Source organism: Paenibacillus massiliensis subsp. panacisoli DSM 21345, from assembly GCF_000426545.1.
Lineage (GTDB): Bacteria > Bacillota > Bacilli > Paenibacillales > Paenibacillaceae > Paenibacillus > Paenibacillus panacisoli.
In genome coordinates this window covers 1-57671 of the sequence record NZ_AUFO01000015.1, presented here as the reverse complement: position 1 = coordinate 57671, position 57671 = coordinate 1, and the positions used below count along the sequence as shown (strand labels likewise).

Sequence of the window (57671 nt, the reverse complement as noted above, 5' to 3'; positions counted from 1 at the left end):
ACAACCAAGCCAGTGCTCCTTGTGTCAGAGAGCGGCCGTTAGAAGTTAGAATCTCACGGATATTATTCAATTGAGTGATCATTCTTGGCGAGGGGACGCCGTCCTTAAAATACGTCAACCAATCCAAATCATTTCTTCCGCGGATATCCTTCAAATCGGTTACGGTAACAGCATTCGAGTATTTTCCAGTAAGCAGGCCCATAGCAAGAGGTCCCCGGTTGATGCTTGCCAGCTGGTGTTCTTCACACAGGCTAATCATGTCGTCATTGTCCCGAAATATATTCATTTCATGTTGAATAGCCGTACAGTATGAGCTCTCCGCAAAAATACGAGCATGACCAGGCAGATCAGTAGACCAGCCGAAATAACGAATTTTTCCCTCAGCCACAAGCTCTTCAAGCACTCCCAAGACCTCCGGAGCCTGCTCCTCGGGGTAACTGCTTAGATGAAATTGATATAAATCAATATAATCCGTATTCAATCTTCTGAGGGATGATTCACAAGCCTGCTTGATATAATCCCGGCCAGCATTCTGGCCTGTCGCCTCCTTCGTCTCCTCATTCGTAACATTACCGAATTTAGTGGCAATTACCGCCTGGGATCTCCGTCCCTTTAATGCCTGTCCGATCACTCTCTCGCTGTGGCCTGCTCCGTAGTTATCCGCTGTATCGATCAAAGTGATGCCAGAGTCAAGCGCACAGTGAATCGCAGCAATAGAGTCCTCATCATTCACTTCTCCCCAGCCAAAGGACCTACCAGTATCTGCATCATGCCAAGGGCCACCTATGGCCCAACAGCCCATTCCTAATGCGCTCACTTCTATTCCGGATCTCCCCAATTGGCGTTTGAGCATGTTGTTCATCTCCTTTGTTCTTTCGTTCCTGTTCAGTATAATAAGAGAGAATAACAACCATAAGAGCCAATTACCGTCTATTTCTAGGAACCAATCGGGGGGATAAGAATTGTTTGGATTTAGCCCAGCAATAGGTACCGGATCCATAACGAAGCAGTTATATGGTTATTTGCGTGATCAAATTGAAAGCGGTTTGCTTCCTCCCGGGCTGAAGCTGCCTCCGACACGAAGGGCCGCTCAGGATATGGGGATTGCACGGAATATCGTGATCGAAGTCTACGAACAGTTAACCTCTGAGGGATATTTATGCACCCATATCGGCTCAGGGACATATATCGCTGAAGGTGCTCAAAACAAGCTCCTACCGCAGTTGGAACATGAAGCTTTACAAGCTGCCCCGGGAGATGCATTCAAAGAGATTAACTTTGACGCAGGCACCCCTGATTTGCGTTATTTCCCTCGGAAGCTTTGGAGCAAGTATACTCGGGAAATCATGAGCTATGAGATGGACAACGTCCTCGATTACGGTGATTGCCGGGGTCACAAAACACTCCGTGAGGCCATCACACGCTATGTATACCGTGCCAAGGGCATCCGCTGCAGTCCAGACGATATCATCATCACTTCCGGAACTTCGAACAGCTTCCTGCTTCTGGCATCCGCCCTCTCTGGCCAATTTCAAACGGCATATATCGAAGATCCCACGATCGGGTTTACCAGCGATATTTTCGGCCGCTTGAAGTATAACCTTTATCCAGTTCCTGTAGACAATGAAGGTATGGTATTGAAGCATATTCCCCGGACATCACCAGCAGGACTCATCATTGTCACCCCTTCCCACCAATATCCGACTGGTAGCGTTCTTTCCATGCAACGAAGGCGGGAGGCAGTAAAATTGGCCGAAGCGTCAGGACATTACATTGTGGAAGACGATTATGATAGTGAGTTTCGCCATAAGGGATCCCCCATTCCGCCCCTGCAGATCCTGGCTCCCTCCCGGGTGATTTATGCCGGAACGTTCAGCAAAACCTTATCACCAACCCTGCGTATCGGCTTTTTGATCGTACCACCAAGCCTCATTGACCAAGTACTTCAGACCAAGTTTGATATGAATTTGGCATCATCCAATCTAACCCAGTCTGCACTTGCACGTTTCATGATGGATGGGCATTTCGAAAGACATATCCACAAAATGAAGGCACTTTACAGAAAAAAACGCATCTTTCTGGAAGGCAGGCTCCGACTATTATTCAAGGAGGAAGCTTGTACTATGGGCGTTGACACAGGCATGCACATACAGATTCTATTTCGCCCCGAGATATTCGGGGGAACAGATTGGAAGCAGCTTGAAGCATACGGCGTACGGCTTGGCACTTTTGAAGATTATGCAAGACTGAAAGGCAACCACCCTGGAAGACTGGTTATGGGTTACGGGAATCTTACTTTAGAAGAGATTGACGAGGGATTGCAAAGACTTCACAGATTTATTAAGACGGTCAAGGATGGCCAAAAAGGATAAATCACGTAATGCATGATGCTACCGTGTCTCTCGCAGCCTTGGGTGAACTGAAGATAAGTTTTTTGTGCTGGCTCTGCCCATGTAACTGGACTACAGAGCTTACAATATTCATATGAAGACTGAACAGCAAGGAGGGTGATCTATATGAAAATACATCGTCCTGCATCCACGCTTGGCGAATTCATCAAGTCGCGCAGGGAACGGCTGCGGCCCAGAGAAGCAGGCATTGAACCGCTGCCGGGGCGCAGACGCACGCCGGGGCTGCGGCGAGAGGGAAACGAAATTCAATGATTTGCCTGTGTACTGCATGTTCTATCAGAAGGACGGCTCGCACGGCGATGATTCCAGGATGCTGCCTTGTTTGTGATACTTCATTAATGAATCTATGGACAAAAATGAATTCATCGGCAAAATTTTAGGGCACCCGGTTGGGTGCCCTAAGCAGTGGGACGGAGCAAAATAATGCTAAAGCAATGATTGGATGACCGGTTCAATATCCATGATTTCCATGGTCGTTTCGAACCGAGCTTGTACATGTCCATGCCGATCAATCACAAATTTGGAGAAGTTCCACTTAACCCCATCCCCGGCGTAGATGTCCGGGTACTTATTTTGCAGAAAATTATCCATCCATTGACCGTTCGAAGTCTGAAGATCAAAGCCTTGAAATGGTGCTTGCTGCGTTAAATATTGAAATAATGGATGGGCACTCTGTCCTCTCACTTCTATTTTCTCGAACAACGGGAACGTCACCCCAAAATTGCCCCTACAATATTGCTCCACTTCAGCGTTACTGCCCGGCTCTTTATCGTTGAATTGGTTACAGGGAAAGGCGAGTATTTCTAGCCCCTGCTCCCTGTAGCTATCGTAAAGCTGCTGAATATCAGCGAATTGACGGGAATAGCTGCACTGGCTTGCCGTATTGACGATAACTAGAATTTTGCCCTGATAAGCAGATAATGGAACTGAGCTGCCATCGATCGTGTTCACTTGATAATGATATATCGACATTTCATCCTACCTCCTCTGAATTTCTTGCTGATCATGAATTCAATGGAACGACCAGTACTCTATACTGGTATCATAAATGCCAAGCGTTTATTGTTCTAATATATAATTCAAATCGCTTTCATAGGTATAACCAATAAATGAACAACCCACGGCGCTTCCAATAAAGAACAATACTTAATTAGCTAATTATAGAATCGTTCGGATTGCCGACTGCGGGACATGCGGCGAGAAGGCGTCCGCAACATTCCGCTAGGCAATTCCCTGTCACCATTAAACTAAGAGAAAGATACCAGGAATGGTGGGGACCCATCACGCCCAAGGGGATTGCATTGGGGCTGCTCGATCAACACATTTGGGCTCGAGACCCCGAGCAGCGCGAAAAAGGGAAAACAGACCGTCAAATTTTTTTGAAATAGCGTGAAAAAATAAAGGCCGTTCAGTTGTATTCATAGTGAAAGGGGGACATGAAGTGCACGAATCATCTGAGCTCAATGAATCCGTTCGCCAAGCCATCATCAACTATTCGGACAATCTGATCAAGATCGCATTCGCCTATCTCAAAAACGTTGCCGACGCGGAAGAAGTCGCGCAGGATGTATTCCTGGCTTATCTTCAGACTGCTCCCGACTTCATGAGCAGCGAACATGAGAAGGCATGGTTGATCAGAACGGCGATCAATAAAAGCAAAAATATGCTGAAAACGGGTTGGTTCCGCAGCAGAACTCCCCTTCCAGACAACCTGACTTATCTCCCCAGGGAAGAATATGCGGTCCTGCAGGCAGTATTGTCCCTGGACCCAAAATATCGGATTCCGATTCACTTGCATTATTACGAAGGCTACTCCCTGGAGGAAATCGCGGAAATTCTTCATGCCAAACCCGCTACCGTAGGGACATGGCTTGCGCGCGGGCGTAAACAGCTAAAAGGAACGATAGGAGGTTTATGAGCATGCAGAAGCCAAGCTACAAAGACGTCCTTTCCAAATTGAAGACAAGCGAAGATTTTCAAGAGCAGACGCTGAAACGACTGGGGCTTGAGGGTGACCCATACCAAGCACGTACACAAAAAGGAGAGAATCATATGAACACTTCCAATACAACAAGTGCCAATAAGAAAAACAAACTGAAGGTTTGGAAGGTAGGCATCGCAGCTTGCGCCGTGTTGACGGTAGGTGTCCTTGCGCTTAATCAGAACGATAGCGGCACAGCTCCCGGACCGGGCACGAACAACGGCGTTGTCGACAACAATAAGCCTGCGCCGCCAACAACCGCGAAGCAGGTCACTAACATTGACGGCATCATCGAGGAAGTAAGCGCCGACGGCAAGAGCTTCCGGATCGGCGAACTGTGGGTAACCGTAACGGATACTACGGAATACGGCATTACAGGCCCAACGGCGCCGGATCCGTCGGAGCAACTGGTGAGCAAGGAGTTCAAGGTAGGCAACGCCGTATCAGGGTTTACCTCAGAGGATGTGACGAGCGGCAAGGTAACGGCTGAGCGGATTTACAACAACTTTTAATAGCTAGATGAAGTAACTAAGAAGGCAAGCAGCCCGCTGGCAACAGCGGGCCTTTCACTTCACACTAAAGCGTGACGATACCGAGCTCGATTGCTGCTGCAACGGCTTGAGAAAGGGAATAGACACCCCGCTACCTTATAATCTCTATAAAATGCTTTAGAATCCTGGCCGTTAAGCCCCAGATGGTGTAGCTCTGGTAATCATAGAACCACTCTTCAATGGGCCGAGTTCTCCACTGGTAGTTGGCCCCATTCATGATCTTGTCGTAAGGAAAATCGGGTGCGGGCACAGGCTCTACAGCCACCTCATGCATATAAGGCTCGTAGCTTAATAGCCACTGGAGCGGCACGGTAAACACCTCCTCCACCTCATTTCTATTGTACGCATGAATGATCTGGTCGTAATCCACCTTCGCTACGAAAGGATAGACCACGAAGGATGGTGAAGCCACATACGGACTTAACGGTCCTACAATCTGCACCGACTCGGGATCAATACCCAGCTCCTCATGAGTCTCTCGCAAAGCTGCTGCGAGCGGTGATGCATCGGTCGCATCAATGCGCCCCCCAGGGAAGCTGATATCACCCGGCTGTTTTCGCATCGTATAGGAGCGGACCTCGAACAGAACATGCCATTCCCCATCCACTTGAACCAATGGAATCATTACCGCACAGCGAAATGCCGTGGATTCCCCGATAAATAAAGACTGATGCTGAGCTAACTGGTTCTTTAGTGTATCCAGGAACATGGAATCCCCCGCTCTCTGAGTGAAGTATTTCGAAATGTAGTATTGTAGTATATTGTACCACTTCACATAGTGGCAACGGGTAGATTCCAGAAATCCGCCCCTGAACAGAAAAAAGAACCGCAACCTCGGCCGTTGGCTAATACCAACAGCGTTCGGTGACGGTTCTCATTATGATGCTCCTAAGGATGATTCCTTTTTATTACTTAATGATGACATACTCCAGGTTCACCAGCTTGGCATAGGTCACGATCTGATCTGTCGTCAGATTCAGGGAGACCACGGTATGATGCCCGCCGCCATTCTCGATCCAGGCTTTTACGCCGTCCTGGAAGTTCGGCTTGACCTCCCAGAGCACACGAGCTACAGGGAGCTTGGGAGCCGGTACAGTCGGCTCGAAAGCGGTAACCTCGTTGATGAGGAGCTTGTAATGTGTGCCAAAGTCCGCCATGGACACCACGACACCGTCTCCAGCCTTACCATCAAAGACCAGACGAGCTGGATCCTCGCGATCGCCAATGCCTAGTGGAGACACGACAATCTTAGGCTTGCTGCTAGCCAGTGACGGGTCTACCTCCAGCATATGGGACTGTAGGATGGCTTCCTGACCCGCTGCCAGCTCATAGGTGTAATCCTCCATGAACCCTGTGGATTCATTGTGGCTCATGACCTTGAGCAGACGATCCAAGGCGGCCGTCTTCCAATCTCCTTCGCCCGCGAAGCCATACCCCTGTGCCATCAGGCGCTGCACAGCCAGACCAGGAAGCTGCTTCATGCCATGCAGATCCTCAAAGTTCGTAGTAAAGGCGTTGTAGCCACCTGCGTCCAGGAAGCGTTTGATGGCAATCTCGTATCTGGCTTGTACTTTTACACTAGCTTCCCAGGATTCCTTGCTGTTGGTGCCATAATCAAATTCATACAGCTCTGCATATTCTGCGAACAATGCGTCGACTTCCTCGTCCTTCACAGCGTTCACGACCTGCACGAGGTCTCCAATGCCAAAGTAGTCTACGGTCCACCCGAATTGAATCTGGGCCTCTACTTTGTCGCCTTCGGTTACGCCGACATTACGCATATTGTCCCCGAAGCGGGCTACCTTGATGCTGAAGCTCTCGTTGTATGCTACAGCTACGTCCATCCAATCTGCAATTTGCTGTTGTACTTCTGGGCGCTCCCAGTAACCTACGACGATTTTATTCTGCTTGCGCAGGCGGGCATTGATAAACCCATATTCACGGTCTCCATGGGCAGCCTGATTCAGGTTCATGAAGTCCATGTCAATGGTGGCCCAAGGAATGCTCTCATTGTATTGCGTAGCCAGGTGGAGCAAAGGCTTCTGCAGCAGCTTGGTTCCGCGAATCCACATTTTTGCTGGGGAGAAGGTGTGCATCCAGGTGATGACTCCAGCTACCTCATCGCGATAATTGACTTCCTTCATAATCGTCGTAATCTTGTCTGCGCTGACCGCCAGATCTTGCAACACAAGTGGATAAGGCAGGATGCCGCTTTGATTCAACGCATCTGTCATCTCCTGCGCATGTGCCTTAACCTCCGCCAATGCCTCTTCCCCGTATAAATGCTGGGAGCCTACCACGAACCAGAATTCCTTTTTCACTGCGGTTGTCATGGTCATTCTACCTCTTTTCTTAGGATATGGACTCAATATTTAGAATGTAGTAACTTGATCGGATTAAATGTGGCGAGTGTAGAGTCGCTACAAGCGGGGAGCCCGGTCGACAGCTGTTAAGCTTGTTGTTCTTTCATCTAAGATGAATAACGGTTGAACAGCCATCTTAAAGGCGGACACTTTCGTTTCTCTAGGGCTTCCCCGCTTTCCGCTAACGACGATGCTCGTAAGATCATTCACCCCGACTGGTTGCAGCTACTTCTGCCCGTAATAGGCATCCTTGCCGTGCTTGCGCAAATAGTGCTTATCCAATATGCGCTGCGGCAGCTCCGGTGCAAAATGGTTCAGCTGGCGAGCGAACAGGTTCGTCTTCGCCACTTCCTCCAGCACCACGCTGTTCATGACCGCTGACTTGGCATCCTTGCCCCAGGTAAATGGCCCGTGACCTTGCAGCAAAATGCCGGGCACGGCCAGAATATCCAATCCACGCTCCTCAAATGTCTCGATGATCACCCGGCCTGTCTCTGCCTCGTAGCCACGGTCTACCTCTTCCTGGGTCAGGAAGCGTGCACATGGTACGGAGCCGTAGAAGGTATCAGCGTGCGTCGTTCCCATGACAGGTACATCCAGCCCCGCCTGTGCCCAGGCAGTCGCCCAGGTGGAGTGCGTATGCACGATGCCACCTATCTCAGCATAATGCTTATACAGCACGGCGTGTGTCGCTGTATCGGATGAAGGTCTCATATCTCCTTCGACGACCTGGCCGTCCAGATCGACCACGACCATGTCACTGGGCTTCATGTTCTCATAAGACACGCCGCTGGGCTTGATCACGAACAGACCGCTTTCACGATCCATAGCGCTCACATTGCCCCAGGTATATTTGATGAGCCCTTGCTTGGGTAGCTCCAGATTCGCTTGGTATACTTCCTCTTTCAGTTGCTCCAACATGTTAGTTCACTCCATTCTCCAGAAAATGGTCAACTGCTGCCTGCTCAATGGCAAGACCTTGCTTATACCGCTCGATGAACAGCTCGAAGCCCTTCACATCCGAGGCATCTGGAGCCATCTCCTGTGCGTCGGCATTCTTGAAGACCTGCTCATCAAGGAAGTCCTCCAGACTCTCCTGCTGCTCCTTGTTCGCCATATAGGAAGCCAGAATGGCCATGCCCCATGCACCGCCTTCTCCAGCCGTTGCCATCACGGAGATGGGCACGTTCATGGCCGCTGCCACCATTTTTTGCCCCACGACAGGGGTCTTGAACAGACCGCCATGAGCGAGAATGCCATCAATAGACACATGCTCCTCCTTGGTCAATATGTCCATTCCAAGCTTCAAAGCACCAAAGGCTGCAAATAGATGCGTTCTCATGAAGTTAGCGAGATTGAATCTGCTCTCTGGTGAACGGACGAACAGTGGCCGCCCCTGCTCCAGACCTGTAATATTCTCGCCCGAATAATAGCCATAGCTCAGCAAGCCACCACCGTCCGGGTCAGCCTCCAGTGCTTTATTCAGCAGTACACCGAACAATTGGTTCGGGTCGGCCTTCACACCCATCGCCTCGGAGAACTCACGGAATAGACCCAGCCACGCATTAAGATCACTGGAGCAGTTGTTGGCATGTACCATGGCGACAGGGCTGCCGCTCGGCGTTGTGACCAGATCAATCTCTGGATAGACCTTGGATAGCTCCTTCTCCAGCACGATCATGGCGAACACAGAAGTCCCCACCGAGACGTTCCCGGTGCGCTTCCGCACACTATTCGTCGCCACCATCCCTGTCCCGGCATCCCCCTCCGGTGGACAGAGCGGAATGCCCGGCTGCAATTGCTGTGATACATCCAGCATGCGGGCCCCAGCTTCACTGAGTACTCCCGCCTGCTCCCCTGCACCGTATACTTGGGGAAGGATCTCCTTCAGCTTCCATGAGTAACCCTTGGCGGCGACTAGCTCATCGAACTGCTCGATCATCACAGCATGGTAATCCTGCGTGGCTTCATCAATCGGGAATATACCCGAGCCGTCCCCGATACCAATAGCCTTATTGCCTGTCAACAGCCAGTGAATGAACCCAGCTAATGTCGTTATAAAATCAATGCGAGGCACATGCTGTTCCTCGTTCAGCATAGCCTGATAGAGATGCGCGATGCTCCAGCGTTCAGGGATATTGAATTGGAATCGCTCGGTCAGCTCCTTGGCAGCGGCGCCAGTTGTCGCATTACGCCACGTCCGAAATGGAACCAGCATCTCCCCTGTGCTGTCAAATGCCATATATCCATGCATCATGGCCGAGAAGCCTATCGAGCCTATCTTTTGAAGAGGGACTCCATACGTCCGCTCCACTTCTTCCTTCATCTCACGGTAAGCTTCCTGCATACCTGTAATAATATCCGTCAAGTTGTACGTCCAATAACCATCCTTCAGGAGGTTCTCCCACTCATAGCTGCCTGATGCGATCGTCTCAAAGCGACGATCAATCAGCACGGCTTTGATGCGGGTGGAACCGAATTCGATCCCAAGGGACGTGTCTCCCCCGGTAACCGCTTGTTGAATCTGCTCATGATTCATGCTCACGTTGGTCCCCTCTCTGATACGGTATGAATAGCCTAATAATCGAAAGAAGGCGCTTTCCTTCACTTACAGCCTTAGTATATTTTTTTGTACGTACATTTGTCAATTGTCATTATTATATATACACACAACTATAGATAGGTTGTTATGAATCCTGTGCGAATCAGTCTATGTTCAGTATCTTTCTTTGTATGTACAAGCTGGCGAACGGTTTGAATAATCTCTATATCATGCTAAAATATGTCCACACAAATAATTCAGAAGCGTGAATTCGTATGCGAACAACTATGGAAGAAGTGAGTGAAATTGAAGCCAAAATATCAGGTGATCATTGACGATATCAAAAGCAACATTCTGTCCGGGGTCTACAATGTAGGCGAACAAATCCCCACAGAATCCGCTTTGCAGGATACATATCAGGTGAGCCGTCAGACGGTTCGCAAAGCTATATTGGAATTATCAAATGAGGGATTCTTGAGAAGCGAGAAGGGCTCTGGCACGTATGTTAGCCACCAATATCGGGCCAAGGCCAGCGGGAATACGGGTAACAAGACGATCGGTGTCATTACGACGTACATCTCTGACTATATCTTTCCGTCTATTATTCGCGGGATTGAAGGGCGACTGAATGAGGATAATTATTCATTGCTGCTAGCCAGCACCAATAATGACGTGGCTCAGGAGAAGAAGGCCCTGGAAATGATGCTGTCCTTCGGCGTGGACGGCTTGATCGTAGAGCCTACGAAGAGCAATCTGTTCAATCCTAATATCGCCTACTACCTCTCCTTCAAAGAGCAGGATGTCCCCTTCATCATGATTAATGCTTACTATGAAGAGCTGGAGGTTCCCTTCTTCTGCCTGGATGATGTGCAGTCCAGCTATCTGGCCACCAAGGAACTAATCTCCAAGGGCCACACCCAGATTGGAATCATCTCCAAGATGGACGACCTGCAAGGCAAGTATCGAATGAAGGGCTACATCAAAGCGCTTGGTGAAGCCAAATTGCGCTTCCACCCGGAGCAAGTCCTCTCCTTCAATACCGAGACGAAGCAGGACCTCTCCACCAGCCTGAAGGCCTTCCTGCAGGAGAATCGAGACGTCTTGACGGCTGTGGTCTGCTATAACGATGAGGTAGGGCTCGAAGTAGTGAATGTATGCCGTCAGCTGAATATATCCATCCCGGATGAGTTATCCATTATCGGGCAGGACAATTCCTATATCGCCAAGAATGCGAATATCCGACTTACCACCCTGACCCACCCTCAGGAGCAGATGGGGCGCGATGCTGCAGACTGGGTGATTAAGAAGTTGCAGGGTAAGAAGGATCTGCAGAACAGTACCTACTACACACCTGTACTGATCGAAGGGGAGACGGTGAAGGGGATTACAGAGGAATGATATAGAGGATTGATACAAAGGATTGATACAGAAGAGAGACCGGTCAGTGTATGATCCGGTCTCCGTCATGCCTAATGCTCTGGGAGCGTAGTGGTGAGCGGAAAGCGGGAAAGTCCTAAAGAAACGAAGTTGAAAGCTTTTTGCAAAAAAGCTGCTTCGGAAGCATAGACTCCGCCTTTTAAGCTTGCCGTTCATCTGCTTAATATTCGTCCAAAAGAACAGCGAGCGTAACAGTGGTCGACAGGGCTCCCCGCTTGCAGCGGCCCTATACTCACAGTTGATCCCGGCAAGATACTGTTTAAATCGAAATCAGATCCTTTACATCGAAGTTCATACGAATGTCATAGTCCTCGTGCGGATTGTCATATTTCATGATGGCTGCCTTCTGCTCCATATCATAGAACCAGCCCTCGGCCGAAGCCTCCCATTGCTCTCTCCTAAGGAACATCGGGAGCTTCATGCCCTTCAGGTTAATTTGAACAGGGGCTACCTCTCTGCATAGCACCTCGACCACCATCGTCTGCACGGTGGTGCGATAGTCCCCCTCATGCATGAACGAGATTCGAGTGTCCTTGTCCTTCTTGATGCGGATTGTTGTCTTCGCATAGTCTCCCTGCTTATAACGGTTACTGCTTCCATCGTCATCGTACCAAACAAAGCTGGCCTCCTCCGATGGCTCCACCAGCAGATGCAGATGCTCGACCCGATCCTGATGGATATTCATCAGCCCCGGAGCCATGGGAATGATGCCGCCACTTCGGATGAACATCGGAATAGACTCCAGCGTAACATTGAGCTGAACTGTCTGCCCGCCAGCGTATCTTGTCCGTGTATTCCACTCAACCCACTCCGTCCCCTTCGGCAAGTATACCTCCCTTGTACAAGCGCCTTGCTCCAGCACATTTGCAACCAGCAGCGAGGTACCCACCATGAAGTCGAAGCTCTCGCCATACACCCGATCATCATCCTGAAACTCGTACACAAGCGGTCTCATTATCGGTGTCCCCTCTGTTGATGCTTCGAACAGCAGGGAGTAGAAGTAAGGTACGAGTTGGTATCTGAGCTGAATCGCTTCTCGAATATAAGGTGTGTAGGCCGGATACATCCACGGCTCTGTCACCGTATTATCTGTGTTGCATGAGTGAATGGAGAACCTGGGCTGGAAGATTCCATTCTGTACCCACCGTACGAACAATTCCGGATCAGGAGCCGGACCAAAAAAACCACCGATGTCACAGCCCTGATTGGCAACGCCGGATAGCCCCAAGCCGAGAATAACGGGAATGTTGAACTTCAAGCTCTTCCAGCTGGTGTTATTGTCCCCTGCCCAGGTCTGTGCATACCGCTGAATACCGGCGAATCCAGCCCGGTTAACGATATATGGGCGAACGGCGGGAGCGGCCTCATCCATGGCCTCATACGCCATCTGTGCCATCAGATTCGGCATAATAGGACGCAAGCCTGCAATCGGCTTCGGATCTCCTTCGACATGGCATAATGCCTGCGAATCATTGATTTCATACTCATTGTTGTCGTTCCAGATAGAGGTGACCCCGAGCGACAGCAAGGACTCCTGCAAATGCTTCTTCCACAGGGCTCTACCCTGCGGATTCGTAAAGTCTACGAACGAGGCCGGCCCACCCCAGAATCGGTCCATGTGTGACTGCTCGCCTGCCGGATCTTGAATATAGGCACCAGCCTCATCGAATTCCTTGTACAGCGGATTCGTCGCCAGCATGCCCGGCTTGATGTTCGGAGCCAGCGCTGCGCCCTTCTTCTTCATCTCCTCAACGAATCGCTTCGGATCGGGGAAGCGATCATGATTCCAGTGAAGCACATGCCGCTTCCCATCAGACCCGGTCGTATATCCCGAGGACAGGAAGAAGCCGTCGCAAGGAATTCCTTCTTCCTTACATTTATCCAAGAAGCCCAGAATGGCCTGGTCTGAATCCTGCTCCAGCTCCGTGTAATACATGGTGGACCCCATATACCCAAGTGAGTATTTGGCAGGGAGCACCGTTTTCCCGGTGAGGTCCGTATAATGCCTTACTACATCACGAATATGAGGACCATGAATGAAGAACACGTCCAGTTCGCCACCATCGGCGCAAAAATAGGAGTATTTATTCCAGTAGCCGCTCCGCTCGCACCCCATGTCGAAGACGGAGTCATGCGAATTGTGGTAGAACAGCCCACTGGCTGTGCGGCTGCTGCCACTCCATTTGATATAGAACGGAATATGCTTGTATAAGGGGTCTGTATGCTCCGAGTCATACCCAATCGTGTCCACGTTGTGCATCCTCATACGGCGATGCTTCTTGTTCAGGTATCCTGCCTTTTCACCGAAGCCATAATAATAATCCTGATCGTCCAGGCAAGTATAATGATAGAGTCTACCCTGCATATCACGAACATAGGATCTTTCCTTCAGATCGGCGTGCAGCAGGTTCCCGTCTGTATCCCTGATCTCTATGGCGAACGGTTCCTTGTAGATGCGTATACGCAATGTCCGTGTGGACAAGAGGAGGTGGGTGCCCTCATCGTCGTACTGTACAGGGAGAGCTTCTATTGTTCTACGGTCAGGGACCACGGAATCGAGTTTGTCCTCCCAAGCAGTCATCGCCAGCGCGTAGGAGGCCTCGTCGGGAAAATCCTCCTCGAACGTGCAGCGAATTCTCACGATATCATCCGTTAGCAGCATCACCCGGAATGTGGCAGCATTCGTGACCAAATCGAGATGACGGGCGCTGTTTTCTACATTTATAAGCTTCGTACTTATCTTCATCCGCTGTTGCCCCTCACTGTTATAATTTTGAATACACAGACAGACCACTACGTACTTATCCCCTCTGCGGGGTAAAGGAAGGGCGCCACCCCACATGGAATGACGCCACGATCACATCACGATATCAGTTCGAAGTATTGGCGTAACGCAGTCCTTCCATCAGGATCAGAAGTGTTAACGCTTGACCATACGTCATGGGACTTATCGGGATATCCTTATAGAATTGCGCATCCTGACCGACAGGGGTGCCGTACGAGACCTCCCCGACCACCCCATTCCCGTCGATGCGTTGGAGCACTGCCTGCAGCGCTTCGCGCCCCACCTGTAAATACTCCTGCGGTAAATAGCCTCTGCGTACGCCCTTCAAAATGCCATACCCGAAAGCAGCCGTACACGATGTCTCGGCATAAGACGTGGGATCATCCAGAACCGTGTGCCACATGCCATCACTTGCCTGTAGAGCTGCCAGCGCCTCTACCTGGCTGTGCATCGTATCCAGCAAATATTGCTTGATCCCATCCTCCAGCTCCACCATGTCCAGAAAATCCACCAGCCCGCAGGTATACCAGCCGTTACCTCGTCCCCATCGCACAGCACCGTAGTTGTGTCTTCCTTGGAAATCCCACCCGTGGAAGAACAGCCCTGAATGGCGGTCATACAAATATTTGATATGAATCAGAAATTGCTTCTTCGCTTCCTCGATATACGCTGGACGCTGGAAGTATGCCCCTGCCTTTGCCAGAAAGAGGACCGTCATGAACAAGGTGTCGATCAGAATCTGTCCGTCATTCGGATCGCCCGTAATCATATGCTGAAAGGCATGATCTCCGGTACGAATTAATCCGTTCTCCGGGTCCATAATCCAGCGACTCCACTCGTCGCATACCTGGGTGTATTCAGCGTTGTCTGTCAGCTCGCACAGCGAGATCAGTGTAAGCAGCGGCGAACAGGTGTTGACGTTCTTCTCCGGGAGCCCTTCGCGAATGCGGGCATCGAACCAATCCTTCAGGAACTGAAGTGTCCCCGCATCCTTCGTCTCCTCGTAATATTGGTACATCCCGTATAGCCCCACGCCCTGAGGCCATTCCCACAGATGAATATCAATCAATCCGATCGGATAGATCTCATCCATTCCTTCGTTTGTCATTGATCGCATGGCGCCAGACACCCGCTCGATCGCGCCAAGCATTGTATCCTGTGTCAAATGCAAGATGCCAGCCTCCCTTTACGGATCAATCGTCCCTCTACTCCACTGCCCTCGATGTGAACTGGCTTTCCATTCACCATCAAGAGCTCCTGCCAGCCGAAGCTTACCTCCCCATATGCCGGATCAACCAGTCCAATCGTCAATGTCTCCACGGAGACTGTAAGCGGCATCTTCATCACATGCTCGCTGAAGCTCTCGAAGGAACCGAACTCCTGACGATCTCCTGCCCGGACCAGCCACAGATTGCGTCGACCCTTCGAGATGAGCTCCCGTCCCCGGTTCGTTCCTTGCTCTGTGAGTTGCAGGCCGTTGGCGGCATACAGCGCAACATAAGCGTCACCCTTCTTACCCAGGCACCAAGACCCGTGCTGCTCATAGCGCTCGAAGGCATAGGTCGGGAAGTAAGCGTGTGTATAGTCTGCATCATGATTCTCATCAATATCGAATAGCAGGAGGCCTAGCCCCTTATATTGTCCTGCCTTCGGCAAGTAGCCATTACCTGCCCAGAAGCAGGGCCGTCCCGAGCCGTGCGCGTAAATCTCGCCAGGATGATTCACCCACACCTGTGCCTCAGGCGAGCACGCGAGATGCAGCACATGCTCCTGATAGCCCTTCAGGCCTGCCCGGAAATCAGCAATGCTGGACATGACATATGCATTCGTCCGATAATGTACAAGCTTCGCGTACCCGTCCTTTCCTTGCTCCAGCCGGAACTCCAGCTCTTCCTCAGGATTCAGCCTGATTCGCTCAGCAAAGTCTTGCGGAGGCGTATAGTCTGACAGGTATACGGATACGTTGAAGCTGGTGCTGTTCACATTTCCCACGCCATAGCCAGCCCAGATCAGCGAGGTCGTCCCTGCCGTGTAGCCGCCGATCAGCTCTCGTTCGTAGCTACGGCCAAAGGTCGTCATTAGACGGCCCTCATGCGCCTCCGCTGTCATGTACGAATACAGCAGATCCATCGCTCGCTTGGCCTGCTCCCGCAGAATCGGCAGCTCCGCAAGGTCATGCAGCTGGATCAAGCCAAGGAAATCAATCGGGATATACGCGCTCGAATTCCATTCCGCCAACCCTTCCGTCAAGAAGCGTTCGAACCACTCCACCAGCTGCCCCTCCGCCTTCAGCCTGCGTTGCGTGCCTGTCTCACCGCTATTCGTGAACACCTCGTTAGGGAACAACTGGCCCGCCAGCAACTGACAGGTGTGGAATAGCAGTGCATGGTTCTCGCTGAAGAACCACATGACATCGTCGCCCGGCTCGTCGATCCAATATCGGAAGTTAAGCATGGTATCCTTGATCTGCCGCCAGACCTCCTCCTCGAATATGCCCTTGTCGCGATAATCTCTCCACAGCCGGAACAAGGCGGCCAGATAGAAGTCTGCACAGTCCCGCCGTTCCCGTATGCCAATAAGTCCTTGAAGAATCATATCCCGCGCAACCGCTGGGTCGCCTTCAGTCGCCAGCTTGGCCATCGCTGTATGAATATTCGGGATGCCGAGGGTAGCTACGCACTCCAGCGCGATGCGCTTGCGCTCTTGTACACTCAGGACTTCGCTGTCCTGTGGCTGAAAGCGACTATTGTACACCTCGACACCGAGTAACTTGCGAATCTCTGCGGTTCCGATCTGAACAATCAACTCAAAATATTTATAGTCCGCGCCAAAGTCATCCGTGTGGCCCAGAATAAGCTCCTGCTGTCCTGCCTTCAACTCCCGCTGCATCGTATATCGGCCATCGAAGAAGCTGTTGTGGGACACGTCAAATCGAACGTCCTCAGTGAACGGCTTGTCGAAGACAATGCGGAGCTGTTCGTCCTGTGCTGTACTCGTCGGAAAGTACGCCCTATCGAGCGCGCGCTCCATCACTACAATCTCTTCTACCCTCTCCGACTCCGTAAGTGGAAGCTGAATCGTAATCAATTCAGAGCCAGTGTATTCCAGCGTAAAATGGTACAGGGTATCCCGCTCTGCCAGATCCTCATGACAGACGAAGAACTCATTCATCCCTGCCTCAAGCTCGATCTCCACCTGCGTCTGCTGCTCAATATTTCTGGTGAATGGCGTAAAGTCGCTAACGAGACGTCCATTCACCCATAACGCTACCCCACCGCAGGTCTTCAAATTGAAGGTCGCCGTATGTGCAACAGGACTCACGACGAGGGTACGCCCGTATCTCAGCATGTGCGTCGGCACGTAATAGAAGCCCGAAGCCTCTACCCGTGAGTTGCCCCATGGGAAATAAATGTCCCACTTGGCCTCCGTCTCCCATATGGAGACCCTGTCTCCCAGCACTGGTGGTACCGAGAACGGCAGCTGTGGGGTCGTCGCTCTGCGTTCATTCACGAATTCCTTGCGGCAGGGATTCTCGTGAATCGAGAAGCCCTTAATCAGCCAATCGTTGATATCCCCTTCCATCGTCATGGGCTCGAAGCGCACGCTGCGGGTCAGGATTCCGCTGATAAGCCATCGATTAATTACACGATGCTTCAGCTGCAGCGGGGCATACGTCAGCACATGATCGTCAGGTAGGCTGTGTTGTTCGTGTTGACTACCTCCACCGTGCTGGCCATGCCGCTGTTGTTGGTCGTGTTGGTTACGTCCATCAAATTGATCGTTTTTGTCATACTGGTTACGTTGTTCATGTTCGTCCGTAGTCATAGATCCCTCACCCCTTCATCCCTGATGTCGTGATGCCTTGTATGAAATGACGTTGGAACACAAGGAATACCACCAGCACAGGAATCATCGTAATCGTCGACATCGCCAGCAGGCTTCCCCAATCGACGTTATACTCTCCGATAAAGTTCGATAATGCCAGCTGAATCGTGTATTTCGCCGGATCACTGATAACGATGAGCGGCCACAGGAAGTCATCCCACCGCCACATGAACGAGAAGATCGCGAGCACGGCAATAATCGGCTTGGCAATCGGTAAGATAATACTCCAGAAGATCTTCCATTCCCCCGCACCGTCCATGCGTGCAGCCTCCAGCAGCTCATCCGGGACAGACAGCAAATATTGCCGCACTAGAAATACCCCTGTTGGTGTAGCTGCTGGTGGAATAATGATGCCCCAGAGGCTATTGAACAAGCCCAGGAATGAGATGACCTTGAAGATCGGAATCATAATGACCTCCAGCGGGATCATCAGGGTAGAGATGAATCCGATGAGCAGAATCGTATCGCCCTTGAACCGATATTTGGCCAAGGCAAAGCCGGCCATGGTGTTGATTAGCAACAATAGAATCGTAGATGTAATGGTAACGATGGTACTGTTCAGGAAATAGGTCCCGAAGTTCCCTTTGGCAAAAGCTGTGATGAAGTGCTCCAAAGAGAATTTCTCCGGCAGAATTGCAGGCGGCCAGCTATATAGCTCGGACTCCGTCTTGAAGGAGGACAGCACGGTCCAGAGAACCGGGAATAACCAGATCATCGTTAGGGCGATCAAGATTACATAAGTGCCTATCTTCGCTTGTCGCATCAGCATCAGTCAGCTCCTCCTTTCGAAAGACGGAATTGCAAGGCCGTGAACGCCCCGATAATTACGAATAGAATGACAGACATGGCACTGGCCATACCGAGCTCCTGCTTGGAAAAGCCAATTTCATAAATGTACTGTACGATGAACGTGGTCTCCTTGCCGGGACCTCCTCCTGTGAGGGCAAACATCAGCGGATAAGCCTTGAAGGCGTCGATGAGCGCCACCATAAAGACAAGCAGGCTGGTCGGCTTGAGCATCGGAAGCGTAATGTCCCGGAACGTTCTCCAGCGGGAAGCTCCATCCAGACTAGAGGCCTCGTACATATCGACAGGAATAGATTGCAGACCTGCTATGAAAATGACCATGAAGAATCCCACTCTCGACCAGAGGGTAGCAATGATGACCGATAAGTTCGCATAGAACGGATCTGTCAGCCAGCCAATCGACCCGAAGCCAAGGGTGCTCAGGATGTGATTCAGAATGCCGAATGAATCGCCGAAGATCCACTTCCAGGTCAGACCGACGATAATGTACGAGATCATGGTCGGCCAGTAAATGCTTGCCCGGAACAGGCCTTTCAGCCTCACCTCGCGAATCAGCAGCAGCGCAATTCCAAGCGATAGTGCATAGATCCCCGGGACGACAACAGCGGCGTACAGCCCCGTTCGGCCCAGTGATGCCCAGAACTCACCATTAGCCAGTACAGCAGCATAATTTTGCAGACCCAAGAACTCCATTTCATTCAAGCCGTCGTATTCATGAAAGGAATACACGAATCCCACGAACGCCGGGATCACGATAAAGGTCAAGAAAATCACAAAGTTCGGTAACACGAATAAATAGGGGGCAAGTGATCTTTTTAGCTTTTCCTTCTTCCACGAGGTCCGCGAGCTGCTCTTGGAGCTGGTCATTACCTGAGACACTCAATCCTCTCCTTCCTCGGACTCTAGATGCCGGGAGTGTGGCTGCTGCCTTCTGGAAAGCGAGCAGCCACACTCCCTTGTCTGGATGTTAGTCCTTATCCTTGGCGATCGCCTCATCAATCAGCTTCGCTGCATTCTCCAATGCTTGTTGTGTCGTCATCTTCTCAGCTAATACCTGTACGATGTCGTTCTTCAGGTCGGTAGAGAACTTGGGAATAATCGTCTGTCTTGACCAGTCATTCGCCGCCAGTGGAGTCGTATTCGCCAGCTCGTCTGCGAACACCTTGAACATCTCCTTGCCGAACGCATAATCCAGATCACTGCTGTCCTTGCGTGGGCTGATGAAGAGAGACTCCTGGTTGTAGCGGGAATTAATCTCCTTGGAGGTGGCCCATTTAATAAAGTCAGCCGCCTCCTTCTCTACCTTGCTGCCTTCGAAGGCCATCAGGTATTTGCCGCCAGGAACTGAGGAGCGAATCTGTTCTTTTGGCATATACGTTACGCCCCACTCGAAGTTCGAGATGTCCTTGTAGCTGCTAAGCATCCAGTTACCAGCCAAATGAGCGGCTACCGTACCCGAACGGAACAGGTTATTCGGATTCTCACCGCCGAGCCATACGGAGTAAGGTGCAATTTCTTCTTTATGCAGACCTACAAAATAGTCGAGTGCTTGTGCCGCTTCCGGGCTATTAATCGCACTTTGGGTTCCATCCTCACTGATCATGTGACCACCGAACTGATAGAGCATTGTGGACCAGCGATGTGGAGACACATCCCACACCAGACCATACTTCGCTCCGCCCTTCTCCATGACTTGCTTCAGTGCTGCCTTGAATTCGTCCCAGGTCCATACATTATTCGGGTCAGTTGGCACCTGTACTCCGGCTTTGTCGAACAGGGTCTTGTTGTAGATCAGGCCATTGGCTGTAACATCCATCGGCGCAGCGATAATCTTGTCATCTGACACATAGTATGGCTTGATCGAATCTATGAATTGACTGGAGAACTCATCCGCCGTCCCGACGTAAGGTGCCAAGTCCAGCGCTTGATTCGCATAGGCTCCGGTATCGGTCATCCGGGATAACGCAGGTGGTTGTCCTCCTGCGATCATCGTCTTCAGCTTCGTATTCAGATCCTTGTACGGAACCTCGATCAGGTTAATTTTCACATTCGGATTTTGCTTCTCGTACTCTTGAGTCAGCCCTTTGATGACCTCTCCTTCAATCCCGTCCGTGAACCACATGAAATCAAGGGTGACCTGCTTCTTCGCATCTCCTTCGCCAGAGCTTGCGCCTGAACTTGCGCCACACCCCGCCACAACCATGATCAGTACCATGGATAACAGCATCATTGCAATCGCTTTCATATTGCTCTTCATCATTTCCTTCGACCCCTCTTTCAATGATAGTGTTCTATTGATGCGTCTTGCGGTAGGTCTGCGGGGAGACACCCGCATATTGCTTGAACATACGGCTGAAGTGAATGGGATTGCTGAACCCGAGCAGCTCGGACATGTTGCCGACAGATTGGTCAGATAGCAGCAGTAGCTTCTTGGCCTCATCAATTCGTTTACGGGTAACATAGTTATTAATGGAGATGCCTGTAATCTCTTTGAAGCAATGACACATGTAATACTTGTTCAAATGCATCACTTCCGATAGCTCCTCCAGCGTAATCGAGGTCCTATAGTGCTGATTGAGATACTTCAGCATCCGGCGTACATTTGTTTCCTTTTGTGATTGTGCAGGCGCGGTCAGCAGGGAGTAGACGTCCTTTGATTTGCGATAAATCTTCAGCAGAAGCTGCACCATCAACGTCTGCATCATCACCTCATGCCCGATAGCCTCCTTCTCTCTCTCGGTGAACAGAAGCTCGAAGTGACTGTCCATCTCGTTCACGCCACTCTCATCCCAGCGAATCAATAGCCCGTTCGGATGCTCGAACAGATTGAGCAGCTTCGCTTGCAGCTCTTCTCCAGCCACCTCCTGAATGTAGTCGGATGTAAAATTAATGTAGCTTCTGACATAAGGTACATCCTTCGCCGGATTGGGCCGATGCAATACGTCGCCGCTAAACAGCAACATATCACCAGCCTGCAGCTGATAAATCTCGTTTCCGATCACAAAATTCGCGTTACCCTCCAGAAAAAAGTACATTTCGTACCCCTCATGCGTGTGAAGCGGCCAGCTATTCTGCCATTCGGTCACATGATAACGGATATAGATACGTTCCTGCTTTAAGGCTTTGTTGGTGGGAAAATGAGCGTTATACTTCATCCATTGCCACTCCCCCTCATAGCTTCGTTTTGAATTGAAAGCGCTTTAATGGAATTCTAACATAGAAACTTTGATGGGTAAGCATAAAAATTGCTCAATGTTTATCATATCTTGCTGTCCAATTTCTTCCGGTCAATTACATCTATCACACTCTAGCTATATATACAGATAATGGCTTTATCTGCGATTCCATTTGGTAGAACCCACCCTATTCAGCAAAGGGAAAGCTAGGATACGGCACAAGAATCAATACAGGATGTGGTACAGCTGCGTTAAGTGCACTGACAGATAAGGCGCGGGATGTGGTTACATAGCACAGCAGCGTGACAGTAGGGTGACAGATGTTAAATGGCATGAAAGCCAGTATGCGAAAAAAGGCCGCTGTATAGCGGCCCTAGCTGAAATATGGAGTGACTTCTAACCGTGAGGACACACTCTTACTTCTGTGTCTTTCCTGCTTTTATGATTAACTTGCTTACTTCTACGATTGACGTGCTTACTTCTGTGTCACATCTGTGACTAGGACACGCTTCTAAGACTTACTTTGTTCCTCTGCGCACCTGTGGCTAAGAGCGCCTATGATTGCGTCCTGCTATGGCTCCCGCTCATTTCCCGCAGTTGCACCCTTCCCCCGAATTGCGCGCAATATACGATCCATACGCCTACAACGATCAGCGCTAATACGAGATAAATATTACTGTACACAAAGGATGCCGGAGACGCATCGAACGGATTCAGATGAAAGGCTGCGCCTTGATCGACGACTTTACTATATATACTTGTGGACACTGCCCCGGATAAGAAATTCAGCATGGATAACAGTCCCATACCAATTCCGGTCTGCTCCGTCGGCAACGCTCTGGATATCGTATTGGACAAGGCAATCTGCATGAACATCTGCCCCACATTACCGAAGATGAGGAAGACAGCGATCATTACAGGTGAGACACCAGCCAGTAGAAATAGCAGGGCAAAACAAATCATAAGCAATCCGCTCGCCAGCGAGAACAGGGTCATATTCCCCTTATCATCGGCGATTCTCCCCGCTCTACGTCCCAAGAATGCCGAGACCGCCGCTCCAGGCACCATTGCGAAGCCAATCACCCCCGGTGAGAGCTGATGGACATCTGCCAGTAGTTGGGGTGTGAGGAACGGTAACGAATACCCCGCAGCCATGACTAATACGGTCATGCCAAGGCCCAGTGTGTAGCTTCTGTTCCGAAACAAGCCCGGATGCACAAATGGCGTCTCTGCCTGGCGAATACGAACGATGAATAAGAGGAGGGCTGCTATGCAGATTATGGCCGCGAGCCAGCTTGAGAACGTAATGGCCAGCAGCAGACTCGTCACCGTCCCAGCCAGCAATGCGCCGCCGAGCCAGTCCAGCTTGCCCCCATTCCCCTGCTCATCACCGAGATATTTTCGGAAGAAAGGTAACATGAAGATTAGCAGCATCGGGAGGAAGAAGAGCCACCGCCAATGAGCAAAGCTGACGAGCATGGCAGATACGACCGGACCAATGGCATTGCCAATGGCTAGCCCGCTTGCCGTAATCCCCAGCGCCCACCCCCGCCTTTCCACGGGAAAATACCGCACCGGTACGATCATCGCTGTTGCAGGAATAACAGCCGCACCGCACGCTTGCAGAATTCTGCCCAGAAGTACCATCCAATAGGCCTGAGAAGCCAGCCCGACCAGAGAACCGATACAGAAGAGCAGAAGTCCGAAGGTAATCAGGCTCTTTAATCTGAAAAGATCGGCTAATTTGCCGTATACAGCAGAACCGATCGCATAGATCAGCAGGTAGATAGCAGATACCCAGCTCACCTGCGAGTACGATAGCTGGAACTCTTCACCCATCTTCGGTAGCACGATATTGAACATGGTTGCACTCATCGAGGAGAGAATCATAGTGAAGGCGAGGATATAGATTAACTTGTTGCTTTTCATGGAATCGAATATCCCCTTTCTTTTTGCTACAGACTATTCTACAATCCATTTTAGATAAATAATAATATATGTTTCCCTATGTATTCATAACCTTAAGTGTATGGAAAAGAGGTGCTCACCATGGAACTGCTACAGCTTCAATATTTCCGCACAGCTGCCCGACTGGAGCATATGACCAAGGCTGCTGAACAGCTTCATATTGCGCAGCCTGCGCTTAGCAAGACTATATCCCGACTGGAGGAGGATCTAGGTGTCCCCTTGTTCGACCGTGTGAATCGACAGATTCGCCTTAACGCATTTGGCAAAGCCTTTCTCGCCAAGGTCGAAGCAGCGCTATCCTCATTAGAGGAAGGGCGACAAGAAGTGATGGATATGGCCGGGCTGGAGCGGGGTGTAGTAAGTATCGCCACAAGTACATTGGATCGCCTCTCACCTGCGCTTGCGGCTTTTCGTGAGCAGTATCCAGAGGTGAGCTTCCGAATTAATCAGATCGCACCTGCAGAGACCCATACTATTGGCGAGCTACTGGAGCAGGGCGGCGCGGATCTGGGCTTCGGTCCGATGTATTCATATAGACAGGGTATTCAGGAATTGCCCGTATTACAGACAGAAGTGTTCCTGGCTGTACCCCGAGGGCATCGGTTCGCGCAGCAGGACAGCGTTACATTGGAGGAAATTGCGGGCGAGCCGTTCATCGAATACAAGCTTGGACATCCGTTTCGTCAGGTCAATGATGAGATTAGCCGCAGAGCAGGAATCCAGCGGACAGTCGTCTGTGAGGTAGAGGAGCCTAGTGCGTTAAGCAGTCTGGTACAGGCTGGCTTAGGGCTGGCATTTATTCCGGGTAACAAAGAAGACGAAGCACTGCAATATCGGCTGCTGCATATCGAAGGCTCCGTCAGTAGACGAACGTTCTCCGTGTTCTGGAATGAAGCCAGATATCTGTCGGAGGCTGCGCGGGAGTTCCAGCGGTTCTTGGCCCTGTATTTTGCCGACAAATAGAAATAGCTCCCCTGCCCTGAATCAGGACAAGAGGAGCTAGTATAGATTACAATACCCATATATTGAGAAGAACAATATATAGGGTACTATATAGGGCACGAGAAATTCACTCGCAATGGATGCTTATTTCATTTTGATTCGCTTGCGAGCTAACCATACCCCCAGCAAGATCAACACGAGCCCGCCAATATAGAATGGAGCATGACTCGACTCTCCGGTCTGCGGCAGCAGCTGCACCTGGTGCTTCGACGCTGGAATGCGTGGATCAGGTGTTGGGGCTGCTGGCGTCTCCGGCTCAGGGTCTGGCTGACCAGGCTCTGGCTCGCCTACACCGCGCGGAATATCGTCCTCATCAATCTCAACCGTAGGTAGCTGCGGGTCCCCTGGGTCTCCCGGCTCACCTCTTGGGATGTCTTCATCGGGCACTTCTATGCCGGTAGGTGGCGTACCCGGATTGGACGGATTGCCTGGACCCGGATCTGGGTTATGATCTGATGGTCTATCCCGATCCGGCTTGCTAGGTGTCCCCGGATTACTCGGGTTACCTGGGTTGTTAGGGCCCGGGTCGGTTGGGTTGGTTGGTCCGCCAGGGCCTGGATCCGTTGGATCGACTGGGTCGGTTGGGTCCGTTGGACCTCCAGGTCCAGGATTCTCAGGGCCTCCGGGGCCCGGGTTGCCAGGATCGGTCGGATCTGTAGGGCCTGGTCCCACAGGCTCTTCCTTCCGATTCGTTACCGTAATGCTCTTCACGTTACCCTGACTCTTAATACTGGAGTCTATGGTTACGTTCGACTTCGCCTGCTCGATCTTATAGCCTGTCGGAGCCACCAGCTCCTCCAGCACATAATCGTCATATAGCAGCTTCGTGAACAGGAGCTTGCCGTCAGCATCTGTTGTCTTCACTATCGGTGCCCGCTTGCCTGCCTGATCATATAGCGCGAACTTGGCCCCTGCCAGTGTCTTGGACGGATCTGCCAGATCCACCTTCGTCACCTCAAGGCTGCCCGTTACACCGCCTCCCGAGCCTGAGCCAGAGGAAGTACGGACAATGATCTCCTTCGTCGTATCCCTGACCTCTGTCTTCAGCTGATCCCCTTCCAGTCCCACCTTGTTGCTCACAGCTTCCTTATCCCCAGCCGTGATGAACGACTGATATTCCAGAATATAAGCTGTAGAGATGGCGTTCGTGAACTTTAATTCGAAGGTCTCCTGATCATTCTCAAGCCTGGAGATCGTCAAGGTATAATCCTTACCCTTCGTCAGCTCCTCAGCCTTGACCGCTTCACCATTCCCCTGAATCTTCGTCGCATACAAGCGGAATGAATCCTCAATCAGAATCTGATTGCTGCTTGGGAAGTCAATGATGCGAACGTTAGAAATATGAGACTGCCCTTCATTAATGCGAATCGACCAATCAATTTTATTCCCATTCTGGGCGCCTTGCTTCCGCACATAGTCGCCGCCATGAGGAACATACACACTGGCCTTCCAGGTGGCCTCCTGCTTGCTGCCATTCCACAGCTCAGCCGTATTCTCGATCTGTCTGACAACCAATGTGCCTTGCAGCGATGTCTTGAACTCAATCCAGTATGCAGATGAGATCGGGTTGTTAAACTGAACAGACAGCTGATTGCCATTCGCCTCCGAAGGCTCCGTCACCTTGTATTGAGACGCAGGAATCTCCGTCCCCTTCGTCACACCATTCCAGCTACCTGTCAGCTTCATCTCGTATACCTTCACTGAATTCGGCACCAGTTGCTGGCCTTGCTTCAGCACATCTGTCACGCTCGCCTTATCCAGCGGATCCAGGTTATAGTTCAGCTTGACGTTCCAGGTAATCTCCTTGTTGACTGGATTATAGCTTCCGTCCTTACCCCCATTATTCTTTGTATAGTCATCCGACGCGAAGCTCGCATCCCGCTGAATAGGCCCTTTCACTTCGCCGTTCTCAGCCCACGTCATGGTGGCTCTGTTCATGAAGTCCAGCTTGCGCTCCTTCAGCCATTCAATGTCGAACTTCGAATCATACTCGATCGTGTAGGTAGTGTCGATGGTCTTGGAGAAGCGTATGACAAAGCCCTTCCGCACATGGTCGTATTCGACCTTATAGTCACTGGCAGGCACGAGATTCCCGTTCGACCTGACGATCACCGAATTCGGCAGGAATTCGAGCCCATCATGCGGGAACGTATCCCGAATGACTACATTCTCCATGCTGTACTTGCTACCATCTGGCTTTTTGTCCCCGTTGATGGTAATCATCCATTTGGAAGTCTTGGTCGCAAAGTTCACACCCCATACACCCTTCACCAGAGCGCGGGTACCTTGTGCAGGAGCTGTGACCTCCTTGGACGTATCACCCGATATGACCTTGTTCTTCACTTGCTTGCCTTCGGCGCTCAGCCGGTCGATCGGCTTTGTCTGGTATATGATCGTATACGGCGAATCGATCGCCTTCTCGAACTGAAGTGTGAAGCCGTTCGGACCTGTCGACGTGACGGTATATTCCTCCGCTGCTACCAGATCCTTGGCATTCGTCGAATTCCCAGCATATACCTTCAGCGAATCAGGGACCATCACATGAATGGCGCTGAATTCATCAGTGAGGACCGCTTGATCCCGTGTAAGCTTCTTCTCGTTGAAGTTGTACTTCACTCGCCAGGTAATGATGCCTGTATCCGCATCCTGGTTATACGACTTCTCCAGAAATTGTCCACGCTGCACGGTTACTGTCGCAGTAGCCCGGCTATCCTCCATGCCTTCGCCAGACAGTACGGCAATATTCTCGAAGCGCTCCTGTTCTCCAGTCAGCTTGGTCGTGAAACGCAGCTCATAAGCCTTGCTGATGGTCTCATCCTGGAACGCAAGCTCCAGCTTCTTGCCCTCTGAGATCAAGACGGTATACTTGCTCGAATCCACCGCAGTGCCAAGCACCGTCGATCCGTCTCCATTCACCTGCAGGTGGTATAGCTTGACGGAATCCTGGGTCAGCTCCAGTCCATCAGGCATCACATCCGTGATGACCGCATGTTTGATTTTATCCAGTGACTTGTTGACCTGCACCCTCCAGTCAATCTGACTCTTGCCGATGGCTGTCCCTTGCTTCTCGATCAGCTTGCCGCCCTTCGGCTTCAGATTCACAATGACGGTCTGCAATCCGCTCTGTACCGGGATCGCAATAATGACCTCCGTACTGCCCTGAATGGTCTCTTTCGTAAACTCCGTCCGAATCTCCAGCTTGCCACTGACGTTGGAGTGACGTTCCACATAATCATTGAAGGTCATGACGACCTTCCCGTCCCGATCCACGGTAAAGCGGCCTACCTCGTCTTGGTCAGCCACGAGTGGCGCATCAATATCTGTAAAAATCTCAAACTGCTCCGGCAGCTCGAAGATAAATGTATCCCCATTCTTATAGCTATGTCCGTTCGGCAGCTCCCATTCGTAGCTCAGATTGACGGCTCCGCCAATCTCCAGCTTGCTGTCCGGGTTATATACCGAGTCAATCACAGTGCCATTCGAGTCCGTTAGTACAACCTTGGTCAAAATATTATCCGTATTGGTGACTGGCGCTGGCTGCGGGTCATAGACGTCACTTGTCACTCCATACACAGAATCCTGTACACTTACAGCAGCCTGAACTGGCCAGGCAGATGTACCATACAGCGTCTGAATCATAAGCAACAGCGCTACAACGATTCCACACACTTTTCTCTTCATGATCGCTCCCTCAGTGTCTCCATCACCCGCATAGTATTTGGCTCCGGGCCAGCTTTCGTGCGCAAATCGGCTCTAGCAGCCGCTAGGCTACACGCCGATCAGAGGACCTCTCGTCCATCACCTCCACCTTTTCTGCTGCACGATATGTTGCTTACATTCCCTGGAACCAAATGGGCTTCTTGCATTATAGCCGCCCCACCTCTACAATTTCTCTACATGAATGCGAACAAGCCCTGGACCTATGGTCCAAGGCTAAGGGTATAAACATGCATTTCACTTGCGCATTATCGCAAGTCTAGTTACTAGAATCTGTTTTATCTGAATGATTGCAATGGTCTCGATAAATAGAATCATGTGCTAGATTAATAGATTTTGGAGGCGGAGTAGCGAGCGGCGTCCTTAATCATATTAAAGTCTGCACCCTTGCTCTTCCAGCTCGCGTCGACTGTGGTATCAATCGTAACCCACTTGCCACCCAGATAGATTTCATTCCATGCATGATAGATATCGACATAGTCTGACTTGCCCATCACCAGCTTGGTTGGAACATCCACACTCCGCAGCATGGAAGCGAACAAGGAAGCGTAGTCGTAGCACATTCCTTTCCGACCTGCGATCGTGCGGCTACTATCTGGCAAGTATTCTGTCAGCTCACTGGCAGCCAGAGCATGGTCGTAGCGAATGGTGCTGATGATATATTCATAGATGGCTTGTACCTTCTCTTGATCCGATTGGGCTGAGCGAGTCAGCTCCTTCGCAAGCTGAGCGGCCTTGTCCTGCTCGTTCCAATGGATATTCTGTACGGAGTTCAGGAACACCTGGCTGCCGTTGGTCAGCTGGAGCTTCACTGCTCCTTCGCGAACAGCCTTATAGGTTGTGCCTTTCACCTGCTCCAGAATGGTGATTTTGTAATCTCCATTGCCCATCTGTAACGGGAATTCCTCCTGTCGCTTGCTCGACGACAGCCCGTAAGTATATTTATCCTGTCCCTTTGCGATCATGAGCTTCGTCTTGACGCTGGGAGTCGATTCATAGCGAATGGCGATCACACCGCGGTCCAGCTGCTCCAGCCCCAGCCAATCTGCCGAAGATTCAGCTTGTACCGCCGGAGTCCAGATCAGGAACGCCAACAGACCTATCATAGCGAACAACATTACGTTGCGCATACTGCTAACTCCTTTCGGTAGCCAGGCTGCCATTGACATCATGTCAAGAAGGCCCTGTAGCTTTGCGTCCCGGTCTTTCGACAGGTTTGCCATTATCGTGCTAGAGTCTCACAGAGTTCCCATGGGTGCTTGTCCCAGAAAAACAAAAAAAGCGCCGTCGTTCGGTAACTGGCTGCCATTTGACATCGCGTCATGAAGGCCCTGTAGCTTTGCGTCCTTGCCTTTCGACAAGTTTGCCATTATCGTGAGTTGCTTTTGTGCGTCTATTATATATGAAGATATTTGTACCCATCAAGGTAATAATTGGTTATTACGGAGTTTGTCGAAAAATTATTTTCTGACTCAGAGTAACCATAAGAGAGGGCGTCCTTGGTGGAGAGGAAATGTGGCTACACAGCATTCGGTTGGAGCAGCGGAGAAGTTCAACACTTTCATGAATATCTGCCTCGAATTTTCATATCTACATAATAATTGGCAGGTATGATAGTAATGTTAGGCCCTAGACTGATGAAAAGCAGAGGTGCAGCATGAAGCCGCTAGTGTTGACGGGGAGCAAGGTTAAGCTCGTCCCTATGGAAGAACATCATGCCGACTCATTATTTGAGATCGGTCAATATCCGGAGATTTGGCAATTCACACAGATTCACATCAGTACCTGGGAGGATGCCAGAGAGTACGTCCGCACCGCTCTGGAGCAACCGAACGCCATGCCGTTCGTCATCGTCGAGCAGGACACTCAGCGCATCGTAGGAAGCACGCGGCTTTACGATATTTCGGCTCAGCACCGGAGTCTGGAGATCGGCTCCACCTGGCTCACCCCGGCCGTCTGGAGAAGCTCCGTGAATACAGAATGCAAATACTTGCTATTGAAGCATAGCTTCGAGGCGCTCGACATGATCCGGGTGCAGCTCAAGACCGATAGCCGCAACGTCCGCTCACAGGCCGCCATTGAGCGAATCGGAGCGACGAGGGAAGGTGTCTTCCGCAACCATCTGACTTTGCCGAACGGCTATGTTCGTGATTCCGTCTACTTCAGCATACTGGATCGAGAGTGGCTGGAGGTCAAAGCTCGGCTGGAGTACATGCTGGGGAAGCCTAGCATCACAGTCTCGCCTGTCCTATCTGCGCAAGATACCGCTTTGCTTGGTTAAATTGCGGTTGTGAGATTAGAGGTTAGAAGTAAGAGATTAGATAAGGACAGATTTAGTTGAGGTTAAATGAGGATGTAATTAAGGATGTAACTAAGCATATAAATAAAATATTGATAGGGTTCGCATCGAAGCGAGTGAAGAGGAGATCACGCGGACTTGGGGCTAGCGCTGAATTCAGAGCTCCCATGAGGATTCACAGCCGTTATTGAATTCGCAGCCCCATTGGGGACTGGAGTTCGAATCAATTCGGACCTTAATGAGAAGCTATGTCTGGGCGTTGGGGTCAGCTTGGATTACGCTTACAATGTAGTATATGTCGAAGTGTGACGCAACGCCCCTATGATTCGACTATCCGAATCTAGTAATTTTTGAGAATTTCAATGAACAACACACGCAAAACATACGAATCCACTACAATAGAATCCACTACAATATAAAACCTAAGCACCCTCTGCTAGTTAGCCTTGATCGTCACGTACATGTGATGGAGTGCTCACTAGGGAGGGTTCTTTTATGCTTTCATCATCGCACCAACACTAGCCGATAGACGACAGCAATAATGCTCAATGTAAGTTCGCGGGCAGGAATGCCCTCCCATCTGTCGAACACCTCTAGAGAAGGCGCTTTTTGTGAGTAGCGTCCTAATTTACAAGAACCGAGGATATGACGGATGAAGCTACAATCTATATATAATGAATATGTAAATCTCAAATTCAACCGGGCGCTACCGCCGGAGGCGATTGCTCCCTATGCATATTGCACACTGGAGGACGATAGCATAGAGCTATTCGTGGCGGGTCAGCCAGAAGCAGAATCCTTCGTTCAGTGGGCAGATGAACTACAGCCGCCAGACCCAGGCTACACAACAAATCCGAACTGGATACCTGTGCTCTCGGGTTCTTTTCCAGCGCTGGATATCTACGACGAACAGATTTTGTACTACCTGCTCTACACCATTAACTCGACGACGGCCATCGTCCCCGTCAATCCCTATAATGCCATGAATGACTTCATGAAGAACTATAGCTTCCTCCAGCTCAGCCGGGTGACACATGTCACCAGATTAAGCGATGAGCAGCGTGAGCGGCTAAGAGACTTCTTCTTCTTTTTCTATCTATACACGCATCCTGTAAATGGAGAGACACTCGAAGCCTTCTCCTTCAGCGGGCCCAAGCTGCTGCATACGAAGACGAGCATCCAGATCGCGGACTATTTCTCGGTGTATCATGATTACTATAGCGGACAGCACGATCAGCTGAAGCAAGTGACACCAGGGCTGTTGCAACAAGAACAAGGTGATGAGCAAAAGCACGCGAATCAGGAGCAAACGGAGCCGGCAGATCAGGAGGGGCACAACCAAATTAAGCCAGAGCCGCCGAGGCAGGTAGACCAAGGGGGGCAAGAGCTTGCGAAGCGAGAGCTGTCTGAGCAATTAGCTCCAGAGCAGAATAACGATAAGATGGCATGGTTGGTATCCCATCCGATAGAGGCTTACAAGAATCTCACACTGGAGATGTTGCAGTCCATTGAGGGAACAGCAGCACCAATAATCCTGCCTATGGAGGATGGATGGGAGGACGCGTTGCGTCTGATCAACAACGTGGATAACCTGCTCGAGCTTTACTCCAACAAGCCCTCTGCGTTATTCGAAATGATGAAGAATTGTGCAGCAGCGACAGCCAATCCGTATCAAGTGTATATCTACCGTAGCTTGCTGCAGCATTATGCGTGCTATATTCTGTACTTTCGGTTCGATGAGCTTCATGCTTTGGTGGATTACTTCAAGGACACCCCATCCTTGTGTAAAGTGATCGTCAGCCACATCTTCACAGATGCGATCTTCATTCAGAAGATGATGCGGCAGCAGCAGATTGATCTGAGTGAGTATGAGAATGTCACACAATTCTTTAATGAGCAGGCTAGACAGATGTATTTGTAGGATGACGTTATATAGATTGAACTGAAGATGCTAAGAGTTGGGGGCGCGCAACTGCGGTGAACGTTTGAACCTCCGGCCGCTGTTGTCTCCAGATTCCTTCCATGTAAACGGCTTGTAGCCGTGGAAATCCAGAGACAAAGGCGGTCGCTATCGCTCCTCCAGTTCCAAACTTCCCCTCCGTTGCTCACTCCCCTACTCAATTTTATAGGTTCAATCTATATAGACTAAAGAGAGAAGGATAAAGGAAAAAGGCCGCACAATGGCGGCCTCTACGAAAACTATACTTTTCCGAGGATGACCGTCCATACCTCACAGATCGCTTCCGAATTACTCATATCTATCTAAATGATGCTTCTCGATATAATCACAACTAGGACTTCTTGTACCGTGTATACAGCCTACTCAGTAGAGTTATAACCAAATACACAATTGCAATATTCAGAATCAAACTTCCTAGATCAATATGGAAAGAGCCGAACAAATTGGAGCCCAACCCCTGATCATATACAGTCAAAAAAGGAAAAGGGAACCCTATTACATCGAGCTTATCTTCTACAAATCGAATGGGATATATATATGTAATAATGAGCACAAACCATGCAGATAAATTCATCGCTTTCCAGTCTAGTTGCTTAAATAGATTTTTTATCGGATTCATTCGGCACTTCCCTCCCTACATACTTTGTCAAAAATAAACCTAGTATATTCCATTTTACTAAAATGGTAGCAATAATATGTTTATAGTGCAAACATTTTATAGTAACTTCATTATTAGATATTATTGTTATCTGCACGCGCCCTCTCCAATCTTCATACATGGCCTGACGTTAGTAATAGTAGTAATCGGTAGTGGAACCACTTAATCCGGTTAATGATAACTGATGCGATTCACATTTTACCAACCTTTCCTTTCATCAGTACAGATATGTAATTCACTTCAAAGATACAGCAAAATAGAGGTACTGTTAATTTGACGTGGTTAACCATGTTTACTTAACAGTACTTTTTTGTCCTCACCTATCCCTCCACATTGACACCCCTATCCACTCAAAGAGGAGTTCTCCCTGAGAACTCCTCTTTGAATCTCCATATAAAGTGGGTCAGCAGCCATTACCACACACAGCAACCAGCAACTGTGCAATGCCCGAGCCTTTTTTCACCGAAAATCTATTGTTCCTAAAAGCTACTGCACTTCTTCTTCACTCGATCACATTTCTCCTGCACTCTACCGACTACTCCACTAGCAGCATCCAGCACATACAGGTCTCGATTTCATTGCACCATACCATGCTCCGAGCCTCTTAGCACATGCCCTCTTCAAGCCTCACTTACTTGGGTCGAACCCGAATCCAGATCTCGCTCCAGCAGGCACTGCCGCAGTTATAGTACAGCTCCATATCACAGCCGTCGATCTTCTCATAGTCCGCTGTCGGCAGCCACTCCGTGTATACTCGCTTGGTGAGGCCTTGAATGGCATCACTCGTCTTATCCATCGTGTGATTCTCGGTTCTGAAGATTGCCCAGGTCCCGGCAGGCACCGTTACTTCCCTGTACCCCTGCGTATCACTCCGGTTGGTCTTATAGGCGAACAGCATGTATGGAAAGGTCTGCTCCCCCTCCACCGAGCGGTAATCACAGATCGCATTGACCAGACACAACTCATTCGGCGCTTCGCTCAGCATATTCGTGGATTGTGTGAGCTTTTCAATACGTCCATCCTGATGTGCAGCTTGCCAGAACTGGGGAATCGCACGGAGATTCTCACCGTTCTCCATCGAGAAGATTTCCTCAATGCCATAGATCACAAAAGCTTCCTTGGATTCGATTCTGTAATTCATTGCGACAGCTCCTCTAACGGTTAGTAGGAAAGAGATCCGGGGATAGGCGGTGAGGGTCACACCCTGCTCGCGCGCTGCTGAAGGTGTCTTCCCGTGAATGATGTTGAAGGCTCGTGTAAACGCCTCCGGTGAGTCATACCCATACTTCAGCGCAAGATCCACAATCTTCATGCTGCTATGCTGTAGCTCGAATGCTGCGAGCGTCAGCTTCCTGCGCCGAATATACTCCGACAAGGATACATCCGTAGCAGCGGAGAACATCCGCTGAAAGCTCGAAATCGAGCAGCAAGTGATCTTTGCCACTTCCGTCATGTCTACATGCGTAAGAAGATGGTCTTCGATATAGTCCAGCGCTTCATTCATTCGTTCGAACCAGGCCATCCAGTCTCCCTCCCCTCTGCTTCCATTTAATCAGATTCAGCATCAATCATCCTTGCAGTTACTCTCCCAGTTCTGCACGACTGCAACATATATACTTTAGACAAACTAGCTTACTATAATGGTACTTGATCAAGAGAGGTCTAACAATAATCAAACCGCGATATGAACGGAATTGACACTTCATCAATACTCCAAAAAATTACATGCTTGCCTTAGAGCGCGCTCTAACGAATATGATGTACAAGAACCAGCCGAGCACGTCTGCTTACAAGCTGAAGAAGGGATCGATCTATATGACATTCTCTATAAAAGAAGTCTCAGAGCGGCTTGGTTGCTCAGCTCATACCATTCGCTACTACGAGAAGGAGGGATTACTCCCTTTCATTAAGAGAGATAAGCATGGACATCGCCTGTTTGAACAAGAGCACATGGATTGGATCAAGCTGATGACCTGTTTTCGAGCAACTGGAATGAAGATGTCTTTAATGAAGCAGATGGTCAATCTCGCCTTAGACGGGGATTCCACCATTCCGCAAAGAAAGGCTATGCTGAACCAATACAAAGAGGACTTATTCCGACGTCAACGTGAGCTGGCGGAGGCTCTGGACGCAGTGAATAACAAGCTCGCCATTTATGAAGAGATCGAAAAAGGAAGAGTTCATTCGGAGAGCCAGCTCTTGAACCAGCTGGCAATGCAGCAGAATAAACCAACGGACGGAGATGGGTAACGAGATGATGCCAAGAACATTAGGAAATAGTGATCTAATCGTATCTTCGATTGGACTAGGTATTATGGGCATGTCCCCAGGTATGTACGGGGAGACAGACGACGAACAGTCTATACAGACGATACATCGTGCACTGGAATTAGGGGTTACGTTGATCGATACGGCGGATGTATATGGAAATGGTCATAACGAGGAGCTTCTCGGAAGAGCTCTTCAGGGACGCCGAGCGCAGGCGGTGATTACTACCAAGTTCTCGTACACCCCCAATTATGAAAGCCTTAGTGGGCACCCGGATTACGTGCACAAGGCTGTCGATGAGAGTCTGCGACGCTTGAACACCGATTATATTGATCTATACTACCAACACCGCGTGGACCCAAATATTCCGATCGAGGAGACAGTTGGAGCAATGGCTGAGCTAGTTAGAGCTGGGAAGGTTCGCTATCTTGGACTTTCAGAAGCATCTGCCTCTACCATTCGCCGAGCGCATGCGATACATCCGATTTCCGCTTTACAGAGCGAATATTCACTGTGGAGTCGGGATATTGAAGACGAGATTCTCCCGACAACGAGGGAGCTGGGAATTACGCATGTCGCTTACAGTCCACTAAGCAGAGGCTTTATTTCTGGAGAGCTCCGTACCTTTGAGGACTTGGCTCCCCATGATCTTCGCAGGTACATGCCTCGATTCCAAGGCGACAACTTCAAGAAGAACGTTGAGATCGTTGATAAGATTAAGGAAATCGCCGCCGAGAAGAACTGTACTCCTTCGCAGCTGGCCCTGGCATGGACCATATTCAACGGTGCGCTTCCTATTCCAGGAACCAAACGCATGAAATACCTTGAAGAAAATGCTGCCTCTGTGGACGTAGAACTAACAGCCGAGGACCTGACTCGCATCGAGCAGGTTAGTCCCAAGAACAGCGTTCACGGTACCCGATATATGAAGGAACAAATGTCTTTGCTTGAGGGCTAGTGTATTCGAAGACTTGGCTAGTATTATTGCAGGTATTGTTGCAAATACAGCTTAGCCTCTGGCTACAAGATGCTGTGGAACAAAGTAACGTAGATGAAAGGTCATCCGAGCCGCCCTTTATTGGGTGGTCTTCTTTTTTTATAGTACTTTTTGCATATTAGAGGTATTTTTTGGAACACGGCTCTATACCAGCTATGTTATATTCAAGATGCATGTCCTATGATTTTCAATACACACCTAGTAAAGGAGTCAACATGAAAAAAATAGCTTACATAACACTTATAGGGTGCATGGCGCTCCTGGTCGGGCTGTTCTCATTCACTCCCCTGACCTCCGCCGCTTCCGTAAAGTACACTCTCCACATCGATGGTAAGGCGATAACCGGACAACCTTCAGTCATTGTGGAAAATAACACTACGCTCGTGCCTATGAAAGCCGTACTAACCAAGCTAGGCTACACCATGACCGTAGATAGCAAGACGAAGGCCATTACAGCCAAGAACACGTCTGGCTCTTCTATCATCGTTAAGACTGGCAGCAAGAAGGCCACCATCAACGGTTCAGAGGTCGTATTGCCTGCATTGGTCAAGACCGTGAACGGAACGACCTACATTCCGTTATCAGCAATTCGGAGCTTAACTGGCAAGACGGTTGGCCTTGATAGCGCGCAGGGCTTTGCATGGATTGGAAATAAGCCAGCATCGAGCAGCATCAACATACCTTGGTCCATCAGTCAGGAGGAATTTAAGACGAATTCTGCTCAGAAGCAGCTGGTGGATGAAGGTGGACAAGGCGACATTCGTCTTCTCATGTATCAGGATTCGCTAGAGGCTGGAGCAACTGAAGAGTTATATATCTTTTACAAGAACAAACTCGCAGCCGTTGTACTTACCCCTGTCATTCCCGACTATGATCCAGGTGAACTAATCAGCTTTTATGCGGGGATGTTTAGTAGTATAACTGCAGAGTATGGACAACCCGTAGCTGGCTCAAGTGCCCCAAATCCGAATAATATCAGTCAGTATGTCGCACGCTATGCTGCTGACGGTGGCCTAACCAGCGAATGGATTATGGATGGTACCAAGATTACTCTATTCCTGAAAGCAACAACAGACGCAGGATATAGCCTGAGTCTACAGTACGTGGACATATCCGTCGAGGAGCAACTGAACGCTACGTGGGCTGACATTAAGAATGCCCTGCAATAGTATACCTTAACCATAACACGGAAGGAGCCAGGCTACTTATGCCATCGGCTCCTTCTCCACATTCACGACGCATGCTTCATAATAGAAATTGTCTAATGATTTGCTTGATTTCATATCTGCTCTGCCTTATACAGGAGAACTCGAGGAAAAAAGGGAATCATAGATGTAAGAAGTATAAGTATTTATTTGGAGAGGAGTGTCAGCATGCAGTTTCATGAATTTTATATCGGCCAGGTGTTTACCACCAAGGCAATTACCTTGAGCGAGGAAGATATTTCCCGATTTGCCGCCGAATACGATCCACAATACATGCATCTGGATAAAGCGAAGGCGGAACAAGGCAGATTCCGGGGCATCATCGCATCGGGCATCCAGACACTCGCGATCTCATTTAAGCTATGGATTGAGACAGGGAGCTACGGTGAGGACATCATTGCGGGGACCGCTATGAATCATGTGAAATTCATACGTCCCGTCTATCCGGGTGACGAGCTGCATGCTGTTGTAGAGGTCGTAGAGCTGAAGAAATGGCGTAATCAGACAGGCATCGTCACCGTGAGAATGTCCACGTTCAATGCTCAGCAGGAGAAGGTGTTCACAGGTGAGCTATCGGCTATGGTGAAAAATGAACACGCCGAATGAATTCTCGCCGCAGAAAGGTAATTCCGGGCAGTCCTCGACTCTCATGAAATACGATCCTTCAACAAATGGGCTGACGCGGATATAATCCTCGTCAGCCCATCTAACATACTACCAAACATTCAGGATGCACTCTCCGGGAATTCCTTCATCCACTCCCAATGTACGGCTATTTCCCCTCACTCGTTTACTGAAAGATGCTACATCTCCTCAGTTAAACGAAGCTTGCTGGAAGCTGGCCAGCTCAATCCGGTTGCGCCCATTTTGCTTGGCTTGGTACAGAGCCTTGTCTACCGCTGCGAACAGCTGTATCAAGTACTCCTCTGGATCATCAGGCACCCGTTCATCCTTAAAATCCTCAACCGACAGAATGCCCATACTGATCGTGATGGATACCGGCTCACGGCCATGCTCCACGACGATATGATTCGACTCGGCTGACGATCTAACAAGCTCCGCGAGTTGCCCCGCCAGTTGTCGTCTTGTATGAGGGAGATAGATCATGAATTCTTCTCCTCCATAGCGGGCCAGAATATCCGTGCTACGTATCGACTCCTTGACGATCTGAGCTGTGCGATACAGCACCTCATCACCGATGACATGTCCGTAGTGATCGTTAATATATTTGAAGAAATCAATGTCAAACAGAATCAGGGAGAACGGAATCCGATACTGAATATTGCTCATCACTTCATGGGTCAGATGCTGGGTCAGATAGCGGCGATTGTAGCAGTCCGTCAGACTATCAGTAAGCACCAGCTCTTCTAGCTGCCGATTGGCTCGGGATAGCTCAAGACGAGTACGGTCGAGGGAATGATTCCGTTCCTGCAGCATGCGATTTTTCCGGTTCATCTCCTCCACCAGGAAACGCTCTTGCGAGACATCCTGAAAGGTAAGAATACGGCCCATCGGCATACCATAAGCATCCACAATCGTTGACGCCTGCAGTATAAAATGACGAACACTATCGCGCTCCACGAGGATCTCAATTTGCGACATGGCAAGATCCCTTTGCTTATAATGCTCAAGGAACTTCTCGCTATTGCCCTCCACCCGAACGGAGCTCAGAAGTGCTTCCATATCCAAATAATCACCGACATGCAGCTCAATGAAGAAGGGCAAAGCCTTGTTCACTTCCATGATGAATTCACGGTCATCTAGCACAAGAATTCCATAGGGGATGGTATTAATCACGTCCTCGTGAGCGATGGAGACGAGATCGAACATATTGTATTTTTTGATGACATAGATGAAAAATAGATCTGACAATACAATCCCGAGAGAAGTAAAGCCTGGAATGATCGGCAGCCACTCGCTTAGCACGACATTCAGAAGGGCATCGATGCTGGCAAATACGGCCAGAACCAGGATTCCCCATAGCATAATCTTCACCTGTATCCTGTTCGTGACGGACGTGCTGGGCGACAGCAGGGTCCGAAACAGTACCAAGAGAGATGCCAGCAGGTAACCGACCAGAATAGCGATGACCACCCAGAACCATGGTCCATACTCGCGTTGAATATAACCTCCTTCCAAGGGAGCCACGAACACATGATTCGGGTTCCATACCACTCCCACAGCTGCGATCAGCGCTGGAGCAAACAGCAGGTAAGCTTTTCGGAGGCCTATTCGCCCTGCGTGACCGGCAAGAAAGACCGTAAGCAGGAGCCAGCCCCCTCCCAGGAAGGCTAGGGCCACAAAGGACAGGGTCACATACAATAGCTGTAACCACAGATCATCCGTCAGATCTGTGGCCATTTGGCCTAGAGGCCAGAGCATCATAAAGAAATGGAAAATGAAATACACCTTATGTAAGTTCGTAATCCTAACCGTAGCGAACACGTAAATAAATAGAATCAGTAATACAAGGAACAAAAAGAGATCGTACCATACTAATGGATCCACACATCTTTCTCCTTCTTGAGCCAGACAACTACGATGACTTGCAATTGTATGCCATTACGCTAATAAGACCTGAAAAGGGCCTGTTCCTTCTACGTTCATGGTTATAAACCACATCTTATCATACTGCTACAAGCATGAGCTAGCCCACACAATGGCAGTTCGACCAACCTATGACGGATATGGAGAGGAAATTATAATCGGGCATACAACGAAAGGAGCCGCTCAAGCAGCCCCTTTCATCACTTCCCACCCTACACTCTCCTCGATATTTACTGAGAAGCGGTCGATCTATTTTATTTCAAGCTGCGCACAGATGGCAGGGCTACACACGCGAGTGCAAGGACTAAGATACAAGCCCCGGAAAGTCTGAACCACATTTCAATACCAATCTGATCCGCAAAGATACCCGACATGACCAGCCCGACTGGCATGGCAAAGGAGGCCAGACTACCCATAAGCCCGAACACCCGCCCCAGGTACATCGGTTGGATGTGTTCCTGAATGAGCGCCGTCTGTACACCACTATAGAACGGACTCGTAAAGCCCATAAGCGCGCTGCATATGGCGAACATCAGAAATCCATCCGTAGGAAGCCACCCCGAAATGAGCAAGGCAATGCCCATCAAGGCAACCGAGAGCGTGATGCTCCATGCACGGCTCCTGAATCCCCCCCACACCCCCAGCAGCATGCCACCCATCAGCATGCCACTGGCGAAGACGATCTCTACGATGGAAGCATGTGTGGCTGTACCCCCAAAGTAACCCATGCTCATGAGAGGAAATAGGGCATTGATCGGCATAAATACCAAGGCATATAGCGCGCCAATCCAGAGCAATGAGAACAATCCCCTCGATGCTCGCAGGGCGTAATACCCTTCCTTGAATTCCTCAATCAAGCTACTGCTAGCACCCTGATTCATCGACATGTCTGGTGTTGGAATCCGAACGAGCATGACCATCGTACAGGCGATCAGTGCCCCTGCCACATCAAGGGCAATAATGGCTGACAGATCCCATGCAGCATATAGCACCGCCCCCAGCGCCGGGCTTACTATGAAGCTCAGCGATTGGACAGATTGGGTATAGCCTGCACACCTCGTTAATTGTTCCTCCGGAACCAGCAACGGTGTCACTGCGCCCAGAGCAGGTGTATGAAATGCAGTCCCAACACTGCGGATGAATAGCACCAGCATCACGACCCAAATGGGCAGCTCAACCGTGAGCGCGATTACCGCCAGGACAACACCTGCGGCTGCCACAAGAAGGTCTGCGCCCATCATCACCCACTTTCGATTCCAGCGGTCCACCAAGACACCAATCATGGTCCCAAGGACAGCCTGGGGCAAGAAGCCCACCAGTGTAGCTATCGACAGCACCAGCGCAGACCCTGTGGTATCTGTTAAATACCAGATGATAGCCATTTGCAGAGCCGAACTAGTAATCAGCGAGATAGCCTGCCCTGCCCATATCATAAAGAAATTTCGCTTCCAGTGATGTTCTCTCATATTTGATTCTCTCCCTGTATTTTTTATTGGTTCCTTGTTTTTAGGCAATAAAAAATACAGATCCCCGTCCACTTCTGCGAACTTTGACCTGCACCGACACGAGAGAGAACAACCCGAATAAAGGCATAGCTCAACAAGCTATTCCCATCACATCCATGTTCTACATACGTAATCATAAGCAGCTCAAAAAAGCCCACATGACGTGGAGAAAAATCAGCTTTTTTATTGCCAGCCTATCGAATACGCACAGAATGTAGCATGGATGGCGAGCCTCCTTTGACTGAATATATGTGATTTATAACATGGATCGAATCTGCCGTCAATATTTCGCCGACTATTCACAGCTTGTTAAGTGGCTCTATACTCTCCGACCCTTTTTCAGATTAAGTAGACCCATGTAGATTTGACCCTTTGGACAATAAGACACAGCTTATAACTGATTAGTCAGTTGATACGGCAACTTAAAAAGGCCCCCTATCATCACCCATCCTGATGACAACAGGGGAACCTCTTTTTTTTACACCGATACACTGTGCACAAATACAGCGATACGAATCTCCTCACCGGTTCACTCACTTATAGCAAGGGGTTATTATCCGAAAATAACGCAGGGTTGTCCGCCAGCATCTCGGTAATCACCTCGGCCACGGCCGCTGCATCACATACTCGGACCACTGCGTCACCTAGCTGCCCCTTGCGCATCGCGCCTCTACTCTCAAGGACCTCATCAACCTTCCAGAAATGCTCGGACCACGACAATCCCCAATGTCTTCGGGAAGGCACAGGGATCTCCGTTCCGTCAGGCAGAACGGTATATAGCATTTCATGAGCATCTGTTAGTCGCCCAGGGATGTCGGCCCACTCCTCGACACCGTGGATGAAGGTATTGCGTCTTAAGTCGACTCCCACCAGCAATATGGTCGCCTTTCGGTCAAGCAGCTTCCCCCAGGCCGAGCCTCTGGCGCAAGGCGTGTCGAAGAGGTGATCGTCCTTGGTGAACTCTACCGCATCCTGCCCCAATGCAGCTACCGAGTGCGTAGGATGCCAAGAGCGGACCACACCTGGTCTGTTACGAAAAAGCTCTGGCAGAATGCCAATACAGGATGGGGATTGATCTACGTAAAATCTAGGGTTGTCCGCTTTGATATAGGACCATGTATGGGTAGGCAGCACCAACAAACCATCCTTCATATATGCGGTATATGCATCTAATACGGTATCCGCGCCGCCTTCGACCGGACCCATGCTTTTCAGGGATGAATGGACCAACAGCGTACCTTGGCTGTCAATGCCCAGCTCTTCTAATTGCTTCACCAAGCTCTCTAACGTGTGCATATTCTATTCCCTCCTGCCGCCATTATAGCAGAACTCTCCATTATCGACCGTACACTTTATTTTTGCTGCATACTCTCTATCTATTACCTCTGTAATCTATCTTATATTATGCAGCACCGCGAGGGAGGAAGCTGCATTTATACCCGCCAAGGCAAAGTAGTGATTATGTGGAGTATAGGGTGACTCCTCCTTCAGTCAATCGAGTGGAATGTCTACCGTCTTGTCGTACGTTTTTCTATAATGAATCCCTTCAATATGCAACGTCTTCGGCTGCCCGCTCGTGTCGAACAACAGCGTGCGTTCCTTGAGAAGCTCTCCATCCTTCCCCTTCGCCTCGGTTTGGCCTATGGTCGTGCGCAGCTCCGTCGTTCCTTCCATCGTCTCCAGGGTCACCCCATTCAGGAGAACATCGTCTTCGGTCGCCAGTGTGATCTCTGTTCCTTCATCGGTCGTCTTAACCTGCTTAATCCATAGCTCATTGCCGCCCACAGATATGGGCCTGTCAGCCTGCACGTCAGTCTGAGATCCATGTGTCAGGTTGACCTCCGCGTCAGTCCTCTCATAGCCTGAGAACGTCCTGACAACCAATTGCAGCGTCTCCAGATCCTTAGGCAAAGTATCATAACGAAGCTCGAACGTTCTTCCGCGTACAGAGTTGCTAACCCCGCTTCCTTCCATCGAGACAGGCTTGCCATTGGCGAGCAGCTCTATGCCCTCAAATGGCTGACGAATCCGGTCCAGCTCCTTCACATTCCAAGTCCCCTTGACGACGGTGGAGAGCGGTGTTGCTGTAATGGACCCGAATGTAATGGCTCCCTGATCGACGGCAATCCTAGTCTTAATCGCCTGCTGCACCTGTGTCTGGATGGCTTGCTTCGGATGGTAAGGAAAGGTTAGGCTGCCCATCCTCATATGCTGATCATCTGTCTGCTCAGCGTAATGCAGCGTCAGTTGCTTGGCGAATGCATTGACCGGATCAAAGCCGGCGAGACCAATCAGCTCTGTCTGTTCGTCATTGATCGTCGTCGTTCCCCAGCCCATGTAGGAGTCTGTCAAGAAGCCCGTCAGCTGGGATAGTCGAAAAGAATCCTGCGTCTGCTTGGCAATACCATCAGGATTGCGGAGAGAGTAGTACAAAATCAATTGATTGGCATCGGCCATTAGGCCGCTTACAACAAGCTCCGTGCCATCCTGCAGAACGACATGCTGATCAAGAGTTTGTCCCATGCCAGCAGCATTTACTTTCTTTAACGTGCCTGTCATGACCGCATCGAACCCGAGGATTCTTTGGCCGTAGTAAGCAAAGGCTTCATAGTTGTAGCCACCAACCGATATCACTATAGCTGTTATCGCTACTGCAATCGCCCATCTTGAAGCCTTGCTGCGCCGCCTCCTGTCAGGAGTCCGATCCAGCGCCTGGCGAAGTCTTCCCTCCAGCTCCTCAGGTGCTTGTAAAGCAGTTATCCGCTCTCGCTCATCGGCTAGTAGTTCTTCAATTCGTTCCATCTGATTCACCCCCGTACCATTTCTTGAGCTTTTTCAAGCCATTGAACACCCTGGATTTCACCGTTCCTACCGATACATTCGTGATCCTAGCGATAGCTTCATAATCCAGATCGTGAAAATATCTGAGCTCAATCGCTTCCTTCTGATCGGGATTCACCCGCTCCAGCGAACGGCGAATGTCCATGTTCTGATCCTGCTGTTCATACGGATCCTGGATACCCGCTGCATCGCGATCCCTGGCGTTGTCACCCTGCCACTCATCAATCAAAATGGTCTTGTTCCGCCTCTTCAGCATGGCTCTGCAATGATTCACCAGAATGGTTCGACTCCAGCTGTCGAATGAATCCACCTTTCTCAATTGGTGAATCTTCTCGTACAAGATGATGATCATCTCTTCTAAGGCATCCATCGCATCATGCTCATTCCCCATATAAGATAATGCCAGTCTGAAATAGGCATCCTTATTGGCTAGAATCAATTGGAGCAAGGCTTCTTTATTCCCTTTTTGCGCTTGTCTGACCCCTCGGGCGACCTTCATCTCCTCACCTCATTCCCCTATAAGAGTATTGTGGGCGACAAAAAGTTCAATCGGCGAAATAGAAATTTCATCCTAGCACCAAGCCCTCACTACCATTTGCTCTTTCAATCACTACAGCTCCTTCGCTGGTTGATGTGCTCATTCTCCATTTAGTGAATTGGCCGTTCCCCATAGCTACTAATTACATAGTTTAGAGAGAACTAGCTTCAATTATCACGAATAAGGGGGGCGATATCATGGGGGTCAGCCCAAGAAACTCTATCACCCAGCAAGGAGTATCTATTATTTCCTGTACAAATCGCAGGGGCTTTATCAAAAATCTACTTCAGAATTATAGTCGTCAGCGCCATTCCAAGAAAGAGCTTATTATTATTGTCAACAACGACTCCATCCCACTGGCGCCTTATAAGAGCATGGCTAAAAAGCTTCGTAACGTTCACGTGTATCGGGCTCCACAGCATCACTCGCTCGGCGCTTGTCTGAATAATGCCGTCAAGAAAGCCAAGTATAGCTACATTGCCAAATTCGATGACGATGACTACTATGCCCCCTACTATTTAACAGACAGCTTGCTAACCTTCCAAAAAACCAATGCCGATGTCATTGGAAAACGAGCTCATTATATGTATTTACGAGGCTCCAAGTCACTGATATTGCGCTTCGCGAAGGATGAGCATCGGCCTGTAAAGGTTATCCCCGGTGCAACACTTGTCATCAAGCGCCAGGTATTACGTAACGTTCACTTTCCCAATCGCAGCGTAGGTGAAGATGATCAGTTCTGTATACGAAGTAGACAGAAAGGGTACAGGGTATATTCTGCCGGTCGACATAACTTTCTAGCGATACGCCGTAAGAACTCAGCACATCACACCTGGATCATCAGTGACCAGGAGCTGATCTCCGCCAGCCAACGGATACGATCAGTGCGGAATTACAAGAAATTCGTACAGAAAAAGCCAAAGGGCGTATCGTGATGGCCAACTCAACTATTTCCCATTCTCAGAACGGGGTATCAATCATCGTATGTACCAAGCGTCGGCAATGCATGCGGGCCCTTCTCCGTAATTACAACAGACAGAATTATAAGAAGAAGGAGCTCATTATCATCTTGAATCATAATCAGCTACAGGTAGATGAGTATAGAACGGCCGCAAAGCCTTATAAGAATGTACGCGTCTATAGCTTGCCGGGGAAGGTGTCACTTGGACGCTGCCTTAATTATGGGGTTGCGCGAGCCCGGTACAGCCTGATTGCCAAATTCGATGATGACGATTATTATGCCGCGGGTTATTTGACGGAGAGTGTACGGACCCTGCTGAAGACCAAGGCTGATATTGTAGGGAAGCGTGCCCACTATATGTATTTGGGTGGGAAGGGGCTTCTCCTGCTTCGTTACCCTGACCAAGCGAATCAATATGTCTCCCTCGTTCAGGGCGCCACTCTGCTCGCCTCACGCTATGTGCTGAGTCAGGTGGGCTTCCCGGATCAAAATCGAGGAGAGTGCATCAGACTGTTCCGCAATAGCAAGGCCAGGGGATACCGAATATACTCAGGAAGCACCTCCAACTTTCTCGCGATTCGCAGACGAAATTCGAGGAACCATACCTGGATTGTAAGCGATAGGGAGCTGCTATCCGGGCAGGCCAAGGTACTGAAGGTGGGAAATCCCAAAGCTTACGTATCTACGTAATATACCAACCTAAGCTATCAATCATTTCTTCGGTACATGTCGATGCTCCTGTGCCCTCCACCCAAAATCCTCCTCATATCTGCTCGCTGCTGGGGATGACCTTTCTCCATGGGATGCACAATAGCGATACGGAGGACTGAACCGTATAGCTGTTACTTGAGTGACAATGATCCAGTTGTAGCTTCTTAAAAAGCTACAACTGGACCAGACTCAATGTAAATATAGAGCCGCTGCAAGCGGGAGTCCTCTCGACCGCTATGAAGCTTGTTGTTCGGGATTGTTGCACTATTATTGGACTGCTCTAGTTCTGAGTGAATTCTATATCTCTTCGGCAATCTCCTTAATAAAGGCAAGCTTGCGCATTTGTTGCTCCTCGGTCAGATGGTTGCCTTCCTCGGTGGAGGCAAATCCGCATTGTGAGCTTAGGCAGATCCGATTCAGATCCACATATTGCTTCGCTTCCTCGATACATCCTCCTTGCGCTCCAGCTCTTCCAGCTTGGAAGAGGACAAGCCTAGCACGACCTGCTGATTGTCCTTCAATGAGGACCGCAAACAGCGCCACACTGAATAGACGCTGCATGCATCACGAATAGCCCCCTTCGACAAGGCCGAGGGAGCTCGAATTTCGTATGGATGGACAGTCTAATCCTCATCCTGTGCTGCTGGAGTAGCCGGGGCCATGAAGCCCTGAACGGCACCGAGAAACGGGCGAATCGACTGGATCATGCCGTAGCCCATCTTCACGACAGGGACAAATCTCTGAATCATGCCGAACAGTCGCATGCCGCTACCGAGCATGCCACCCAGCCCTCCTGCACCTGCTGCGGCGCCGCCAGCTCCGCCCAGACCACCGAACAGCGAGCCCATCATGGGAAGGAATGCCGACACCTTGGCATCTGGCCTACGGGAGCGCGAACGGGCAGATGGTCTGCGCGCACTGCGTTTTCCCTTGCTGCGACGAGCACCTGTTGCCTGTGAACCTGCTTTACCCTTGGTAGAACGGGAGCCTTGCTTTTTGGAGGACGCCTCTGTAGGGGTCCCAGCGCTGGCAAGCACCAACCCACCGGAATTCACATCGGTAATATAGCCGACGTAGGTCTCTCCGCTGTGCAGGGTGATGCAGACCGGACGACCCTGAAGCTTCTTGGCCCGCGCACGGATCTCTTTGGATTGTGCCATGAGTAATCACCTCGCTCACTGATTGATACTTCAGTGTACGCCAGGGACGGGCTAACTGCTTGTGCGAATGGGGCAATCATCGCTTGATGGGCATGGCCTGCTATCTCATCTTATTGGTTATAAAGGTCTTGTAAGCGGAGATCTTATGCTCAAGCATCTCATCTGCAGCCTGTAAAGTCTTCATCTGCTGCTTAATTGCTTGTCTGTGCTCCTCTAATAAGCCTAGTCTCTCCTCTGACGTATGCTCTCCTTCCAGCACGAGTGCAGCATACTCCTTAATTGTTGCGATGGGCATTTGCGTCTCTTTTAGCTTAATTACAAATTGCAGCCACTTCAGATGTGAGTCCTGATATCGTCTGTCTCCGCTGGCATCCCGGTCAGGTATAATGATCTTTTCCTTCTCGTAGTACCGCAGTGTATGTGCGCTTATTCCTAATTTTTCGGCCACTTCGCCAATAGTATACAAGAGACATCAACCTCGCTGAATTTTTTCTTGACTTAGAGTTCACTCTAACCAGTATAGTGAACTCATTGCTTATTCACAATCCATGAAATAAATATTATTCGGGAGGCATTCAGATGAAATATACCGTGATTACAGGAGCTAGCTCAGGCATCGGATATGAATCAGCTCTTGCGTTTGCAGCACGCGGCAAGAACTTGATCATCGCAGCACGCCGAACAGAAGAATTGGAGCAGTTAAAGGCAACCGTGGCAGACATGAACCCGGAGCTGGACGTGATCATTCGTACTGTTGATTTATCCATCACAGCGAACGTACATGAATTCTATGAAGGCCTCCGTGATTATCAGATAGAGACTTGGATTAACAATGCGGGCTTCGGGAATTTTGCTTCTGTAGGGGAGCAAAAGCTGGGTAAGATCGAGACGATGCTTCACTTGAATATCGAGGCGCTTACGATTCTATCTTCTCTGTATGTACGAGACTATGCCGAGGTGGAAGGAACGCAGCTCATCAATGTATCCTCAGGTGGCGGATACGTGATCGTGGCTGATGCCGTGACCTACTGCGCGACAAAATTTTATGTAAGTGCCTTTACTGAAGGGCTCGCACAGGAAATGAGAGGAAAAGGGGCAGCTCTGCAGGCGAAGGTGCTGGCACCTGCTGCCACAGAGACCGAGTTCGCCCAGCGCTCTCTGGATGTAGATGAGTTTCAATATAAAGGCTCGATTCCAAAGTATCATACGGCGAGAGAAATGGCCGGGTTCATGTTGGACCTTTATGATAGCGAGCAGGTTGTAGGTATTGTAGATGGTACAACGTATGAGTTCCAATTGAGAGATCCACTGTATCCTTATGTGTCGAGAATGAGAAATTAGGTGACATGGGGACTAACTTAAAAATTTAGCACAACATCTAAAATACAGAACAGCATCCCACTAGCTTCTGAGCTGGTCTGTAAAGCATCCTGATAAATAAAAAAGCCTGTAGACCTGTCCCTAAAGGAACTGTCGTCTACAGGCTATGCGTCCTCCATGGGAGAACACATCATGAAGCGCTTGACTTCTCATTGCAGCATCGTCATGTAATCTTCCGGGCAACCACCGCTAAGCGGCCGTTGTCGGTTGAGTACTCACAAGTTGACAATACAATAAGCTTATCGCCATACTGGGCGGTTACGCCCGTGTCATAAAGAGCAAGCTTCTTAATGCTCTGAACATACGAATCGAACTCGGCTGGCGTATCGACATTCTCAATCTGGTAGTATTTAAACACGTCGTCCGATTTTCGATACACCTCTGACAGAATAACGGCAACAATCTCATACTCATCCTTTTCGTAAAGCGTGTTGAATTGGAGGGTAGAATGCTCCTTATAGAAGCTTTCTTTCTTGTACTTCATGAGATCTTTGAACATCCAGCCGTTTTTCATATGGTGACCGTGAATCAGTAAAATATCGGAACCGTTGATCCGGCTGTGCTCGTCCAAGAAAGGAAGCCCGCCTTTGCTGTCTTTTCGATCAAAATCGTGATTGAGATAGTACTGGGAATCCTCTGTATTCTGCATGACTGGATACTCAATACGGGTACCGTCGATCTGAAGCCAACCGACGATGTCCGGATTTCTCTCGTAAAGCTCTCGAAATTCGGGAAGCACGACGGGCTCATTCGCTTTCGCGAGCAAAGTGGAGGGAAAAGACTTCCCTCCGCCTCTGTCCGATTCTCTACTCCAGACGTTCGTCAGCTCCTCGATCTTCTGTTGCTCGGCGTAAGCCTCCACGAGCGTTCTCGCAAGATTGGCTAGAGAGAATACCAACACAAGGACGGATACGGCGATAAGAATTTTTTTCGTTTTACTCATTTCTTACCGCCCCTCCGATTATTGAATGTGTTGCTTCCTCTTGCTACTGAGTAGACAGAATCCGATTGTGATGATGGACATCAGCGCCAATAGCATATAGAAGATTGGCGATATACTGCTATCTCCTGTTGCCGGGACATCGTCCAGTTCATTGCTTACGTCGCTTGTTTCTTTTTCGATGTGGCCAGTGAAGTCTTTGCCGTCATCTGTTTCATTGCCGACAGTGCTCACCCCAGTGTTGCTGTCGACGGTTCCAGCATTGCTGTTGGCCGTGTCGGTCCCATTGCCATGGTTGTCGATTCCATCATTACCAGCGTTGCTTCCACCGTTGTCGTTGGTGTTTCCACCGTTACTGGTGTTGTTCCCGTCGTTGCCGGTGTTGCTGCCGTTACTGTTGTTGCTTCCACCGTCACCGGTGTTGCTTCCGCCGTTACCGGTGTTGCTTCCACCGTCACCGGTGTTGCTTCCGCCGTTACCGGTGTTGCTTCCACCGCCGGGCACAGGATTTTCAGGCTCGGGTTTACTTGGATCAGGTTTGCTTGGCTCGGGTCCGGGGGTCGTCGGTTCAGGCTCAGGGTCTACAGGGACAGTACCGCCACCACCGCCACCGGAAGTAATCGGCTTCATCGGTACGTCGTGTTTTACGATCTCGAAATCGACAGAGATCGTTTCACTCGTGTACGTCTCATATCCGGGCTTCGTTACAACCAGATAGTAATCCGTTTCCGGGAATACCATATACGCATAGAAGCCGGCTGCATCGCTGTCCTGCTCCGGGCTCTTGTTGTCGTGCGGTGGGAAGCCTGGAACCGCAGGCAAGGTTACTTTCGTGCCCGGCTCGATTCCCTTCAATCTGTTCCTCTCCGTATCCGCATAGTACAACGTTACCGTAGCTCCCTCGATTTGCCCTGTATTGATCCCCTTGTTTGCATCGTAAACAGTGCCATAAGGGTCAACCAGCTCCTGAGAAATATTCAATTCCCCATTCGCCTTCACGTCCAGTTCAGCCTTCTGAATCGTCAGCTCTTTGCCTGGCGCAACTTCGTAACGCACTTCCATCGTGTACTTCTCCGCAGACAAGCCTTCCGCCGAGAATGCGCCGTTCGGTTGCAAGTCAAATGCTTTCGGAACGCCGTTCTCTGTAACATATTCACCGCTAGCATCTCGCAAATAAATGCGCATCTTGCCAGCGAGCTCGCTGTTCAACAGTGAAGACTGCCCATCAGGCTGCTTCAGGAGCACGACGCCGACAGCCGTAATGTGCGCCGGAACCAACTCGCCGCCCTTCACATTGCCGTCAACTTCTGCCTTTTGCGTGAAAGTGATCGATTCGTTAGTATCTTTAATCTTTGTCGTGAAGCTAATCGTATAATCGCCGCCATACCGCACAGGATGGAAGTATCCTCCTTGGTCGTCGGTCATGATCTCTTGCTCGTTGCCATTCGTTTTGTCGGTAATGACAATGCGTTCATTCGGAAGCACTTCGCCCGTTTCGTTATCGCGCAGCACTCCGAAGATTGCCGCCGGAACGGTGGTTACTTTCGTATCGGCAGTCAACTTCCCTTCCGTCGGGCTGTCTACCCTCGCCGTAATGAGATGATCCTCAGGCGTAGTCGTGTCCAGCTTTGGCGGTGTATAAGGGATGACCGCTTTGCCTTGCGTATCGGTCTTTGCTTTTACTTCCGTATTATCCGGCAGTGTAAAGATGACCTCGGTGTCCGCAACTGGCTTGCCTTCATGATCCGTCAACGTTGCCGTCAATTGTGAAGGTGTCTTACCATTTCCTGGGACAACCGCAGGATCTGCCGTCAGCGTCAGCTGGCCAGGGAGATACTTCGCATTGACGAAGCGAGCTTCAGCAATCTGTTTCTCTACAATCGTGCCGCTATGCGTCCGATCCACCGGGTTAGCCGTGTAATCCTCGCCCGTATAATCTGTCTGGGTGACGATATAACTGTGACCGCTTGGAACATCAATAGCGACAGTCTGTCCATGCTTGAGCGTGATCGTCTCGCCGGACTGGATGGTTCCCACCGTGCCATCTGACTTCGTATAGTTGTACGATTCATTGGATGCAGCGTCAGGGAATTGAACAGTGAACTCAAATTCCTTATTCTTATCTGCACCACTGCCTTCTACGGTCTCCCCAATCAACAGACCGCCGTACACCATCCTCGTGTTGACGACTTCTTCCTTATGATCGCCCTCTTCGGCAATGATGCCGGTTGTTTGCCAGTTCGGCCAAGTCGTCGCGTAACCATCGCCCGTATAATCCGTCTCGGTGATGGTGTAGGCTGTATCCATCGGAATCCCATTGATGACAGCAGTCTCCCCATGCTTGAGGAGGAGCTTGCCTCCAGACTCGATGGTTCCCGTTACACCACCCGATGTTGTATACGTATACGTCTTGCCCGCACCTGCGCCTGCAAAAGTAACAGTGAACTCGAACAGCTTGTCCTTGTCCCCACCATTTCCTGCGACCGTCTGTCCGATCGTCAGCTTACCAGGCAGGTACTTGCTATTGACGAATTTCGCTGTGGCCGTTTCCTCTGCTACAATGCTACCCGTACGAGTCAGGCTTTCCGGGTCCGTAGCGTAGCCCTCATCTGTGTAGTCTTTCTGAACGATAGTGTAGGTGATACCGTCTGGGATGTCCTTGATGGTAATAGCCTCGCCATCCTTCAGGATAATCGTGTCGCCACTAGCCACAGTACCGCTCTTTGAGCCGGAATAGGCATAGGACTGACCGTTGCTAAAAGTAATCGTATATTCAAATTCCTTATCCGGGTCAGCGCCTTTCCCCTCGATCGCTGTGTCCAGCGTCACATTGCCGGGCACCCATATCGGAGTTGGCACGACCAGCGGGTTAGTGCTAGTTATCTCTACCCCGTCCACCCAGATCGGATTCCATGGAGTAGAAGCCACACGTACTTGGTATACTGTCGTAGTCGGCAGATAGGTGATTGGGTCAATATAGGTTTGCTTGAGGACGTAAAGTCCTGCTTTAGCAAAAAGACTAAGCTTTCCATCCACACCTGTAGTTCCACCTGTGACCTCTGTGACGCCATCTGGTTCATAGAGCGTGAATATTACGCCGCCAAGCGGCTTGCCCTTAGGATCAACCTTCAGTAGATCCAGCTTACCTTGGGTCTCCGCGCTACCACCCACGTCACTGCTGTCCACCGAGTGTTCGCTTCTGGCACCGATATTCTTCAGGGTATCATCACCCATCAGCTTGATCTCGTTGCCCACTTTACCACCACTAGGCACTTCGGTGACTTCGGTCTGATACACGAACTGGTAGAGCTGATTTGGATTCGTCATGCGGAACATCAATCGGGTTGTACCGCCTTCGGTGACGCTGTCCACCTTGACCTCACTATTCGGGTCGTATAGGTTCAGCGCATCGCCATCCTTCGTCAGTCCACCGCTCGGGGTTAGCTTGGCGCGATATACCGCCATGTCAGGACGCCGCAGTGAGAGATCCCCCTTCTCATCCTTACGCAGCGCCAGCCCCTCTCCAAGGGTGTCTTGCAGATAGACGCCATCCTTTATCTCAAAAGGCGGGGTGTAATTCACCGTCCACTCCAGAACGCCGGAGTTCGGCTTCGTTACCGATTTACTAAGCGACTGCATCGGGACGATGACCTTGCGAGTAGCTGCGACTGTGCTAGGCTCATCGCCCCATGTGATTTTCACCTCGGCGGTGTTCGTCACCTCCTGCTTTGCCTCGCCAGTATCAAAGTATTGACGAAGGGTCTCCTCGCTAGGTCTTGCCTTGACCAGCACAACATAGGGGCTTTCCAGCTTCGTAAAGGAAAAAGTACCTATGTTCCCTGCGGCAGAGAAGCTCACGAGCTCACTTGGGTCGGAGATCAGCGTCGTTGCGCTAACAGTCCCTCCGTAGTCTGCCCGGTTCCCCTTGTAAATCGCAAAATCCTGTCCTGGCGCATAGGGCACAAACTCCCAGCCCTCAGGCAGGGTATCCACGAGTCTGATGTCACTGGCAACATGATTGCCGCCATCCTTAGCCATCTCCTCGGTCCTCATTCCGTTCATATTGATCGAAAACCGGAAGGTCACCGTCTTGGTTACCTGATCGTAAGCTGCCAGTGTATAGGCAGCGTTAGCGTCGTTTCGGATATAGTGGTTGACATTCGAGGGACTAAGAGACGTCCCCTCCGGAGTTGACGCAAAGAGCATCTCTTTCGCAAACATGCCGCCGTTATACCGGATAGAAGGCCTAGTTGAATCAATTGTTCGAGTTGTACCTTCAAACAGGACCGCCCGATTATAATGATCTGTGCTTCTATTCGCCGCAAAGTGCTCCCACTGTGTCATCAGGGAAGTGTATGTGAACGAAGCAGGCTTATCGGTATTGTATCCGGTGACCTGAAGCAGGTCGGCTACGGGCTTTCCATCCTGCGAAAGGGTGTATATCTGATGCGTTAAGCCGTCACTCGACTGAAAAGAACCTGTCTGAAACCGCTGGTAGTAATTCTCTCTACTGTTACCCTTCAACTGGTTCAGGATTGAAGGATCAAGCTCTGGACTGGCAGTAACCTTGGTTAAGTCGATGGAGCTCGCATCCCCATACACCAGTAGATCGTACACCGCACCGTCCGGAAGGGCCTCCTGAGGCGTGAGGGTAACCTTCCACGGCAATGTGCCCAAGGTGAGGGTTTCGCCGGATCCTACGCTCTTTGTCAAGGTATGGGCGCCAATAGTGAGAGTGGCCGTGTCCCATACCGTAGCCTGGTCATTGTCCTGCACGGTATTGACATCCAGTCCCCACTGCGCGATGGCCTTGTTAGTAAATCCAGTTACACTGCCTGTAACCTCAGACACAATGACCAGCCGGATCGGGCCATTGACCTCTCCGAAGGAATACACATGACTTGCATTAGGCGTGATCGGCGTTGTTGTAGCTGACCAATCCTTAGCTACACTGTCCCACGCCTGCCATGCGGCTGATCTCCAGGTAAGACCCGTCGGCAGGGCATCCGTGATCGTGAAGTCCTTTAGACCCTGCTTGCTGTAGTTCTTGTTGACATCAATTGTCCATGTCATAGTCCGCGGGTCTGCAGAGCTCGAACGCTTGTCCAAGGTGCCGCTCTTCTGAATCCAGTCAGGCTTGAAGGCGACACGCCATGCATTCGAGGACAGCAGCTTATTATCCGAAGAATCTCTCAAGTCTGCAGTATTCGCGACCGTCTGGTACCCATTGTTGCCGCTGTTATATTCTGTGTAGTACTTTCCTTTAGGAATCCATGTCTTGAAAGTAACTATTGCTTTGTCGCCGATACCTGTAGGGAAGGTATACCCCAGCGCATTCGTGCTTGCACCATCAGGTGTCACTGTACTGCCATTGACCTTGAAGGAGCCCTCCACATAGGTACCCACCTGACTCGGATCAAGCGCGTTATAGAACTTCAGCCCGTCTAATGGCTGCGGGATGGTAGGGTCGAACATATCCATTGCGGCGATTTCCACCTGCCACTCGATAGTTCCCTCCAAGAAATCTGCTGCATAAATCCAATTGTTCTCGGACACGTTACTAGTTGATTTCATGCTGATGCTGTATGCTGGCGTAACACTAGGGTTATCGAGCATGTAGTTCGCCCCGAAGATATCAATCGGCTTTTGCTGGCCATAGCCTATACCGGTTACATCGGCCTTAGCAGTAGATTCAAAACCGAAGGTGATGTTTCGACCTTGACCGTTGAAAAAGCGTTCTTCCCCGTCGAACACGACCCTAATGCCCGCTTCAGAGAAATGGGCCGTTCCAATGGTGTATCCCGATTTTTCTCTCAGCGTCATGGTAGCCGTCGGCAGGATCACCTCCGGAAAATAAGTCGCTCTGTCCAGCATCACGTAGTCACCATATAGAATGACCGTGCTGCCATCCACCGTGTTCGGGTCAGCAGCGTCACCCTTCACCGGAACCTTGATGTCTATCGACTTCAGGGAGAAGGGCTTTCTGCCATGAATGGCCTCCCCCGTCTGCAAGACTTTCCCGTCCTGTATAACTTCTAGCGGAAAGGGCGTATTCGCTCCCATGAGTACCGCTGTCTTGTCCGTCAGGTCTGCCGCCAGCGATATGAGTTTAGCCGGCAGTGCATACACCTCATCATGTACCGATGAAGGTTCGTCTGACGTATCGTACACGGCGTCTGTTACCGATACCGCTCCGTATCCGTCTGGTGCACTCCCCGCAAATGCGCTAGCTGAGAACGCAAACGTCTGCAAGAAAAGCAAAACGGCCAAGAAGAAGGACAGCACAGCTTTACTTACACTGTGTTTTCGTTTCAAAAAAATTTCCCCTCCATTCCCAAAACTTTCGGTATACCGGGCTCATCCTCCCGATGAAAACCGCTCTAGCGAATAGACATATACTATTGGCATGATCCCAACATCCCTTGATAGGATTGGAATCTTGCAGCGCTCCAGATGAGCGTGTAAGTGCCGTGGGATGCAGGTCGTTAACCATGCTTAGTAGCGATCTCCCCTCTCATTCGATGATTTTCGCCATGTGTCTACTGCAAATAGCACAAAACGCCCAATTTACACAGCGTATTTGTGACAATTATAGTACGAGGGACCTAAACAAAATCTCGACAATGACTCAACAATCAAAGCGCAAGGCCTACTGATGCCGGAGTCATTTGGAGGGCCACCTTGAATACTTCAAGCTTGGCCAAGTCCATTAAACGTACGATTGAATATAAGAAAAAGAAAAGCCCCTTACCAGAGTGGTCAAGACCCCATTTAGTGGACATTGAAAAAACACCTAAGCTAGAAACTGGCGTCGGTACTCTACCGGCGTCAGTTTGTTTAATTTACGCTGTGGTCGTCTTCGGTTGTAAAAACGTATGTATTTCTCAATTCGTCTTTGTGCCTCTGCCAGATTTCGTATATCATAGGGATAGAGTCCTTCCGTTTTGAGATGCGAGAAGAAACTCTCCATGGAGGCGTTGTCTAGGCAATTGCCCCGGCGAGACATGCTGATTTGGGCGCCAACCTTTGGCAGCATGTCGTGGTAAGCATGAGACGTGTACTGGAACCCTTGGTCG

Annotated in this window: 41 protein-coding genes, 2 pseudogenes and 2 riboswitches (1 of these 45 running past the window's edge); of the genes and pseudogenes, 15 read left to right on the top strand and 28 right to left on the bottom strand. The window is 50.1% G+C overall.

The genetic code is table 11. From position 1 onward, the window contains the following. Nucleotides 1-853: the 5' portion of an aldo/keto reductase gene (locus K331_RS0112835; RefSeq protein WP_036634831.1), read on the bottom strand. 155 nt of this gene lie to the left of the window's left edge; the window shows 853 of its 1008 coding nt (coding positions 1-853); the start codon lies at nt 851-853; its stop codon lies off the left edge, out of view. Nucleotides 854-962: 109 nt separating this feature from the next. Between K331_RS0112835 and pdxR the strand changes: the two genes are divergently transcribed. Together pdxR and K331_RS31905 are read left to right on the top strand one after the other, a co-directional pair. Continuing rightward, nucleotides 963-2372: a MocR-like pyridoxine biosynthesis transcription factor PdxR gene (pdxR, locus tag K331_RS0112830; RefSeq protein WP_028590611.1), complete on the top strand. Its 1410-nt coding sequence runs from the start codon at nt 963-965 to the stop codon at nt 2370-2372. 144 nt (nt 2373-2516) lie between these two features. Continuing rightward, nucleotides 2517-2645 (top strand): annotated as a pseudogene (locus tag K331_RS31905) (DNA-binding protein); the annotation flags it as partial. 192 nt (nt 2646-2837) lie between these two features. Here the strand turns inward: K331_RS31905 and K331_RS0112820 are convergent. Continuing rightward, complete coding sequence (locus K331_RS0112820; protein WP_028590610.1) at nt 2838-3383, bottom strand: glutathione peroxidase; 546 nt, start codon at nt 3381-3383, stop codon at nt 2838-2840. 469 nt (nt 3384-3852) lie between these two features. Between K331_RS0112820 and K331_RS0112815 the strand changes: the two genes are divergently transcribed. Together K331_RS0112815 and K331_RS30990 are read left to right on the top strand one after the other, a co-directional pair. Further along, nucleotides 3853-4329 (top strand): RNA polymerase sigma factor, encoded by a 477-nt coding sequence (locus tag K331_RS0112815; protein ID WP_028590609.1) that lies wholly within the window; start codon nt 3853-3855, stop codon nt 4327-4329. A gap of 2 nt (nt 4330-4331) precedes the next feature. Further along, nucleotides 4332-4904, top strand: a complete 573-nt coding sequence (locus tag K331_RS30990; protein ID WP_051289817.1) for a hypothetical protein — start codon at nt 4332-4334, stop codon at nt 4902-4904. A gap of 130 nt (nt 4905-5034) precedes the next feature. Here the strand turns inward: K331_RS30990 and K331_RS0112805 are convergent, their stop codons facing one another. The 4 genes from K331_RS0112805 to K331_RS0112790 form a co-directional block, all read right to left on the bottom strand. After that, nucleotides 5035-5652, bottom strand: coding sequence for an NUDIX hydrolase (locus tag K331_RS0112805; RefSeq protein WP_028590608.1), 618 nt, complete (start codon nt 5650-5652; stop codon nt 5035-5037). A 199-nt stretch (nt 5653-5851) separates the two neighbouring features. After that, nucleotides 5852-7276, bottom strand: coding sequence for an L-arabinose isomerase (gene araA, locus K331_RS0112800; RefSeq protein WP_018883789.1), 1425 nt, complete (start codon nt 7274-7276; stop codon nt 5852-5854). A gap of 255 nt (nt 7277-7531) precedes the next feature. Beyond that, nucleotides 7532-8227 (bottom strand): L-ribulose-5-phosphate 4-epimerase, encoded by a 696-nt coding sequence (locus tag K331_RS0112795; protein ID WP_028590607.1) that lies wholly within the window; start codon nt 8225-8227, stop codon nt 7532-7534. A 1-nt stretch (nt 8228) separates the two neighbouring features. Beyond that, nucleotides 8229-9845 (bottom strand): xylulokinase, encoded by a 1617-nt coding sequence (locus K331_RS0112790; RefSeq protein ID WP_028590606.1) that lies wholly within the window; start codon nt 9843-9845, stop codon nt 8229-8231. A gap of 309 nt (nt 9846-10154) precedes the next feature. On the opposite strand from K331_RS0112790, the gene K331_RS0112785 reads away from it, so the two are divergent. Then, entirely contained in the window at nt 10155-11246 is a 1092-nt protein-coding gene (locus tag K331_RS0112785; protein WP_028590605.1) for a GntR family transcriptional regulator, read from the top strand. Nucleotides 11247-11544: 298 nt separating this feature from the next. Here K331_RS0112785 and K331_RS0112780 read toward each other — a convergent pair whose 3' ends face one another. The 8 genes from K331_RS0112780 to K331_RS0112745 all read right to left on the bottom strand — a co-directional run bounded on the left by K331_RS0112780 (nt 11545) and on the right by K331_RS0112745 (nt 23867). Beyond that, nucleotides 11545-14031, bottom strand: coding sequence for a TIM-barrel domain-containing protein (locus tag K331_RS0112780; RefSeq protein ID WP_028590604.1), 2487 nt, complete (start codon nt 14029-14031; stop codon nt 11545-11547). A 124-nt stretch (nt 14032-14155) separates the two neighbouring features. After that, the gene (bglB, locus tag K331_RS0112775; protein ID WP_018883784.1) at nt 14156-15241 is read right to left on the bottom strand and encodes a beta-galactosidase BglB; all 1086 of its coding nucleotides are present in this window, start codon (nt 15239-15241) and stop codon (nt 14156-14158) included. Next, a complete protein-coding gene (locus K331_RS0112770; RefSeq protein WP_226383588.1) occupies nt 15232-17895 on the bottom strand; it encodes a hypothetical protein in 2664 nt (887 codons plus the stop codon). The genes bglB and K331_RS0112770 overlap by 10 nt, the downstream gene beginning before the upstream one ends. A 7-nt stretch (nt 17896-17902) precedes the next feature. Continuing rightward, nucleotides 17903-18724, bottom strand: a complete 822-nt coding sequence (locus tag K331_RS0112765; RefSeq protein WP_036634828.1) for a carbohydrate ABC transporter permease — start codon at nt 18722-18724, stop codon at nt 17903-17905. After that, entirely contained in the window at nt 18724-19641 is a 918-nt protein-coding gene (locus tag K331_RS0112760) for a carbohydrate ABC transporter permease (protein WP_404821485.1), read from the bottom strand. Before K331_RS0112760 ends, K331_RS0112765 begins: the two co-directional genes overlap by 1 nt. 88 nt (nt 19642-19729) lie before the next feature. Then, nucleotides 19730-21019, bottom strand: coding sequence for an ABC transporter substrate-binding protein (locus K331_RS0112755; protein ID WP_028590600.1), 1290 nt, complete (start codon nt 21017-21019; stop codon nt 19730-19732). Between the two features lie 34 nt (nt 21020-21053). Continuing rightward, a complete protein-coding gene (locus K331_RS0112750; protein ID WP_025680566.1) occupies nt 21054-21917 on the bottom strand; it encodes a helix-turn-helix transcriptional regulator in 864 nt (287 codons plus the stop codon). Nucleotides 21918-22493: 576 nt separating this feature from the next. Next, complete coding sequence (locus K331_RS0112745) at nt 22494-23867, bottom strand: MFS transporter (protein ID WP_028590599.1); 1374 nt, start codon at nt 23865-23867, stop codon at nt 22494-22496. 120 nt (nt 23868-23987) lie between these two features. Between K331_RS0112745 and K331_RS0112740 the strand changes: the two genes are divergently transcribed. Beyond that, the gene (locus K331_RS0112740) at nt 23988-24869 is read left to right on the top strand and encodes a LysR family transcriptional regulator (protein WP_028590598.1); all 882 of its coding nucleotides are present in this window, start codon (nt 23988-23990) and stop codon (nt 24867-24869) included. 123 nt (nt 24870-24992) lie between these two features. Here the strand turns inward: K331_RS0112740 and K331_RS0112735 are convergent, their stop codons facing one another. Together K331_RS0112735 and K331_RS0112730 are read right to left on the bottom strand one after the other, a co-directional pair. Further along, nucleotides 24993-28589, bottom strand: coding sequence for a collagen binding domain-containing protein (locus K331_RS0112735; protein WP_028590597.1), 3597 nt, complete (start codon nt 28587-28589; stop codon nt 24993-24995). 362 nt (nt 28590-28951) lie between these two features. Beyond that, on the bottom strand, nt 28952-29755 hold the full coding sequence (locus tag K331_RS0112730) for a transglutaminase-like domain-containing protein (RefSeq protein ID WP_028590596.1): 804 nt from the start codon (nt 29753-29755) through the stop codon (nt 28952-28954). A 13-nt stretch (nt 29756-29768) separates the two neighbouring features. Further along, nucleotides 29769-29856, bottom strand: a riboswitch (cyclic di-GMP riboswitch). A gap of 59 nt (nt 29857-29915) precedes the next feature. Beyond that, a riboswitch (cyclic di-GMP riboswitch) is annotated at nt 29916-30003 on the bottom strand. Nucleotides 30004-30282: 279 nt separating this feature from the next. Between K331_RS0112730 and K331_RS0112725 the strand changes: the two genes are divergently transcribed. After that, nucleotides 30283-30906: a GNAT family N-acetyltransferase gene (locus K331_RS0112725; RefSeq protein WP_028590595.1), complete on the top strand. Its 624-nt coding sequence runs from the start codon at nt 30283-30285 to the stop codon at nt 30904-30906. Nucleotides 30907-31576: 670 nt separating this feature from the next. Further along, nucleotides 31577-32845 carry a hypothetical protein gene (locus tag K331_RS0112720; RefSeq protein WP_028590594.1) on the top strand — a complete coding sequence of 423 codons (1269 nt, stop codon included), beginning with the start codon at nt 31577-31579 and terminating at the stop codon, nt 32843-32845. 1328 nt (nt 32846-34173) lie between these two features. Here the strand turns inward: K331_RS0112720 and K331_RS0112710 are convergent. Then, nucleotides 34174-35064 carry an AraC family transcriptional regulator gene (locus K331_RS0112710; protein WP_028590592.1) on the bottom strand — a complete coding sequence of 297 codons (891 nt, stop codon included), beginning with the start codon at nt 35062-35064 and terminating at the stop codon, nt 34174-34176. 293 nt (nt 35065-35357) lie between these two features. On the opposite strand from K331_RS0112710, the gene K331_RS29460 reads away from it, so the two are divergent. The 4 genes from K331_RS29460 (at nt 35358) to K331_RS0112690 (ending at nt 38618) form a co-directional block, all read left to right on the top strand. After that, nucleotides 35358-35792 carry a MerR family transcriptional regulator gene (locus K331_RS29460; protein WP_033412302.1) on the top strand — a complete coding sequence of 145 codons (435 nt, stop codon included), beginning with the start codon at nt 35358-35360 and terminating at the stop codon, nt 35790-35792. Between the two features lie 4 nt (nt 35793-35796). After that, a complete protein-coding gene (locus K331_RS0112700; RefSeq protein ID WP_028590591.1) occupies nt 35797-36768 on the top strand; it encodes an aldo/keto reductase in 972 nt (323 codons plus the stop codon). A gap of 254 nt (nt 36769-37022) precedes the next feature. Then, on the top strand, nt 37023-37976 hold the full coding sequence (locus K331_RS0112695) for a copper amine oxidase N-terminal domain-containing protein (RefSeq protein WP_169718341.1): 954 nt from the start codon (nt 37023-37025) through the stop codon (nt 37974-37976). A 204-nt stretch (nt 37977-38180) separates the two neighbouring features. Beyond that, nucleotides 38181-38618, top strand: a complete 438-nt coding sequence (locus K331_RS0112690; protein ID WP_028590589.1) for a MaoC family dehydratase — start codon at nt 38181-38183, stop codon at nt 38616-38618. Between the two features lie 207 nt (nt 38619-38825). Here the strand turns inward: K331_RS0112690 and K331_RS0112685 are convergent, their stop codons facing one another. From K331_RS0112685 to K331_RS0112665, 5 genes are all read right to left on the bottom strand, one after another. Continuing rightward, a complete protein-coding gene (locus K331_RS0112685; RefSeq protein WP_028590588.1) occupies nt 38826-40520 on the bottom strand; it encodes a histidine kinase N-terminal 7TM domain-containing diguanylate cyclase in 1695 nt (564 codons plus the stop codon). A gap of 293 nt (nt 40521-40813) precedes the next feature. Beyond that, a complete protein-coding gene (locus tag K331_RS0112680; RefSeq protein WP_028590587.1) occupies nt 40814-42025 on the bottom strand; it encodes an MFS transporter in 1212 nt (403 codons plus the stop codon). 576 nt (nt 42026-42601) lie between these two features. Then, complete coding sequence (locus tag K331_RS0112675) at nt 42602-43360, bottom strand: AAC(3) family N-acetyltransferase (protein WP_028590586.1); 759 nt, start codon at nt 43358-43360, stop codon at nt 42602-42604. Nucleotides 43361-43555: 195 nt separating this feature from the next. Beyond that, nucleotides 43556-44866, bottom strand: coding sequence for a DUF4179 domain-containing protein (locus K331_RS0112670; protein WP_028590585.1), 1311 nt, complete (start codon nt 44864-44866; stop codon nt 43556-43558). Then, complete coding sequence (locus K331_RS0112665; RefSeq protein WP_028590584.1) at nt 44853-45404, bottom strand: RNA polymerase sigma factor; 552 nt, start codon at nt 45402-45404, stop codon at nt 44853-44855. Before K331_RS0112665 ends, K331_RS0112670 begins: the two co-directional genes overlap by 14 nt. Nucleotides 45405-45640: 236 nt before the next feature. Between K331_RS0112665 and K331_RS0112660 the strand changes: the two genes are divergently transcribed. After that, nucleotides 45641-46378 carry a glycosyltransferase gene (locus K331_RS0112660; RefSeq protein WP_028590583.1) on the top strand — a complete coding sequence of 246 codons (738 nt, stop codon included), beginning with the start codon at nt 45641-45643 and terminating at the stop codon, nt 46376-46378. Beyond that, nucleotides 46378-47094 (top strand): glycosyltransferase, encoded by a 717-nt coding sequence (locus K331_RS0112655; protein ID WP_028590582.1) that lies wholly within the window; start codon nt 46378-46380, stop codon nt 47092-47094. The genes K331_RS0112660 and K331_RS0112655 overlap by 1 nt, the downstream gene beginning before the upstream one ends. Before the next feature lie 318 nt (nt 47095-47412). Here K331_RS0112655 and K331_RS0112650 read toward each other — a convergent pair. From K331_RS0112650 to K331_RS0112640, 3 genes and pseudogenes are all read right to left on the bottom strand, one after another. Beyond that, nucleotides 47413-47636: pseudogene (locus K331_RS0112650) on the bottom strand (5-methyltetrahydropteroyltriglutamate--homocysteine methyltransferase); the annotation flags it as partial. Between the two features lie 102 nt (nt 47637-47738). Further along, nucleotides 47739-48275: a hypothetical protein gene (locus K331_RS0112645; RefSeq protein ID WP_028590580.1), complete on the bottom strand. Its 537-nt coding sequence runs from the start codon at nt 48273-48275 to the stop codon at nt 47739-47741. Between the two features lie 100 nt (nt 48276-48375). Next, nucleotides 48376-48741, bottom strand: a complete 366-nt coding sequence (locus K331_RS0112640; RefSeq protein ID WP_028590579.1) for a MerR family transcriptional regulator — start codon at nt 48739-48741, stop codon at nt 48376-48378. A 113-nt stretch (nt 48742-48854) separates the two neighbouring features. On the opposite strand from K331_RS0112640, the gene K331_RS0112635 reads away from it, so the two are divergent. Further along, entirely contained in the window at nt 48855-49616 is a 762-nt protein-coding gene (locus K331_RS0112635) for an SDR family NAD(P)-dependent oxidoreductase (RefSeq protein ID WP_028590578.1), read from the top strand. Nucleotides 49617-49818: 202 nt separating this feature from the next. On the opposite strand, the gene srtB is transcribed toward K331_RS0112635, so the two are convergent. From srtB to K331_RS0112615, 3 genes are all read right to left on the bottom strand, one after another. After that, nucleotides 49819-50598 (bottom strand): class B sortase, encoded by a 780-nt coding sequence (gene srtB, locus K331_RS0112630; protein WP_028590577.1) that lies wholly within the window; start codon nt 50596-50598, stop codon nt 49819-49821. Nucleotides 50599-50616: 18 nt separating this feature from the next. Beyond that, nucleotides 50617-56910 (bottom strand): DUF7601 domain-containing protein, encoded by a 6294-nt coding sequence (locus K331_RS0112625; protein WP_028590576.1) that lies wholly within the window; start codon nt 56908-56910, stop codon nt 50617-50619. Nucleotides 56911-57388: 478 nt separating this feature from the next. Next, nucleotides 57389-57671 (bottom strand): IS3 family transposase (locus K331_RS0112615; protein WP_028590575.1); only part of this gene is annotated, 283 nt, incomplete at its 5' end.

Bases quoted from the DNA above. Each gene is read 5' to 3' on its own strand.
- K331_RS0112820 (WP_028590610.1), bottom strand. From the start codon at position 3,383: ATGTCGATATATCATTATCAAGTGAACACGATCGATGGCAGCTCAGTT.
- K331_RS30990 (WP_051289817.1), top strand. From the start codon at position 4,332: ATGCAGAAGCCAAGCTACAAAGACGTCCTTTCCAAATTGAAGACAAGC.
- K331_RS0112805 (WP_028590608.1), bottom strand. From the start codon at position 5,652: ATGTTCCTGGATACACTAAAGAACCAGTTAGCTCAGCATCAGTCTTTA.
- araA (WP_018883789.1), bottom strand. From the start codon at position 7,276: ATGACAACCGCAGTGAAAAAGGAATTCTGGTTCGTGGTAGGCTCCCAG.
- K331_RS0112795 (WP_028590607.1), bottom strand. From the start codon at position 8,227: ATGTTGGAGCAACTGAAAGAGGAAGTATACCAAGCGAATCTGGAGCTA.
- K331_RS0112790 (WP_028590606.1), bottom strand. From the start codon at position 9,845: ATGAATCATGAGCAGATTCAACAAGCGGTTACCGGGGGAGACACGTCC.
- K331_RS0112780 (WP_028590604.1), bottom strand. From the start codon at position 14,031: ATGAAGATAAGTACGAAGCTTATAAATGTAGAAAACAGCGCCCGTCAT.
- K331_RS0112770 (WP_226383588.1), bottom strand. From the start codon at position 17,895: ATGACTACGGACGAACATGAACAACGTAACCAGTATGACAAAAACGAT.
- K331_RS0112765 (WP_036634828.1), bottom strand. From the start codon at position 18,724: ATGCTGATGCGACAAGCGAAGATAGGCACTTATGTAATCTTGATCGCC.
- K331_RS0112755 (WP_028590600.1), bottom strand. From the start codon at position 21,019: ATGAAGAGCAATATGAAAGCGATTGCAATGATGCTGTTATCCATGGTA.
- K331_RS0112750 (WP_025680566.1), bottom strand. From the start codon at position 21,917: ATGAAGTATAACGCTCATTTTCCCACCAACAAAGCCTTAAAGCAGGAA.
- K331_RS0112745 (WP_028590599.1), bottom strand. From the start codon at position 23,867: ATGAAAAGCAACAAGTTAATCTATATCCTCGCCTTCACTATGATTCTC.
- K331_RS0112740 (WP_028590598.1), top strand. From the start codon at position 23,988: ATGGAACTGCTACAGCTTCAATATTTCCGCACAGCTGCCCGACTGGAG.
- K331_RS0112735 (WP_028590597.1), bottom strand. From the start codon at position 28,589: ATGAAGAGAAAAGTGTGTGGAATCGTTGTAGCGCTGTTGCTTATGATT.
- K331_RS0112730 (WP_028590596.1), bottom strand. From the start codon at position 29,755: ATGCGCAACGTAATGTTGTTCGCTATGATAGGTCTGTTGGCGTTCCTG.
- K331_RS0112725 (WP_028590595.1), top strand. From the start codon at position 30,283: ATGAAGCCGCTAGTGTTGACGGGGAGCAAGGTTAAGCTCGTCCCTATG.
- K331_RS0112720 (WP_028590594.1), top strand. From the start codon at position 31,577: ATGAAGCTACAATCTATATATAATGAATATGTAAATCTCAAATTCAAC.
- K331_RS0112710 (WP_028590592.1), bottom strand. From the start codon at position 35,064: ATGGCCTGGTTCGAACGAATGAATGAAGCGCTGGACTATATCGAAGAC.
- K331_RS29460 (WP_033412302.1), top strand. From the start codon at position 35,358: ATGACATTCTCTATAAAAGAAGTCTCAGAGCGGCTTGGTTGCTCAGCT.
- K331_RS0112700 (WP_028590591.1), top strand. From the start codon at position 35,797: ATGATGCCAAGAACATTAGGAAATAGTGATCTAATCGTATCTTCGATT.
- K331_RS0112695 (WP_169718341.1), top strand. From the start codon at position 37,023: ATGAAAAAAATAGCTTACATAACACTTATAGGGTGCATGGCGCTCCTG.
- K331_RS0112690 (WP_028590589.1), top strand. From the start codon at position 38,181: ATGCAGTTTCATGAATTTTATATCGGCCAGGTGTTTACCACCAAGGCA.
- K331_RS0112680 (WP_028590587.1), bottom strand. From the start codon at position 42,025: ATGAGAGAACATCACTGGAAGCGAAATTTCTTTATGATATGGGCAGGG.
- K331_RS0112675 (WP_028590586.1), bottom strand. From the start codon at position 43,360: ATGCACACGTTAGAGAGCTTGGTGAAGCAATTAGAAGAGCTGGGCATT.
- K331_RS0112670 (WP_028590585.1), bottom strand. From the start codon at position 44,866: ATGGAACGAATTGAAGAACTACTAGCCGATGAGCGAGAGCGGATAACT.
- K331_RS0112665 (WP_028590584.1), bottom strand. From the start codon at position 45,404: ATGAAGGTCGCCCGAGGGGTCAGACAAGCGCAAAAAGGGAATAAAGAA.
- K331_RS0112660 (WP_028590583.1), top strand. From the start codon at position 45,641: ATGGGGGTCAGCCCAAGAAACTCTATCACCCAGCAAGGAGTATCTATT.
- K331_RS0112655 (WP_028590582.1), top strand. From the start codon at position 46,378: ATGGCCAACTCAACTATTTCCCATTCTCAGAACGGGGTATCAATCATC.
- K331_RS0112645 (WP_028590580.1), bottom strand. From the start codon at position 48,275: ATGGCACAATCCAAAGAGATCCGTGCGCGGGCCAAGAAGCTTCAGGGT.
- K331_RS0112635 (WP_028590578.1), top strand. From the start codon at position 48,855: ATGAAATATACCGTGATTACAGGAGCTAGCTCAGGCATCGGATATGAA.
- srtB (WP_028590577.1), bottom strand. From the start codon at position 50,598: ATGAGTAAAACGAAAAAAATTCTTATCGCCGTATCCGTCCTTGTGTTG.